The organism is Micromonospora sp. NPDC049679, assembly GCF_040659735.1.
GTDB lineage: Bacteria > Actinomycetota > Actinomycetes > Mycobacteriales > Micromonosporaceae > Micromonospora_I.
Window position 1 is genome coordinate 1 of the sequence record NZ_JBFANZ010000023.1, and the last position, 57671, is coordinate 57671.

Sequence of the window (57671 nt, forward strand, 5' to 3'; positions counted from 1 at the left end):
GGCCGTTCCCGGTCCTCCTGTTCGGCCTGCGCGACGGCGGTCGAGAAACTCGGCCGCGGCGGCGACGGCCAGCACCTGGCGCCGCGACGGGCCGGGGGGAGGTGTCATGACGGGCCTTTCCTTGACGGTCGGGTGCGCCTCGTGAGCGACGAGCGCACCATAGCCGTCCAACCGCGAGCTCCGGTAGATCACCTCCCTCGGTAGCGGCCTCGTCACGATATGTATGTGGCGCGTTCACCGCACGGTGGAGCGTCTCGTCGTACCCGGCTGGCACACTGCCGCGGTGGCCACGTTGAAGACCTCCCGCACCACCGCCAGCGTCGACGATTTTCTCGCCGCGGTCCCCGATGACGCGCGGCGTCGCGACGCACTGACCGTCTGCGATCTGATGACCCGCGTCTGCGGCGAGCCGCCCGCGATGTGGGGTGAGAGCATCGTCGGCTTCGGCTCGCGGCCCCTGCGCTACGCCAGCGGCCGCGAGCTGGACTGGCCGGTGGTGGGATTCTCCCCGCGCAAGGCGGCGCTGACCCTCTACATCCTGGCGGGCTTCACCGGATACGAGCAGTTCCTGGCCCGGCTCGGCAAGCACTCCACCGGCAAGTCGTGCCTCTACATCAAGCGCCTCGACGACGTGGATCTCGACGTGCTGGAGGAGTTGCTGGCGGCCTCGGTTGCCGGTCTCCGGGCAGAGTGACGCCTGGTCAGCTGACTAATTTGCTTGGTTCGCCCGATTTGCGGCCGATGTGAGGGGCACCACATTTCGAAAGGACCATCGTGAGCATCACCTCGTCCCCCGAATCCGCTCCGACACCCGGCAGTCGTCCCGGCCGCAACGTGTCCGTGCGCGCCAAGATCGTGTCGGGCGTCGCCGTTGGAGCGCTCGCCGCGGTCGCGGTCGGCACCGTCGGTATCGTCTCCGCCCAGCAACAGAAGCGGGCGGCGGAGACGGCTGCGCGGCTCACGACGTTGATGTCGCAGGTGCACGAGATGAAGTACCACGATGCCAACATCAGCGGCTGGCAGGTCGCCTACGCGTGGGATGCCGCCGCCACCGCCCCACGTGACGCCATCAAGCCGGACGCACCGAATCGCAAGGGCTACCTCGACGAGAAGAAGATGATCGAGGAACTGCTGCCGACGGTGGACACCGCCGCGATGAGCGCGGAGGAGCGGCGCATCTTTGACGAGATCAAAAGCCTCTTCACCGACTTCTTCGCTGCCGACGACAAGGCCGTCGCGCTTTTCCAGACAGGAACCGCGGCCAACGCGAAGGCGGCCAACGAACAGATCCTCGGCGACGGCTACGCCATCTACTTCAAAATCCTCGACAAGACCGTGGAGCTGGTGACGTCGGTCAACAAGCGCACCACGCAGGCGGACGCGGCTGCCCAGGCGCAGGCCGGGACCGCCACCTGGCTCATCGGCGGGACCCTCGTCGTCGGCCTCGTCGCCGCGCTCGCCCTGGGCCTGCTGGTGGCCCAGAGGATGGTCGCCCGGATCCGCCGCGTCGCCCTGGCGATGGAGGCCGCCGCCCGTGGCGACCTGACCCAGCGCGTCGCGGTCGACTCCACCGACGAGATCGGGAACATGTCGCAGTCGCTGAACACCTTCGTGGACGCGACCCGCGGCGCGTTGAGTGAGATCGCGGGGCAGGCCTCGGGGCTGCGCGCCGCGTCCGGCGAACTCTCCGGCGCCTCGGCCGCGATCGCTTCGGGCGCCGACGAGTCCTCGGCCCAGGCGAGCGCGGTGGCCGCAGCGGCCGAGCAGGTCTCCCGCAACGTTCAGACCGTGGCGACGGGCTCCGAGGAGATGGGCGCCTCCATCCGAGAGATCGCGCAGAATTCGGCAGAGGCGGCGCGCGTCGCGTCGGAGGCGGTAGTCGTGGCCAGTTCGGCGAATGAACTGGTGGCGCGTCTTGGTAAGTCCTCGGTCGAGATCGGCAACGTGGTCAAGGTGATCACGTCGATCGCCGAGCAGACCAACCTGCTGGCGTTGAACGCGACGATCGAGGCGGCGCGCGCGGGGGAGATGGGCAAGGGCTTCGCCGTGGTGGCCGGGGAGGTCAAGGAACTGGCGCAGGAGACGGCGCGGGCGACCGGGGACATCTCGTCGCGGGTGAACGCGATCCAGGCGGACACGACGGCGGCGGTGAGCGCGATCGGGGAGATCTCCTCGGTGATCGCTCGGATCAACGACTTCCAGGTGACGATCGCGTCGGCGGTGGAGGAGCAGACCGCGACCACGCACGAGATGAACCGCAACGTGTCCGAGGCGGCCACCGGATCCAGCGACATCGCGGTGAACGTGACGGGGGTGGCCACCACGGCCACGGCCACGACCCACCAGGTGACGCAGGCCCAGCAGGCGGTCGAACGGCTGTCGGGGATGGCCGAGGAGCTCACCGGCCTGGTGGGCCGGTTCCGCATCTGACCGGGTGCGGCGCCCGCCTTCAACGGCGGGCGCCGTTCGCGTCTCGCGTCCGCAGCCCCGCGACGCGAATTGCCCGTTTTCGTCCTTCAATTGTCCCTGAAGCACGGGCGGACTTTGGCGTATAGACAGGGTGGATCACCCAAGAATCCCCGACCGGGCTCTCTGGGGCGTATGTCTAAATGTGGTCTATACGTAGCGTATCTATCGAACCACTTTAAGCGAACATACAATGTGTACAGGACTTTGCGGGACGAAATAGATCCGTAGCCATGGGATGCGGCGATCGCTTCTTCCGCATGCCGTTGCCACCTCAGGGGTTAACGACTGAAGGGGGGTGACGCAATGGAGAGGCCCGACCCGGCCGAATCGCGCCGGTGGCAGAACGGAAACACGACGCTCTATGCGTTGGCGGCCCTGCTCGGGGGGCTCGCCGCCCTGATCACGGCGGTGAACGGCTGCGTGCCGACGTGACGGCGGTGCGGCGGGACGGGGCCCTCGCCTCCAGGGCTGGCCGGGGGCGAGGGTCGGGCGCGCCGGCCCCGGTGAACGTGAATGGCGGCAATGCCGGCTGAATTACGCATGCGCGGCAGTGAGTGCGGCACAGTGTGGGTGCATGTGTTGTCGCTATAACGACAACACATGCACCCGCACCCATCAATCGGATGACTGATCATCGGTAATGGCGGTCCGTTCAGGTGGCGCGCGTCGATGCGTCGGCGAGGTCGGCGCATTGTTTCCATCGACAGAATTCCGCAAATGAAGTATCCCGATGCCCGCGGACAGCGTGCACTACCGGAACTGCGCCGCGGTCCGGGCGGTCGGCGCCGCGCCCATCCGCCGCGGCGATCCGGGCTACGGCTCCCACCTCGATCGCGACGGCGACGGCGTCGGCTGCGAGTGACGCTAACGGCCCTCGCCGCCAGCTCCGTACCGCCCGGGCGAGGGCCGTGCCAGCGGTCCCCCGATCGTCGTCCTATCGCTGTGCCACCTGCCGGGCGTGGCGTAGCGCGGCCGCGCGGGAGGTCGCGAGCCGGTTCAGCTCGGCGCGTTGCGCCTCGGGCAGCAGCTCGGCGTGCCGGCGCAGCAGCGACTCGAAGGTGCCCGGCAGCGCCACCTCGGCGGCGCACTCGGCGTCGGCCACCGCGACGGCGACCTCGTGCCGCTGCGCCGCGGTGGGTGCGGCGCTACGCCGCTCGGCCGCCAACGCGTTGCGCGCCTGCTGCGGCGACCCGTACGGGTGCCCCCGCCGCTTCATGCAGTCCGCCCACCGCGCCAGCGTGCGCCGGTACTCCGGGTCCGCCTGCGCCGCCAGGTACACCGTGTTGTGCAGGTCCTGCGTCACCGACGTCACCCGGGTCGCCTCCATGACGTCGCCGTAGAGCTGTGCCCGGCTCTCGGCGAGGCAGCCGGTGGTCGGGTACGACAGCTGCGGGCCGCTCGGCAGGTCGAGCGTCGCCCGTCGCGCCATGTCGCCGACCAGCTCACGTTGGTAGCGCTCCTGGTGCGCCGGAGCCAGGGCCACGAAGTACGGATCCGGGGGCTCGCCCCGGCCGGCGCGCGCCAGTCCGTAGCCGTCGGTCCGGCGGTGCGCCGGGTCCGGACGCCACTCCTCGTCGTGGCTGACCGGCGCCGCCGGCGCCGGCGGCGGCCGCCGGAATCCGCGGGTCGTCATGCACCGGTGAACCAGCGTCGCCTCGGCGTCCTGCAGCACCTGCTCGTCGGCGTAGTAACTGCCGGCCCTGGCGACGAGATCGGCCGCGGTCGGGTCGAGCGGGCGGGTGGCCGGCGCGGGGCCCGCCGGTTGCTCCGCGGAGCAACCGGCGAGCAGCGCCAGGGCGATCGCGCACGCCGATCCGACGAGAACTTCCTTCATGCGCATCAGCGTGCCCGTCTCCTCACGATCATCGCGGTGCCGGCGTCAGCACCAGTTGTTGGACCGGATGTTGTTGGCCCAGGTGTCGCCGTCGCCGGTCGAGCGGCTCGCGAGGTTCGTGATGCCCACGCCCCGGCCGAGCGACAGGCGCGGGTAGCCGTAGTTCTCCCACTTGTAGACGTGAGCGGTGCAGTTCACGCCGTTGTTGTAGAGGGACTCCGCGCAATCCGCCCAGGTGCCGTTCGGGCAGTTGTTGCGGGAGAACGCGAACCAGCTGGGGTTGCTGCCGGAGAGCCGGCCGGGGCCGTCGACGTAGTTGGGGTACACCCAGAAGCAGAGGTTTCCGGAGGTGCAGCCGGACGGCGCGGCGAGCGTCGAAACGCCGCCGTCCGCGGCGGGGGCCGGGGCCTCGGCCTTGACGACGGCCGGCTTCGGGGCCGGCGCCGGCTTGGCGGCGTGCGCCGGTGCGGCGGCCGTCGCCGTGATCGCCACCGCGGCGGCGGCCAGGCCGAGCGTGCGCACGGACAGGGTCAGTGCCTTCTTCAGCATGCTGTTCCCTTTCGGTAGGGGGCGGCGACCACCGATGGGGACGGATCGCCGGGCACCGGACGGGACGTCCGCCGGTGTCCACCGCCGAGTCTCGGCGGCGGCGACTGCCGAATCCCTGCCGAATCCTTAACGCGCTGCTCGGCCGCGTGGGCCGTCGGGGCAGAACCCTGATGACTGACAGATGTACATGCATTACTTTCAGCTTCGTTGCTGGAACGGGTTGTCGACGGTGCGGCGCCGCCGAAAAACGGCGTGGCGGGCACCAGGCCCCGACGGCGCGCCGGAAACGGGGTGTTCATGGAGATCCGGGTACTGGGGCCCGTCGAGGCGTGGGCGGCGGGGCGGCAGGTGGAGATCGGGGCACCGCGCCAGCGCGCCGTGCTGGCCGCGATCGCGGTCGACGTCGGCCGGCCGGTCCTCGTCGACGACCTGGTCGATCGGATCTGGGGTGAGCACCCGCCGCAGCGCGCCCGGCACGCCCTGTACGTCTACATCGCCCGGCTCCGCCGGGCCCTGGCCGAGTCCGATGGCCGTCTCGTGCGCCGGTCCGGCGGGTACCTGCTCGACGCCGACGCCGACCTCGTCGACCTCCACCGGTTCCGTTCGCTGATCGCCGCCGCCCACGAGCCGCGCCGTACGGACACCGACCGGTCCTCGCTGTCGCGGCGTGCCCTGACACTGTGGCGTGGCACGCCGCTGGGCGACATCGGCGGCGACTGGGCGGACCGCAGCCGCGAGGGCTGGCGGCAGCTGCGCCTCGACGCGGCAGTGACCTGGGCGCAGGCGGAGCTGCGGCTGGGAAACGCGGGAGCGGTGGTCGGCCCGCTGACCCAGTTGATCGAGGAGTACCCGCTGGCCGAGCCGCTCGTCGTGGCGTTGATGCGGGCGTTGTACGCCAGCGGCAACGCCGCCCAGGCGCTGGAGAACTACGCCGTGACGCGGCAGTCGCTGATCGAGCAGCTCGGCGCCGACCCCGGACCGGAGCTGCGGGAGCTGCACGCGATGATCCTGCGCGGTGATGCGGCGGATCCGGCGCACACGCCCCCGGCGGTCCCGACCGGCCCGGAGGCGCCCGCGTTGCTGCCGCCGGACGTACCGGGCTTCGCCGGTCGGGACCGCGAGCTGGCGCTCCTCGACGCGATCCTGGCCGGGGCGGGGGAGCACCCCACCGCGCTGCCGATCGTGGCGCTCTCCGGCACCGCGGGCGTCGGCAAGACCACGCTCGCCGTGCACTGGGCGCACCGGGTCGCCGAGCGCTTCCCGGACGGGCAGCTCTACGTCAACCTGCGGGGGTTCGATCCGAGCGGCACGCCGCTGCCGCCGGCGGAGGCGGTGCGGGGATTCCTGGAGGCGTTGGCGGTGCCGCCCGACCGGGTCCCGGCCGGCCAGGAGGCGCGGGTGGGCCTCTACCGCAGCATCCTCGCCGGCAGACGCGTCCTGGTCATCCTGGACAACGCCCGCGACGCAGAGCAGGTGCGTCCGCTGCTCCCCGGCGCCCCGGGATGCCTGGTGGTGGTGACCAGCCGTGACCAGCTCACCGGCCTGGTCGCGGTCGAGGGGGCCCGCCCGATCGCCCTGCAGCTGCTCAGCGCGACCGAATCGCGGCAGCTGCTCGTCCGCCGGCTCGGCGCGCAGTGCGCGGTCACCGAACCGGGCGCCCTCGACGAGGTGATCACCCACTGCGCCCGGCTGCCGCTGGCGCTGGCCGTCGTGGCCGCGCGCGCCGCCACCCAGCCGCTGCTGCCGTTGAGTGGGCTCGCCCGCGAGCTGCGCGACGCCGTCGGCGGCCTCGACGCCTTCGACGGTGGGGACGCGAGCTGTGACGTCCGGAGCGTCTTCTCCTGGTCGTACCGGTCGCTGAGCCCGCACGCCGCCCAGCTGTTCCGGCTGCTGGGGCTGCACCCCGGCGCGGAGATCGCCGTACCGGCGGCCGCCAGCCTCGTCGGCGTGCCCGGGCCCGAGGTCGTCCCGGTCCTGGCCGAACTCACCCGCGCGCACCTCGTCGGCGCCTGCGCCGTCGGCCGCTACACCCTGCACGACCTGCTCCGCGCGTACGCGGCCGAACTCACCCTCGCGACCGACACCGCCGTCGCGCGGCACGCCGCGCTGCACCGGGTGCTCGATCATTACCTGCACACCGCGTACGGCGCCGCCCGGCTGCTGGAACCGCACCGGGAACCGATCACCCTGTGCCCGCCGCGGCCCGGCGTCGTCACCGTGCCGATCACCGACCCCGGTGCCGCGCTGGCCTGGTTCGCGACCGAGCACGTGACGCTGACAGACGCCGTCGCGCGAGCGGCCGACGCCGCTCTCGCCACCCACACCTGGCAGCTGGCCTGGAGCATCACCTCCTTCTCCAACCGCCGCGGCCACTGGCACGACCAGGCCGTCGTGAACCGCGTCGCGCTCGACGCCGTCTGCCGCACCGGCGACCTCGTCGGCCAGGCCAGCTCGCACCGCGGCCTCGCCCGGGCGTACTTCAGGCTCGGACGGCACGAGGACGCCGAAACGCATCTGCGGCGGGCGGTCATGCTTGCCGAGGAGCTCGGCGACCTGCCCGGTCATGCCCGCGCACACCACGGTCTCGCCACCGTGCTGGAGCACCGCCGGGCGTACGTCGAGGCGTTGCGGCACGCCGAGAAGGCGCTCGCCCTGTACGTCGCCGCCGGGCACGGGAACGGTCAGGCGGAGGCGCTCAACGGGGTCGGCTGGTGCCACGCGCTGATGGGCGACTACCGGCGCAGCCTCGCCTGCGCGCAACGGGCGCTTCCGCTGCTGCGGAAGTTCGGCGACCGGCACGCCGAGGGCTCCGCATGGGACACCGTCGGGTACGCGTACGCCCACCTCGGCCGGCACAAGCGGGCCATCACGTGTTACGAGCGCGCGCTGCGGCTGTTCCGCGAGGTGGGGGAGCGGTTCCTCGCAGCCGAGACGCTCACGCACCTCGGAGACGTCCACCAGCTCGCCGGCGATCTCGACGGGGCGCGCCGGGCCTGGCGCGAGGCGCTGACGATCCTCGACCAGCTCGGCCACGCCAACGCGGCGCAGGTGCGGGCGAAACTCGGCGGCACGCCGACGGGCGACGGCGCACTGCGCCTCTCCGCCGTGTGATCGCCGGCCGCGCGGCGCCTTCGACTGCGAGGCGTCCAGATCAGCGGTGCCACGATGACCGGCACCCCCGACGAGCCACTGTAGATCAGTGCATGTTGAGGTCATTTTCGCGAGATCGCAGCAACCTCCGTATCGCCCTGACCGCCTTGACGGCCCTCGCGGCCGCGGCGACCGTCCCCGCTTCCGCCGCTACGGCGAGCCCGAAGGGTGCCGTCTGCCAGGGGCCGCCACCGCACCGGTGGCGGCCCCGGCCGGTCAGCCGCACAGCCGGTCCTGCCGCTGCGGGCGTGGTGGCTGTCCCCGATGTTCGCGCGACGGGGTGCAGCCGCACCCCGTCGGCGTCCCGCTGCTGACCGGTCTGCCATGCTGGGCCGATGACGGCGACGTGGCGCGAGCTGCCCGCGGCGGCCCGCGAGATCGCGCTGGCTGCGTCCGAGGCCGTGGCCGCCGCCCAGCGGCGTGATCCCGAGGAGTACGACGCCGCGGTCGCGACACTCGCCGCCGCCAACGGGTCCGGTCTGATCCTCGGCGCCGTGGTCCGGCTGCTGCTGGAGCAGACCCACCCGGACGGCCTCGACGGCGACGACATCCGTGCGGTGCTCGCCCGCGCCGTGCGCGGCGCGGCCGAGTGGCAGCCGACCGTGGACGCCCACGTGATGCTGGTCCTGCTCGCCGGTGCGCTGGGCGTCTACGACCCGGACGACGACGAGGCCCCGCCCGATCGGGGTGAGCTGGCCCGGCACGCGCCGCTGCTCGTCGCGGACCTCCTCACCGGCAGCGGGCGGCCGCTGGCCGACTACCTGACCGCCGCGTTCGCGGAGGTCGAGCGGACCGAGCGGCACGACTGAGCGGGGCGGGCGGCCGGGCGTCGCCGCTGAGGCGGATGGCGACCTCGTGGGGTCCACTGATGCCGGCCGACACGGAATAGGCGCGCAGTGTCCTGTGACGACCCAGCCAGGTCCTCGCGCGACTGCTCGATTATCCGGTCCGGCTCTTCGGTGGGCATGGGGAACGCACTTTCCGTGCCCGAAGGCGCCTTGCCCGCCGATTGCGGTCCCGTTCACGGGGTCGGGTTCGTTGTCGGGGTGGCCGCGCCGATCAGGCCACCGAAGAACACCATGCTCGTGAACATGATCATCGGGCCGACGAACACATAGCCGAGGACCAGGCCGGCGACCGCCATCCCGCGGCCCGACTTGGTGCCGTGCCGGGTCTCGTGCAGCCCAATGTGGCCGAAGATGACGGCCAGGACGCACGGCAGGCCGAATAGACACCACCCGCCCAGTACGCCGAGGATTCCGAGCACCATCGCGGCGGTGGAGATGCCGGACGCGGGCGGAGTCTGGACGACGATCTGCGGCGGTGCGAGGTGCACGGCGGGCGGGTACGGGCCGACGCTGGCGGGGATTGCGGACACCGGCGGCATAGGGCGGGTCGGGTCGTAGCCCGGGGGCGTGTAGGTCACAGTGGTTCCCTGAGTTCGTTGGCGGACGGTGAGCACGATTCGGGGCTTGCATGGCCAGCGCAGGGTCAGCGGACCGCGAGCCAGTCGCCGTAACGCTCGGAGTGGAACTCATCGGGACGCACGACGCTTCCTGACGCCTTGCGGTCGGGCAGAGAGTTCCTCGAGAGATCGGCTTCAGCGAGCGGGGCGCCATTCGCCGCAACCTTCGGAGCTGAAGGCGTAGTCGGAGGAGCGGATGGTGACCTGCACCCGGCGGGCGCTGCTGGTGAAGTAGTTGTCGATCGTTTCCCCAGAGCTGTTCTGCCGCTCCCAGTAGCAGCCCTTGACGTCCGTGGTGACGTAGGTGCCGGCCTTGATCTCCTTGCCGACCCGGAAGGTGCCGGTCCCGAAGAGTCGGCCCTGGGCCTCCAGGTCCGCGTCGACCTGGCCGCGCTGCACGGCCTGTCGCCATTTCTTCGCGTACGGGTGGGTGGGGCAGAGGGTCAGCGCAGCATTTCTTTCGGCGATCTGCTCAGGGCTCGCCGCAAAATCCGGCTCGACGTAGGTGTCGTCCGAGTCGACCGCGGCGCAGATCTCGTACAGCGTCGAGATGTCCTCGTCGTCGTACTTCGAGATTTTGTAGGCCTGCTTCTCGACAGTGGTAACGATGTTCAAGCTGCCGACGATCTCGCAGGAGGTGGGCTTCGCCGCCCAGACCTCCGCGAAGTCGGGCCGACCGTCCTTGCCCGCGTAAACGGTGAGGAGCGAGCCACCCCAGCCGTTGCCGGTGTCGCATTTCAGGTTGACCGGCGACTGCTGCGGGATGTTCTGCGGGTCGTCCGGGTAGGTGTCGTTGGTGTCGCTGATGCCGTCACCATCCCGGTCGGGCGGCGGGGTCGGGCTCGCCGTCGGGGACGGGCTCGCCGAGACCGACGCACTGACCGTGGGCGCAGGCACACCGACACCACCATTCGGGGCACCGCCGCATCCGGTCAGCGCGGCGGACGCGAGCAGCGCACCGAGCCCAAGGGCACCGATCGAACGTGCGAGACGGAGGGTGGGACCAGCCCAGCCGGTGGACCATCGGGCCGGCGGCGAGGTGTCGGCGTGTTGACGGGCGATGGGCATGGTCGTCTCCAAACAGGGGGATCCAAGGACGGCACGCTGTGCCGATCCGCCAGGGGCGAGCGGTGGATGGATGACGGGCAGGACAGCCGGAGTGATGCCGTGGACGGATCAGGCGGACCGGATGCCGATGACCTCGACCTCGACCCCTTCGTTACGGAGGGACTTCATCGCCCGGTAGAGCGCGACCTGGGCGAAGGTGAAGAGCGAGTCGACGGTGAGCGGCTTCCCCGAGCCCAGCGCGATGGCGTAGATCACTTTGCGAGGGCGGAAGTCCAGGTCGATCGAGCGAGTCGACCCCTGTTGGCCGACCATCGTGACCAGCGCTGCCCGGGCATCCGACTCGTACCTGAGCGCGTCCACCGACACAGCCCCCTGAGCGAACAGGTGGCTGAGCGGTGAACTGCGCTCCGCCCGCTTCACGTGGATCAACTCGTCGTTCGGTCCGAGCAGGTCGCATGCCTCGATGCCGCGGTGGTGCTGAGCGGTCCGCAGCAGCTTCCTGTCGAGCAGCACCAGGCCGTCGCCGGTACGCGCGACCCGACGGTTGTAGCGGTCCTCGTTCTCATCAGGCCGCCATGCCGGGAGTACAACGCTCGCCGGCTGGGCCAGAATCTGGGCGATCTCATCGCGAAGGAACTCCCGGTGCCGGTCGCCGATCTCGTACCAGCTGCCCTCGTGCAGCAGCAGCTGGCTCGCATTGTGTCCCAGCTGGGCGGTGATCCAGCGGGCCGCCGAAGTCGAGCGGATCTCATCGTGACCCGCGGCATCGGAGCACATGGTGACCCGCCCGTTGCGCAACGCGGTCCACCGTTCGCCCGGCGGCACTCCGCGGGTCTGCGCGAGGATGTCGTCGATCGTCAACTCCGCCCGTCGTGACCAGCGCTGCCGCGACTTGGGCACCCGCAACCGGTACGACCGCGTCTCCTCGATGTCCGCCACCACGTCCCCGGGAACTGCGAGGCCGACGTCCGCCGGGTCGGGAGACGCGAGCAGGTCGTCCAGCCGGCCATGCAGCTCGGGGAGCCGCGGGTCGCCGGGCGCGACCGGGCGGATCTGGGTGATGAACTCCAGGTCCGCGAGCGGCGATTCCTGCTGGCACACCCGGTCAATCTCGCGCAGGTCGGCGATTAGGCCCTCCGCGTCAATGCACAGGTAGACGCGTAGGGAGTCGCTGCCCTCCACCCGAGTCGGCTTGCCGGTGACCCGACAGGCGGTGAGGTTCGGATTGTCGGTCCGACCGCAGACCTGACCGACGATCTCGCCCCACTTGTCGATCCCGTACAACCGGATGTGCTGTCCGCCCGGTACCAGGTTTCGGTCGATCCGCCCCCCGGTCCCTACTACGCGGCGCCGTACCTGCTTGATCTCGTCCGGCGCGAGGGCGCGAACGGCAAAGTTGATCCCGAACGCCCGATTGACCAGGTTTTCGTCGATCATGTGCCGGCCGAGGGTGCCGTAGGTCAGCGCGTACACCCGGTCGTCAACCGCGACAAGCAGTGCTCCGCCGCCGCTGCTGTAGCCGAGTTCGACGTCCTGTCCGGTGAGCGACGCGAGTACGTCGCACCACTCGGCCCGCTCGCGGGGAACCGCCCCGTGCACGAGAAGCGCTGGCGCACCTGCCACCAAGCGTTCCTCGATGCGGAAGTCGTGCTGGCGGAGGTACCGGTAGTCGAGAGCGCCGTGCAGGCCTGGCGTTGTCGCGGGCACGCGCTGCAGTTGGTACAGGGTCGTCAGGTAGGTGTCGGGCGGCCGCTCCGGTACGTCGAGGTCGAACAGGGTCGGCGCTTCGGTGAGCGGGCGCTTCACGTCCGACCGGTTCGGAGGGCGGTGGCTTGGGCTGGTCCTGGTCTGCTGCTTCGCACTGCGCATATCGATCTCCTCGCGTCGAGAATCGTGATGGCGGTTGTGCGGGAGGGGAGCGGCCGGGGGCGAGCTTCGCGGACCCGCCCCCACGCCCCGTGGTCAGCTGAGCGCGACGTCGACGCCGCCGGAGAAGGGCGAGTCGTGCAGCTCCAGCTTCGTGAGCTTGACGTTCTTGGGGATGTCGAAGACCAGCACGCCGGTGACCTGGTTGCCGGGGTTGATCTCGTTGAACAAGGTGTTCTGGTCCTTGTTCGCGTAGAGGGCCGCCTCGGAGTCGGTCGAGTACTCCGTGCCGTCGGCCGCGAACGCCTTCTGGGCGCTGTCGACGAGCGCCTGCGGCTCCTTGCCGATGTTCTTCACGTTGACCGTGATCAGGCAGAACTGGCCCTGGGCCTTGTCGCCGATCACGGAGGTGCCGACCTTGGCTACGCCGCACTTGGACGACTTGACCGTGAACTCGAACTTCCCGTCCCGGGCGGCCTCGCCGATCTTGGCGGTCTTTGCCGCCGGCTTGCCGCCGTCGGCGTCGCCCGAACCGGCCGCGGCCTTGTCGTCGCTGGTGCCGGAGCCGCAGCCCAGCGCCACGGCGGCGGTGAAGAGCAGGGCAGCGAGGGTGGTCTTACGCATCGTTCCTCCACAGGTTGTGATGTCGGCGTCAATAAGAGCATTGTCTGTGAACGCTGTCAACAAGCGAAACGCTTGACACGTATGTAGACTGCGGATGTGCAAGAGACTCCGACGATCACCGCCGCCGAGATCGCCCGTCTGGCCGGCGTCGGCCGGGCGGCGGTCAGCAACTGGCGCAAGCGCCACGCCGACTTCCCCGCCCCGGTGGGCGGCACGGCGGCGAGCCCCGAGTTCGACCTCGTTCAGGTCGAGACCTGGCTCCGTGGACAGGGAAAGCTGCCCGAGGTTTCCACAGAGGACCGTCTGTGGCGGCAGCTCGCGGCGGCCGGCGACAACCCGTACGAGACGTTGGGCGCGGTTGGGGCGTTCCTGCTCGCGGTGCAGCGCGGCGACGCCCGGCCGACCCTCGACGCGGACCCGAGGCTCGCGCCGGTGCTGGAGTCGATCGCCGAGGTCGCCGCCGAGCGCGGCGCGCAGACAACCTTCGACGAGCTGTGGCGGCGGTTCGCCGAGTGGCCGGCGCTGCGGACGTACACCACGCCGGACGACCTGGCCGACCTCATGGTCGGGCTCGCGGACGCGGCCGGCGGGTCCGTGCTCGATCCCGCGTGCGGCACCGGCGGCCTGCTGCGGGCTGCCGCCCGCGCCGGCTGCACCGCCGCGTACGGGCAGGAGCTCGACGAGCACATCGCCCGGCTCGCCGCGCTGTGGCTGGCGCTGCGTGGCGTCGCCGGCGGCGTCCAGGTCGGCGACTCGCTGCGCGCCGACGCATACGCGGGGCAGACGGTCGACGCGGTGCTCTGCGCGCCGCCGTTCGGTGTCGCCAGCTGGGGGCAGGAGGAGCTCGGCTACGACCCGCGCTGGGAGTACGGCACACCGCCGCGCACCGAGCCCGAACTGGCCTGGGTGCAGCACGCGCTCGCACACCTGCGACCGGGCGGCGCCGCCGTACTCCTGATGCCGCCGGCAGCGGCCAGCCGCCGTGCCGGGCGGCGCATCCGTGCCGAGCTGCTGCGGCGCGGCGCGCTGCGCGCGGTCGTCGCGCTCCCGGCCCGTGCGGTCGGCACGCACGCCGTACCCCTGCATCTGTGGGTGTTGCGGCGGCCCGCCTCCGACGCGTCCGCACCGTCGCACGCGCTGCTCGTCGACACCAGCGCGACGGACGGGGAGCCGGCGGCGGTGTACGCGCGGGTGCTGGCGATCTACCGGCAGTTTGTCGCCGAGCCGGACCGGCCGGTCGAGGAGCCCGGATTCGCGCGGGCAGTGCCGGTCATCGAGCTGCTGGACGAAGAGGTCGACCTCACCCCGGCCCGCCGCCATCCGGTGGCCGGCGCGGAGGAGACGGGGGAGAACCTGACGCGTACGCGGGAACGGCTGGCGGCCATCGTGACGGAGTTGCCGCGGCTGATGCCGGACGTCGTGGACGGGGCGACCGCGCCACCGCCGATGACCGTGTCGATCGCCGAGCTGGCGAAGCTGGGGGCGCTACAGGTGTTCGGCCCGCTGCGCGCCGGCTCAGGGGACGGCGAGGCCGGCGACGACCGTCCGGTGCTGACCGGGCAGGACGTGGTGCTCGGCCGGGAGGCGTCCGGGAAGGCTGAGGGGCAACTCAGCCCCGAGGTGGTCGTGCAAGCCGGAGATGTCGTGGTGCCGATCGTCGCGCGGCAGCTCACCGCCCGCGTGGTGACGACGGCGGGAGCCCTGCTCGGGCGTCACGTGTATCTGCTGCGCGCCAACCCGGCGGCGCTGGATCCGTGGTTTCTCGCCGGACAGCTGCGTACGTCGGCGAACGAGAGGCAGGCGAGCAGCCTGTCCGGGAGTTTGCGGCTGGACGTGCGGCGGGCGCAGGTGCCGCGGCTGCCGTTGGACGAGCAGCGCCGGCAGGGCGAGGCGTTCCGGCGGTTGGACGCGTTCGACGGCGCGCTGCGGCACGCGGCGGAGCTCGGAGCGGAACTGGTGCGGATGACCGCTGACGGTTTGGCGCGCGGCGCGCTCCGACCGGACGATTCCCGCGGGGAGACACGGTGACTGGGCTACACCTCGACGATCTCCCAGCCGTCGCCCAGGACGGCGCGGATCTGGTCGGGCCGAGAGGTGACCACCCCGGCCGTGTTGGTCAGCGCCACGTACGCGGCGTGACCGGCACCGAGGCGGCCGGTGTGCCGGGCCATGCTCCCGATGAGCGGGCAGTCATCGGCCCGGTCGAGATCAAGCGCGGGAACGACCGTGCGGACCGCCGGATTCCGGCGGAGCATGCGCAGCAGGTCGTGTTCGTCGTGGTCCAGCAGGCTGTACGCCTCGACGAGGCACACGAGCGGAACGGCCACGGTCGCTTCGGCGTCGGCGACCTCAACGAGGATCTCCCCGACGGCCTCGACCCCGTGCGCGTAGGCCATCAGTGCGCCGCTGTCGAGCACCCAGTACGGCGCGCTCACCGCTGCCCGGCGCGGCGATCCAGCTCCGCCCGCACCTCGTCAACGGATCGACCCGTCGACTCGGCCAGCCGTACGATGGCGGCCTCGCGGACCTCCGGGCTGATTCGCCGCTCAGCGAGCCGCCGCGCCGCCCCGGGCGGGTCATACGGATACTCGCGGTGGCCGGCGGCTGTCAGCGCCGCACGCATGTCGTCCGACGCCCGGCGCCGCCGCAGCGCCTCCGTCACGTACGACGAGACCTGGCGTGCGGGGAGCGCGGCGAGCTGCTCGGCCACGTCATCGGGCACGGAGATGGTCACACGGCGACTCATACCAAACAGGCTAGCTGAGTATGAATCGAAGGGCCACCGCCAGGCGCTGACGGTTCAGTGCGCCGCGCGCACCGACCGGGTGACGACTCGACTACGGATCTCAGTGATACTGCTGCCACAGCTATGTAAGAACCCGGGTCGCGGCGACGCGGTCAACACGAGTGTCGGGTACGCGGGTGGAGGGCGCTAGGTGGCGATGGACCTGGACAAGGTCGGCGACTACCAACTGGTGAAGCCGTTGGGGTCCGGCGGCATGGGTGACGTCTATTTCGGCGTCTCCCCAACCGCTGACCGGGTCGCCATCAAGGTGATCAGGCAGCACCTCATCAAGGCGCCCACGGTGCGGGAGCGCTTCGCCAAAGAGGTGGAGAGCCTGAAGCTCGTCTACGGTTCCCGGGTCGCGTGCCTCGAGGACGCCGACGCCTACGGCGACCCGGCATGGCTGGCCGTCGAGTACGTCCCCGGCGCCACGCTGCGTCAGTATGTCGATGCGCGCGGGTCGCTGCCGCTGCCTTTGGCCGCGATGGTCGGCGCGATGCTCGCCGACGGCCTGGCAAAGGTGCACCAGGTCAAGCTGCTGCACCGCGACCTGAAGCCGCAAAACATCATCCTTGGGCCCGACGGCCCGAAGGTCATCGACTTCGGCCTGGCGGTCCTTGTCGAGCGGGATGACTACCTCACCGAGCCTGGCGCCCTGGTCGGCACGCCGGCCTACATGTCACCCGAACAGGTTCGGGGCGAACGGGAACTTTCCCCGGCGGTGGACATCTACGGCCTCGCCGCGACGCTGGTTTTCGCGCTCACCGGCCGCGGACTCTATCCGCCGACCAACTCCTGGAACCTGCTGCTGCGGATCAGCGAACCGGGCGACCTTCCCGATCTTTCCGGCGTGCCGGCCGAGCTGGTGCAGTTGCTCGGGGCGATGCTCGCCTTCGACCCGAGCGCCCGCCCCGGGCTCGAGGATGTCCGCGCCCGCCTGCTGGCAGTCGCCACCGCCACCAGCGGCAAGAGTGTCGTCGACCTGCGGCAGGAGGTTGCCGACCTCACGTACGACGGTGACACCGAGCTGCTGGTGCCGCCGGACCTGGATGATCCGCAACAGGACCCGGAGGACACCCCGGTCGTGGAGGAGGACACCGCCCCGGTGCCGGAGGCGACGCCCACGAAGGTCGACCCCGAGCGGCCCGCCAATCCGCGCGTTGACGTGAAATGGCTGGTCGACAAGATGCGCCGCCAGTACGCCCGCCGCCCGACCCTGTAGGAAGGCCACGAATGACCACCCCCCAGGCCGCGACCTTCGCCCCGGGCTCCCGCATCGTCGTGCGGGACGAGGAATGGCTGGTGCGCAGCGTCAAGACCGGAACCGCGGACGGCACCATGGTCAAGGCCGTCGGCGTCTCCGAGTTCGTGCAGGACGTCGAGGCCACCTTCTTCACCGCGCTGGACGAGATCCAGGCGATGCGACCCGAGGAAACCGTCCTGGTCCGGGACACCTCATCGCGCTTCCGGCAGAGCCGACTCTTCCTGGAGGCCGTGCTTCGGCGTACGCCACTGCCGCGCACCGAGCGGGGTCTGGCCCTGGCCGACCGGTTCCTGCTCGACCCGCTGACCTACCAGCAGCGCCCGGTCGAGCTGGCGCTGTCGGGCCTGCGTCCGCGGATCCTGCTCGCCGACGTGGTCGGTCTGGGCAAGACCCTGGAGATCGGGCTGATCCTCGCCGAGCTGATCCGCCGTGGCCGGGGTGACCGCATCCTGGTGGTCTCGCCGCAGCAGGTGCTGGAGCAGTTCCAGCGGGAACTCTGGACCCGATTCGCGATCCCCCTCGTGCGGCTGGACTCGACCGGCATCCAGCGCATTCAGCAGGAGATCCCCGCAGGGCGGAACCCGTTCACCTACTTCAAGCGCGCCATCATCTCCGTCGACACGCTCAAGGATGCCGGCCAGTTCGGCCATCACCTCGACGCCACCACCTGGGACGTCGTCGTCATCGACGAGTCGCACAACCTCATCAACAAGGGCACCCAGCGCAACGAACTGGCCCGCCGGCTCGCCGCGAAGAGCGACGCGCTGCTGCTGGCCAGCGCCACCCCCCACAACGGCAACAGGGAGTCCTTCGCCCAGCTGATCTCCCTGCTCGACCCGGCGGCGATCGCCAACGAGAAGGAGTACGACGCCAAGGACATCGCCCATCTCTACCTGCGCCGCACCAAGATCAGCCCGGAGGTACGCGACCAGATGGGCGACCGCTGGGCCGACCGCGGCCCGTCCCAGGCGGTGCACTGCGCGGCCAGCCCGCTTGAGGAGCAGGTCTTCGACGAGCTGACCGACGTCTGGCTGGCGGGCAAGTGGAGCGACGACGCGGTTACCGGCCAGCACCGACTCTTCCCGTACACGCTGTTGAAGTCCTTCCTCTCCTCCCACCGCGCGCTGCACGAGACGGTGACCAACCGGCGCAAGAAGGCCACCGGGACTGAGAGCGTCGCGCTGGACCGGCTCGCGGAGCTGACCTCCGCGATGACCGACCGGGACTCCAGCAAGCTCCAGAAGCTCGTTGAAGAGCTGAAGAAGATCGGCGTCGGCAAGGGCAGCGACACCCGGGCGGTGGTCTTCTCCGAGCGGGTGCCGACGATCAAGTGGCTCGCCGAGGTCGTTCCCGGCATGCTCGGCCTCAAGCCGAACGCCGTCCGGGTGCTGCACGGCGGTGTCGCCGACCAGGACGAGCAGCGGATCCTGCAGGAGTTCGAGCTGGCCGGCAGCGAGGTGCGGTTGCTCTTCACGGGTGACGTCGCCTCCGAGGGCGTCAACCTGCACCAGCAGTGTCACCACCTGATCCACTACGACATCCCGTGGAGCCTGATCCGCATCGAGCAGCGCAACGGCCGCGTCGACCGTTACGGGCAGAAGCACCAGCCGCAGTTCCGCGCGCTGGTCCTCACCTCGGACCGCGAAGACGCCAAGGACGACCGTACGGTCGCCGAGAAGCTGCTCAAGCGGGAGGAGAACGCCCACCGCAGCCTCGGCAGCGTCGAGGCCGCCACCGGCCTGTACGACGCCAAGGCTGAGGAGGACCGCCTCGTGCGCGACCTGCTCGCCGGCAGGTCCGTCGAGGAGTCCTACGAGGCCGCCCACGCCGAGATCGACGTGATGGCCGACCTCTTCGGAGAGGTCGGCACCGCCCCCGTCGCCGCGGACGTCGCACAGGCGCGGGTGCCGAAGCTCTTCGACTCCACCCAGGATTTCGTCGACGCTGCCCTGCACGAGATCTACGACGACCGGCCCGAGGACCACATCGACCTGCGCCGCGAGGACGAGCTGCTGACCTTCCTCGCCCCCGACGACCTGGTGCACCGGCTCACCGACCTGCCCCGCTCCTACCTGCGCGTGCACCGCGAGGGTGAGGATCTTCGGCTCAAGGTCACCTTCGATCGGAAGCTCGCCCAGCGGAAGCTCGACCAGGCTCGGCAGAGTAAGACCCCGATGTGGCCGGAGATCGCCTTCCTCAGCGATGTGCACCCGATGGTCGATTGGCTGGTCGACAAGGTACTGATCCGCCTCGGCCGCCAGCAGGCCCCGGTTCTCACCGCCGACGTGACCGACCCGGTGTTCCTGATCCAGGGCGTCTACGCCAATCGCCTCGGCCAACCCACCGTGGTCCAGTGGATGGCCGTCTCCGGCCTGCCCACAGCGCCGGAGATCCGGCCGATGGACGAGGTGCTCCGCGAGGCCAACGTCGGCCCGACCATGGTCAACCGCGCCGACGCGGTGGCGCTCGAACCGCTCACGCAACTCCTGCCGCAGGCCGTCGAGGCCGCCCAACAGCACCTGGAGGGCAAGCGCGAGGAGTGGGCCGAGGCTAACGCCGAGCCGCTGCGGAAGTACCGGGCGCAGCTGACCCACTTCCAGCAGGCCAGCCTCTTCGACGAGCTGCCAGGCGCGCACCGCGAGAAGCGTCGCCAGCGCGTAGACGCGACCGTCCAGGAGCAGCACGACCTACTCGACCGCTTGGAAACCGCCGGCGACCCGCTGCTTCGGGTGCTCGCCGTCCTCGTACCGTCCCCGGAGAGTGCCGCATGAGTTTCGAGTCGCTGACCAACCGCGGCGAGTACCTCTCCGCGCACTACCTCGCCGAGATCCTGCCCACCACCCTCAAGGGCGGCCTGCTCAAGCAGTGGTCGGAGACGGAGAAGTTAGGCGAGCAGACACCACGCACCGGGCTGCGCGGCCTGCGCCGGCCCTACTTCGACGCCAAGTCGGAGCTGGCCGACGACGAATTCTTCGATCCGGAGCGGGTGCGCAAGCTGCACCAGGAACTGCTGAAGGCGCTCGGCTTCGAGTCGCAGCCGCAGACCATCACCGTCGCGCGGGCCGGCCAGGACCACGAGATCCGCGTCGCCCACGCTGAGCTGGGCACCGCCCACGGGATCGTCGCGCTCGACTGCGGCTGGGCCGTCGACACCGAGGCCGCCCAGGACCCGGACGGCGCCGCCCGGCTGCTCGACCCGGTCACCCTGCCCGGCAACGAGACCATCGATACCGGCGCCAAGCTCGCCTCGTGGCTCTTCGCCGCCGAGCAGCCGCCGCGCTACGTGCTCATCCTCAGCGGCGGAGTGATCACCCTCGCCGACCGCAGCGCCTGGGGCGAGGGCCGCTACCTGGCCGTCAGCCTCGACACCGCCTACGCCCGCAACGACGACAGGGAGTACGACGTTGTCGCCGCGCTCTTCGGCGCCGACTCGCTGCGCCCGCCCGCCGAGGGCGGCACCGAACCCCTCGCCGACCTGGTCGCCGGCTCCCGCCAGCACGCCGTCGGCGTCTCCAGCGAACTCCGCGAGGGCCTGAAGGTCTCCGTCGAGCTCATCGCCAACGAGGTCCTCGACCGGATCCGCCAGGCCGGCTACCAGCCGCAGCAGGTGATGGACCTCGACGAACTCGCCAAGGAACTCGGCCGGGAGGCCCTGCGCTACCTGTACCGGATTCTGTTCCTGCTCTACGCCGAGGCCCGCCCCGAGCTGGGCGTGCTTCCGGTCAACGACCCCCAGTACGTCGAGGGTTACAGCCTCGCCCGCATCGGCGACCTCGTCTCCCGCCGCCTCGCCCCCTCCGCTGAGGGCGGCACCCACCTGTACGAGTCGCTAGACCTGCTGTTCCGCATGGTCAACGAGGGCCACCGCCCGCGCGGCGGTGCCGAGGTCGACGACAAGGCCAGCGAAGGCGAAGGCCTGCGCTTCGAGCCGATGCGCTCGGACCTGTTCCTGCCGGAGAAGACCAAGCTCATCGGACGGCTCATCGCCGAGCCCGGCAGCGACCCGGACGACCCCGACGGCCCGAAGATCGACACTCGGCTGCGCAACAACGTCCTCTACGAGGTGCTGCGCCGGCTGATGCTCACCAAGGGCGGCAAGAAGCGCCGCGGCGGCTTCATCTCGTACGCCCAGCTCGGCATCAACCAGCTCGGCGCGGTGTACGAGGGCCTGATGTCCTACACCGGGTTCGTCGCCACCGAGCAGCTCTACGAGGTCGCCAAGAACGGCGATCCCAAGGACGGCTCGTGGATGATCCCGGCCTCGAAGGTCGACGAGTACGACGACGGCGTCTTCGTCTACAAGGAGGACCCGTACACCGGCGTCCGCAGCCGGGTCAGCTACCGGCCCGGCCAGTTCGTCTACCGGCTCGCCGGCCGGGACCGGCAAACCAGCGCCTCCTACTACACCCCGCAGTCGCTGACCGAGGTCACCGTCCAGCTCGCCCTCAAGTACCGCCTCGACCAGGACGGCACGGAGACGAAGGCGCGGGAACTGCTGGACTGGACGATCTGCGAACCGGCGCTCGGCTCCGGCGCGTTCCTCAACGAGGCGATCAACCAGGTCGCCGCCGAATACCTGCGCCGCCGCCAGAAGGAACTCGACACCACCCTCGATCCCGAGGACTACCACCTCGAACTTCAGCGGGTGAAGGCCTACATCGCCCTGCACAACTGCTACGGCGTCGACCTTAACCGCACCGCCGTCGAGCTGGCAGAGGTGTCGCTCTGGCTCAACGTCATGCACGCCGGCCTCCAGGCCCCCTGGTTCGGCCTGCATCTGCAACGCGGCAACTCGCTCATCGGCTGTGGACGCAAGCTCTACGACCCGAAGCAGCTCGCCGACAAGTCGTGGCTGACCACCGCGCCGGCCGAGAAGCCGTTCCGGGACGGGCCGATCGACGAGGGCGCCATTCACCACTTTCTGCTCCCCGCCGACGGATGGGGCGCCGTCGCGGGGGAGCGAGAGGCCCGCGAGCTGGCACCGGAGGAGACCGCCAAGCTCAAGGCCTGGCGTACGGCGATGAAGCGTGTCCCGTCGCCCAAGGGGAAGAACTCGCAGGTCAAGCGGTTGCAGGCGCTGGCCCGCCGGGTGGAGTTCCTGTGGGGCCTGGTGCAGCAGCGCCTCGACATCTCCGAGCGGGAGATCCGCCGCGACATCAAGGTCTGGGGCGCCGAGGACCTGCCGCCGGTGACCGGGGCGGTGGCTCGGGAGAAGATCCTCGCCGACCTGACCGCGCCCGGCACGCCGTACTGGCGGCTCAAGACGCTGATGGACGTGTGGTGCGCGCTGTGGTTCTGGCCGCTGGACAAGGTCGGCCTCCTCGACGGCTCCGACCCCGAATACCCGGCCGCGCCCGTTCAGGTGTCGCACGTGAAGGACGTGCCGGCGTACGAGGAACCGGTGTTCTACGAGACGCCGGACATCTTCGGGAACGTCCAGCCGCAGCAGATGAAACTGCCGACCAAGGCGACCGGCACCCGGCGGATGACCGTGGCAGAACAGCTTCGCCAGCAGGTGCCGCTGTCCAGCCTGGACGACTGGCTCGCTTTCGCCGAAGCGCTCATCGGACGGAGCGACGCGGACGAGAACACAGAGAGGTTCTACGGCCGGAAGCTCACGAGCCTGAGCGAGATGAGCGAGTTCGAGCAGAAGCTCGACGGCGTCATCGGCGTCGACTCGCCCTGGACCCTCACCGACCGGTTCCCCTGGCTCCTCGCCGCCCACCGGATCGCCGAGCAGCAGTCCTTCTTCCACTGGGAACTCACCTTCGCCCAGGCCTTCGCCAAGGGCGGCTTCGACCTTCAAGTTGGCAACCCTCCGTGGGTGCGGCCCCGCTGGGATGAAGGTGGTGTCCTGGCCGAGCGGCAGCCTTGGTTCCGCTTGACCGAGAAGCCGTCCGTTGAGGGATGGAACGCCCGTAAAGCCTCCTTGCTTGTATCTGAGCACGCGCGCATCGAGTACCTTGCCGAATCGGCCGTGCACAGCGGCCTCGTTGCCTACCTGTCTGAGTCGGCCACCTACCCGCTCCTTGCGGGAACTCAGCCCGACCTTTACCGCGCGTTCATGAGCCAAGTCTGGGCTCACATCGGGGGTAGCGGCACTGGGGGCATGATTCACCCTGACACCCACTTTGGAGGGTATAAGGAACGGCGGCTGCGCGCGGCAACCTATCGGCACTTGCGCTTTCATGCGCACTTTCACAATCGGCGTGCCATATTTCCCGAGATCCATGTCAATACGGAGTTCGGCATCCACATCTATGGGGCGCGCAAAGAAATCTCCTTCTCGCATGTGTCCTGGCTGTTCGATCCGTCAACCTTGATGTCGTCATTCGGTCATGACGGTTCCGGCCCGCCGCCGGGTCAAAAGCACAATGGGGCCTGGGACTTGCGTCCGCACACGTCGCGATTCGTTTCTGTCGATGAGGAAAAGCTTGCTCTTTGGCAGCGTTTGCGGGGTGAAGTCGACGAGAAGGTCGACGAAGCTTCGCTGCTCTACCCTGTCACTGCGCATGAGGAACGTGCGATCGAGGCTGTGGCTAGGTATCGCAGTCGCCTTGGTGCGTATGGACCGAATATCACTCGTGGTTACGATGAGGCGAATGCAAAGAGGGATGGGCTCATTCGTTACCAACTTGGGCACGCCAAAGCGCTGGAGCAAGTAATCCTGCAGGGTAGTCATATCGGTATCGCCTCCTCTTTTGCGAAGCAGCCGAAGGAATCTCAGCGCAATGCAAGGGACTGGATCTCGTGGGACCTGGTTAGCCTGCCCGTTGACGCGATTCCGCGCACTACCTACGCTTTGGGCGGCATTGAGGCAAGGACTCGTGCGGCGCAGGATAGGTGGGCGGGTAGGCGCTGCACCGAGTACTACCGCCTTGCGTGGCGCAAAATGATAGCCTTCGATACGGAGCGATCGTTATTTGCCGCTATTCTGCCGCCAGGGCCCGCTCACATCCATGGGGTCTACGCGTTGGCGTTGGCGACCAACCTGCAGACTGTATTGTCTGCCGGGTTTTGGGCTGCCCTGCCGCTAGATTATTTGTTGCGGCTGACTGGCAGAACCAACCTTCAGGATGGCGAGGCCAAGATGATGCCGGCACCCAGCGAAGACCATCCGCTTGCGTCTGCCCTTGCATTGCGCACTCTTCGCCTCAATTGCCTCACCGCTGCGTATGCTGACCTCTGGGCCGAACTGTTCGATAACTCATGGCTCTGGGATGTCTGGGCTGCTCGATGGCCTGGAATGCGACCATTGGAGGTGGTGAAATCATCTTGGGGTCCGGCGGTGCCGTTACGAACGGAACGTGAGCGACGAGCGGCGTTGGTGGAGATAGACGCCCTGGTCGCGGCATGGCTCAATGTTGGTGTTGAAGAACTGATCGCGGTTGCTCAGGCGCGTTATCCGATCATGCTGGACTATGAGGCTGCGATGTGGTTCGATGCTGATGGTCGCAAGATTGCTAGCAATCACAACGCATATGGTAGCGGGCAAACCAAAGAACACTTTGTGCAATTGATGGTGCACCTCGAAGATCCCGAGCGGAATCCGGTGCCAGAGGGGTATAGAGCGCCGTTCTATAAAGCGGATCGGGAGAACGAGTATCGGCGGGCGCATGCCGTGTTCAGCAAGCGGCTACAGGATGCGATCGATGCGGGCTGGCAGCCATCGTAGGCCGCTACCCCTCCTCACCCTCGAAGGAGCAGACGGCTCCGAGTAAGCACCAGAAGTGCCATGCTGGACCAAAGAGCCTGCTGGTCGGACGATACTGCTCGTGCTGAATTGCGGCTGCATTGGGCGCAATGACAGCGTAGAGATTTGCCAGCTCTGGCGTTGTTGCCATACAACGAGCGTAGCTTGAGAGCTGGCGGTATCACTGCTAAGGAGAATCCAAAGCTTGGCCACCATCCTCGACGTGCTTGACAATTACCTCACCGAACGTCGCGCATCTGCAGTAGACGGCATTTCGGGTCGTGACCTATGGCGGCTGGGTGAGGAGGTGCAACGCTTCGCTGCAACCTACGAGCCACCGATGCTCGAAGCGAGGAAGTTCTCAATGTACCTGGGCGGCTGGCCGTCGGCGAACTTCTTCGTGGCAGACCAAGGTCAATCCTCGCCGACGTCGTCCAACTCGTAGTCGTCAGCGGTCAGCTTCGGTGGCTTGTCGCAGCACTGGCCGAGAAGTCTCACCAGCTCGGCCGCGTCGTCGCGCCACATGCGGACCGGGCCGAGTTCGATGCTGAGCACCTCCGGTGCGGTTCTCTTCAACGCCACAACCCGGACCTAGATTTCCCCGTCGTACGAGGCGATCCACCGACCGTCCATGTAGCTCGAACGCATCGCGGACGTCCGTGGAGGAGGTGAGTAATCTCCTGGGATGGCGATCGGTCGCGGGCGGGCGGTGGAGGCCGCCGGGGCGCAGTTCCCGGCGCGGCGGGCGGGCGGCCGAGGACGTGGCTGGTACCGGGGTGACTGCCACGTGCACTCGGTGCACTCGCACGGCGGAGAGTTGACGGCGGAGGAACTCGCCGCTGCTGCCCGCGCGGCCGGGCTGGACTACGTTGCCACCACCGAGCACAACAACTCGCGCGGGCACGACGCGTGGGGGCCGCATGCGGGTGACGATCTGTTGGTGATCCTGGGCCAAGAGGTCACCACGCAGACCGGGCACTGGCTGGCGCTCGGCGTCGTCCCAGGGCAGGTGGTCGACTGGCGGTACGGCGTCCGCGACGACGTGATCCGTCGACACCTCGACCAGATGCGCCAAGCGGGCGGGCTGTGTGTGGCGGCCCACCCGCACGCGCCGTATCCCGGTGGCACCCTCATGTACCCGTACCGCTGGTTCGATGCAGTCGAGGTGTGGAACGGGCTGTGGGCGTCGGACCTGCCGTGGAATGCCAACAATGAGGCGGCGCTGGCCGAGTGGGGGCGGGGGTTGGCCTTCGACGTCCACGATGGGCGTTGGCGTCCGGCGGTGGGCAGCAGCGACGTACATCTGGAGGGTCAGCTCGGCACGCCGCACACCGTAGTGTTCGCGGAGGAGTTGAGCACCGACGCGATCCTCGCTGGCATCAGGGCGGGCCGGAGCTGGATCGCCGAGTCGGCCACGGTCGAGCTGGCGCTCACCGCCACCGCCGCCGACCGGAGCGCGGAAATCGGTGAACGCCTGGAGTCCCGTGGCGAGCCGGTCGTGGTGCGGGCGCGGGTGGCCGGCGTGCCGTCCGGCGTCGTCAGCCTGCACACCGAGCGCGGAGCGGTGCACCGCGAGCAGTTGCCCGCTGACGGATCGGGAGTCGTCGAGTGGGGCACCACGGCAGACGATTCCGGCTTCGTCCGAGTGGAGGTGCGTCATCCGGAAGGAGACATGGCGGCAGTCAGCAACCCGATCATCATCAGCTGACGGTCGCGTCGGCGGTGTGCTCGCGCCAGGACCACGATCCTTCGTTCACCTGAGCCGTCAGGAGCGGCTGGGTCAGAACTCGCGGCGGAGCCGGGCCAGGCCGCAGGTGAGCAGGAGGCCGAGGACGACCAGCCCGATCCTGATCCAGGGCACGTCCTTGGCCGGCCGCACGCCGATCGAGACCGCCACCGCCAGTTGTGCGGCGAGGACGAGGCAGATGATGACGCTCAGTACCCGGTAGCCGGTCCCGTACAGCGACCACCAGGCCACCGTGCCGAACACCGCCGGGACGGCCAGCAGCAGGCTCAGCCCGATCAACGGCCCGGCGAGCTTCCACCGCAGCGCAGCGCTCAACTGTCGATGAGCCTGAGGAAGACCGTGCCGCTGGTGGTGTCGAGGTAGACGTTGCCGTTGTACTGCGCGGTTCGCACGTCCTTGGCGTACTGCTCGCTGATCTGCCAGGTGCCGTCAGGGGGCAGGAACGGGCGCAGCTCGGCGCTCAGCGGTGCATCCCAATCGGGCGGCGCGGGCTTCCATTCGTACCCTTTGACGGCCGTGGCCAAGGTGTCGGGTCGCAGCACCACCAACGCCTCGATGCGGGTGTCGGTCGGCCCGGGGACGCCACGGGTGTCGGCGCCGGCCGTCGACGCCTGCCAGTGGACCTCGACGAAGTCCCCGAGGCGGGGGAAGCGCTTGGCGATCGGGTCCCGATCGGTCCGCACCGGTGCCGGGCTCACGCTGGCGCTCCTTTCTGTCGGTCGCCCGTCGTCGGCGGCACCATCGACGCATCCGGTGAGGGCCAGGACGGCTGCCGATACCAGCAGTCCAGCGCGGAGATCAGCCATCGGAACGTCCATCCGCCCGGTCCTCGCCCGGGGCACTGCGTTCAGGGGTGTCCCCGCCGCTGAGCTCGGGCGACTCGCCGATGGTCCACGTCACGGTGCGCTCCATATCGCCGTGGGTGCGGAATTCCTTGGCCCACCCTAAGGTCGAGAACCGGCCGTTGTCGTTGTCGGGCTCACCGGTGGCGATGTCGGCGGCGTTGCGATTGAAGTTGTACATGTCCTCGGCGTGGACCTTGATTTTCATCGTAATCTGATCACCGTCGACGACGACGTCGGACGTGCCATACATGGCGAAGTCGCCGAGGGCCTTCTGCCAGTTCTCCGTGGTCGGGTAGAGGCCCAGGCTGTCGATCATCGCCGGCTTACCGGTCATCTGGAAGGCCGTCTGTCCGCTCTCCCGGTAGAGCCGCTCCGCTTCCCGCTGCGCGACTGCGATCTCGGTGTCCACCGCCTTGCGAATGTTGGGGTCTTCCCGGTAGCCCTCCTCGAAGTCGACCCGCCGGTCAGTGCCGGTGCCGTCCCGGTAGTGGGCGTACAGGTCGAGAGCGTCATCGAGGTCGGCCCGAGCCGTCTGGGCGCCGCGCAGGATCGCCTGCCACTTGTTCCAGCTGGCGTAGTCGGCGGGAGTGACGGTGGCGTTCGGGTCGTACGGGAAGTCGTTGTCGAAGGTCAGGCCAGGGGCGGTGGGCGGACCGATGTGGTACTTGCCCCGGGTGTCGCGCAGGCCGGGCGTCCTTTCGACGATCTTCGCGCTGAGTGCGGAACTCGCCAGGAAGTCGGGCAGCAGCCGGTACGCCGCGGCGAGCAGGGCGAGCGCATCGGCGCGGGCCTCGGTCTCAATCCGGATCGCGTCGTCGTAGGCGCCGGTGGCGGTCTGCCAGAGCCGCTCGGCGTCGGCACGCACCTTGTCGATGTCATCCTGGACGCCGAGCTCGATGAGCCAGTCGGTGGCCCCCGTGGTGGCGCGCAGGTCGTTCCACGCCCGCAGCGCGTCGGAGAAGCGCACCACCGGCGACTGGGTGGCCACGATCGGGGCGATCAGCGCGCGCAGGTGGCCCTCGGCCGTGACCCCGTCGGTCACCAGTGCCTGGGCCCGGGTCTGGGCCTCCGCGTACTCGGCGATGGCCGCGCCGGCCTTGTCGAACCCGTCGTGCAGGCCATCGACCAGGTCGATGGCTTCCCGGAGACGCTGCTCGTAGAGGTCAGCCGCGTCGGAGGACCATTCCACCCTGTCGCGCAGGCCGTCGAGTGTGGGCGACACCGCGCGGATCACCTTCTTCGCCCGCAGGCATTCCTCGGCCACGGCGTTGACGTAGCCCGGCTTCATCGCCTCGATGTACCGCACGGCGTCGCGATAGGCCATGGCGTCACGCCGTGCGCTGCTCGGCGGACTGATAGGTCGACTGGGTCAGCAACGTGGTGATGTCCGCCGCGATCGCCCCGTCGGTGTGCTGGTAGTTGTCGGCGGTGGTCTTCACCCGGGTCGAGAGCGCCGCCAGCAGGGCGACCACGTCCTGGTGCTGGTCGTGAGCGAACTCGACGAACGAGCGCATGGCCTGCGCGATCTCCGGGTGGCTGGCCGGGGCATTGGCCCAATCGAGCACGAACAGGTCGACCTGACCCGTGTGCAGGTGCCGGGCCAGGTCGTGGAGGGTGGAGGCCACTCCGGTGAGCGAGCCCGGGTCCACCTGGAATCCGTCTGTCATGTCATCACCCCCGTGTCGTGACGGGCTCGATTGTGCCAGCCGGGGACCAACGCCGTCCGTCCTGCCCGGACGGTGCATCGGCGCATCCGAGGACCGACGCGGTCACCGGCTCCGTCGCCGCTCGTCGGCGAGCCGGATGACCAGGACCGTCCCATCCCGGCCGATCGACAGCACCCCGCCGTCGGGCCGAGCGGCCTCCCACCGGCGGAAGGTACGCGGCGCGGCCCGCAGGTACGGCCCGACCCGGCCCTCCGCGAGATGCCGGTACAGGTCGCTGTCCACGCCCCGGAAGACTTCCAGCATCTTGCGGCCCGGCAGCGGCGCGCGGTAGCGGGTGCCTTCGGCGCGCAGGCCGTTGCGCAGCTGAAGCGTCTCGGCGGTACTGGAGTCCCACGGCGGATCCAGCTCGAATAGTGCCGGCGGCTCGGGAGCGGGCGGTTCCTCGCGCTGGCGGGGCGTTGCGTAATCGCGGGCGGCGGCGTTGTTGCCGGCGAAGAGCAGAGCGGTCGCCGCGGCGGCGCGGGTCAGGATCTGGGTGAACCAGCCGCGCCGCTCGGCGGGGATGTCGAAGACGTCCGGCCGCCCTTGCGGTAGCTCATCTTCGGATGAAACGGCGGTGTCGTCGGCCGGGGGAGCGGTGTCGGTGGAGACCTCCCACATGCGGGCCTCGTCCGGCGGGGCGGGACGCGGTCGCCAGTCCTGGTCCTCAGGTGTGGCGCGCAGCAGTTCGTCCAGGTCGTCGTCCGCGCCGGACCACAGCTCGTCGTCCCCGGGCGGGTCGAGCACGTACGAGGTGATCCTGGACCGGGACAGACACGAGGCGACCATGAGGGACGGCTGGCTGCGGCCGCCCACCCGCAGCGCGTCCACCTGCACGGTGGCGCGGGCGAGCTGCTCGTAGGCGAAGCTTGACGACTGATGGGTGCCCTTGCACTCCAGGACGACGATCTTCACGCCGCCGCGCCGACCGGAGCTGTGGTGCCCCAGCAGGATGTAGTCCGGCCGCTTCTTGGTCTTCGACGTGGTGTCCACCTCGCCGGCGCCCTCGAGGAAGCCGGCCTTGAGCGCCACCTCCGCGTCCACGGCGTGGAAGTCCCAGCCCGGGTGCTGCCGGCGCAGCAGCGTCTTGGCCACCACCAGCGCCAGGCCGATGCCCAGCTGCTCGGACTGGGTCACCTTGTGGTGGTAGACCACGTTGTCGGCGTACCGGGAGAGCGCGAGGTGACCTCGATACGCGGTCAGCGTGGCGCAGTAGCGGACGTGCGCCCAGTGCCGGGCCACCTGCGCCAGCGGTGAGGCGTCCAGGAACGTGGTGGCCACGCCCAACTCGTGCAGCACCTGGGCCGGGCTGGTACGCACCCCCGGCCCGATCCGGATGGGCGTCGGTTGTTTGCCGTAGCGGTAGGCGTCGTTCTTCCTAGCCTGTTCCTTGGCGGACTTGAGCACCTCGTCGACGAGCTGTTCGGAGGACTCGACCGCGAGCGTCGACTCATGGCCGAGAGAGCGTACGAGCGACTCGATTTCCATGACCACCCCCGACAATGGCACAGGGTAGGAAGGCGGATACCCAGAGTCATCGAGAAACGTGAGGGTGTCAATCCTGTGTTACGGGGCGAGCGCCCGGCGGTGAAGCCGTGCGGCGAACGACTCCTTCCGGTGTGCCGGCAGATCGACCCGTACCACGTGGGCGAACTCCTGTCGCAGCGCCGCAAGCTCGATCGGACGTCCGGCCAGGCGAGCGCAGAGCTCCCCGAGCGGCCACGACATGAAGTGCCCGAAGCGCGCCGCGTAAACGCCGACCGCGCGCAGCGCGAACGCGTCGGAGTAATCCAGGAGCACGTACCCCAGCAGCTGGTCCAGGTCCTCCCGGCGCAGCACCGCGGCCCGGCTGCCGTCCGCCCGCGGTCGGCCGCCCTGACCGGCCTTGAAGTCCACCAGCATCCCGCCCACGATGAGATCCGCGTCGGCGTGGATGTCGGCGCTCCCGTCGAACGTGGTTCCCGTCGTCACCGGTCCGGATGGCAGCGCAGGCAGCAACCGCTCGACCGCGAGGTCCCGCATAGCGATCAGATCGGCAACCTCCTCGGCGTTGGCCAACGCCAGCAGGTCCTCCGCTCGGCTGGACGGGTCGAGCCGCATCAGCCGGGAGCCGTCGACCATCGGCGCTCGGTACAGCTCCACCAGCAGAGCCAGCGCGTATGACACCCGCGCCCACCACTCGTCCGGACGGTCGGCGAACGTGGCCGGGTGAATCCGTCCGCGCGGAGTGCCTTCGTCGTTGCCCGCGCCCAGGTCGCGCAGCAGTTCCAGACCGGCCCGGCGGCAGGGGCCGCGGCGCGAGCGCAGCCCAGCGACCGCGAGACCGACCGACGGGGCCGGGTCGATCAGGAACCGTAACCACCAGTCGATGGCGGCACCCTGCGTCCCCAGCGCGATCGCCGAGGACGGAAGTACCCGCGCGGGCCCGGCCGCCTCCCGGTAGTCGGCCTGCACTTCTTGATGGTGCGGAAACATCGACCGTAGCCACCTGGCCACCGGACTCCGAGCGTCACCCACCTCACGCGTCAATGCTGACACGGACTGCTCCCTCATGATCGGACGCTCGGATGGGGCCCTCATCAGGTCGTGCAAGTGCAGTCATCGGCCCCGGTAGCGGTGGATCAGGCGGAGGAAGTTGCGGAGCTTCGCCACCTCGGAGGGTCTGACGGGATCCGGGTTGAAGTGCATGACGTTGTTGCCCACCTTGCGTATCTCGGCGGTGTGCTGCGCGTCAGCCTGGCCACGACGTCGGGGGTGGGCCAAATGCGCGACGACCGGCCCGCACAGCCAGAGTGGCGAGGGCAGCGTTGGCGCCACCACCAATCACAGCGCCGATACCGAACGGTGCCACTCGACCGAGAACGATGATTCCCTGCTTGGCCCCGTACTTCGTGACGAAGTGTTTCCCCAGGATCTTGTTGATCTGACGCAGCGTCTCGGCAGGTACCTTGGCGACAACCTGACGTCCCCAGTGTTGCCCCGTACGTTCGGCGACCTTGGTAATGGTGGCGGAGCCGGACCCGCCGAGCATGATTCCCATCACGATCGTTCGGCGGCGCTCGATCTCGTCGATGGGGACTCCGTGGACTTCGGCGATTGAGAGCGCGAAGAGGGCGCTCAGCTCAAGAGATGAGAGAGCCTCGCCGGCCGACAGTGCCAGTGCGACGCCCGTGCCGACGCCGGGCGCGGCTGCAGCTCCTCCAACTGCAGCACCCGTCCCGGTCAAGGCGCTGACGTACATCCGCTCCAGATTGCGGATCACCTGTGCTGGTGTCGCCTCTGGGTTCCGCTGGCGGGCCCGGGCGATGTTCTTGCGCACCAGTGGGCTCTGGATGGCGATTGCCTTATCCAGGAGGTCGAGGACTCGCTGCCCACGTACGGCTTCTTCCGGAACCGGTCCGTCGAGGGCACCTGTTGCCATGGGTTGCACTCCTTAACTCGTCAGTCCCAGCTGAGGCTGCCATTCGACCAGCGGAGCGGATCTTCCGCTAGATCGTCGAACGGTGGACGCCGTACTGGCGGGCGAGTTCGTTGATTGAGACGCGCGGTGGCCGCGCCGCGTCCACCCGCTCCCACCAGCGGAATCTCGAACGGCGGCTGCCGTACTAGAGGCCGACGACACCGAGAGGTGTCGCGAATCCGACTCACCCTGCGGTCGTGGCCTCTTGGCCAGGTCAGCGCAGGTAAGGGGTGAAGTAGCATGCGGCAGTGATCCGCTCATGAGGCCGACCATCGCCGCCGACACCCTGCGCCGGACCCTCACGCAGTACCTGACCACCACCTTCGGTCTCACCGAGGAGGGCGTACGCCAGGGCCTGGAGGGCTTCTTCTCCCACCCGGAACAGGGCATCTTCCGCGGGCCGTACCTGCGGATCCGCACTCCCTTCCGCCCGGCGGAGGGGGACTGGCGGGCGTGCCTCGACTGGACGCCGGCCGGCTTCACCCCTTACCTGCACCAGGCGAAGGCGTTCGCCCGGCTGTCGACCAAGGGGAAGGCGGCCGAACCGACACTGATCACCACCGGCACCGGCTCCGGCAAGACGGAGTCGTTCCTGATCCCGGTGCTGGACCACTGCCGCCGGCAGCGGCAGCAGGGCCGGGCCGGGATCAAGGCGATCCTGCTCTACCCGATGAACGCCCTGGCTACCGACCAGACGCAGCGCATCAACGAGCTGCTCTCCGACCCGGCACTGGCCGGGGTCACCGCCGGCCTCTACATCGGTGACGTCGCCGCCATCGAGTACCCGCACGTGTTCACCAAGCGGTCGGAGATGCGCCGCACCCCGCCGGACATCCTGATCACCAACTACAAGATGCTGGACCTGCTGCTCCAGCGCGCCGACGACCTGCCGCTGTGGGAGGGCGCCGAGCCGGCGTACGTGGTCCTCGACGAGTTCCACACCTACGACGGCGCGCAGGGCACCGACGTGGCGATGCTGCTGCGGCGGCTCGCCGCCGCGCTCGACCTCGACGAGCCGGACCGCCCGCTCGGGCCGATCTGCCCGGTGGCCACCTCCGCCACCCTGGGCGAGGGCGGCGACCGGGACGGTCGCACCGCGATCCGCGAGGTCGCCGAGCAGGTCTTCGGCGTCGCCTTCGACGCCGGGTCGCTGGTCGGGGAGGACCGCTACGAGCCGGGCGAGTTCATCGCCCGCCAGGACTTCAGCCTGCCGCTGCCCAGCCCGGAGCAACTCGCCGCCGTCGACGACCGCGACCCCGACCGCATGATGGCCGAGGTCGCCGAGCTGGTGCTCGGCGAGCGCTGCCTCGACAACCCGCCGCGCCTTGGCGAGCTGCTGCGCCAGCACCCGCTGACCAAGGCGGTGCTCGACTCGCTCGGCCCGACACCGCGCACCCTCGACGAGATCATCGACGTGCTGCCCCGCAAGAACGCCACGGGCTGGGGCAGCGCGATGAAGACGCGTCCCGAGATCACCGCCAAGGCGCTCGCACGCTTCGTCGGTTTGCTCTCCGGGGCGCAGAACCCGGAGGCACCGGGCCGTCCGCTGCTCAACATCGAAACCCACCTCTGGGTACGCGCCGTTTCCCGCCTGCTGCGCGGGACCACTCACCAGCCCGCCTTCGGCTGGTACGGCGAAGCCCCGCGCGAGCTGGATCCGTACGCGACCCACACCGACGCGGTGGTCGCTGACAACCGCTACCCCCGCCTGCCGGCCATCTACTGCCGGCACTGCGGCCGTTCCGGCTGGATGGCGCTCTCGCCCGAGAAGGACCCGCAGGAGCTGGAGACCGACCCGGACAAGATCTACCGGGCCAGTGTTGGGCGGGACAAGCGCCGGGTCCGCGCGCTGATCGCCGCGACCGAGGACGAGGTACGGCAGCGTCCTGGCGGCCTGCTGGTGCTGGAGTACGGCCGGCGGGTGCGCCCCTTCGATGAGCAGCGCGACCGGGAGCCGAGCGACGACGCGATCGTGGTGCTCGGCGACATCCTCGGCATCGACGTGGCGGAGAAGGACCGCTGCCCGTCCTGCGAGATGGACCACGGCATCCGCTTCCTCGGTGCCGGCCTGGCCACCCTCGCCTCGGTGGCGATCACCCAGCTCTTCACCGGTGGCGAGTTGGACGAGGCGGAGAAGAAGACTCTTCTATTCAACGACTCGGTCCAGGACGCCGCGCACCGCGCCGGCTTCGTCGCCAACCGGTCGTACGCCTTCTCGCTGCGCTCCCTGCTCGCCAGTCAGTTGCAGCCGGGGGAGTCCGTGGGGCTGGACGACCTCTTCGCCGACATGATCGAGGCGGCTGCCCAGCCGGAGATCCTTTCTACCGTCGTACCGCCGGACCTGCACGACCAGCCGGGGGTCGACAGCCTGCTCGCAGGCGAGCACACCGGCACACGGGAGACCTGGGAGCTGATCAGCGAGCGGCTCGTCTTCGCCACCGTGATGGAGACCGGGCTGCGCTCCCGCCAGGGCCGCACCCTGGAGCTGACCCGCAGCGTCGCCGTGCAGGTCGCCCTCGACAACGCCACCCGGGCCGCCGCGATCTGTCGGGACGTCCACCTCACCGGCCCCGGCCAGCTCGACGGCACGCCGCCGGACGACGCCCGCTACCTCGCCTTCCTTCGCGGTCTGCTGGAGCGGCTGCGAACCCGGGGGGCGGTCTACCACGAGTGGCTGGCGCCGTACCTGAAGCGGGGCGGCACCCGATGGCAGGTCTGGGGTGGTCGTCCGGCCGGCATGCCCGCGTTCCCGAGGGGTGTGTCCGCGCCCGCGTTCCTGCTGGCGACGCCGAAGTCCCGCTCCGAGTTCGACGCCATCACCGCGCGCGGCAACTGGTACCAGGACTGGACGTCCCGCTGCCTCGGCCTCGACCTCGGTGACGCCGCAAGCTACCTGTCCCGGCTGCTGCCGGCCCTGGGTGCCGAGGGCATCGTCGCCGCCGGCGACACCGAGGACGGCAACACCGTGTACGGCCTGATGCCCGGCCACCTGCGGGTCACGCGGCTCGACGACGCGGCCGCCGTGCTGGCCGGGGTCGGGTGCGACACCTGCCACTGGCAGGCCACCGAGCACCCCGACCGGATCGCCGAATGGATCGGCCAGCCCTGCCGGCAGTACCGCTGCCGCGGCCGCCTCCAGGCCACCACCGACGACACCGCGCCGGACGACTACTACCGCCGGCTCTACCTGGAGAGCCCCGTCTTCCGGGTGGTCACCGGTGAGCACACCGGCATGCTCACCCGGGCCCAGCGGGAAACGGTGGAGAAGCAGTTCCGCGACGGGCAGCGCTACACCGATCCGAACGTCCTCTCCTGCACGCCGACTCTGGAGATGGGTATCGACATCGGCGCCCTCTCCGCGGTGGTGCTGGCGTCGCTCCCACACGGGCCGGCCAACTACGTGCAGCGGGCCGGCCGCGCCGGCCGGAAGAGCGGGAACGCATTTGTGCTCACCCTGGTCGGCCGCACCGAGCGGGACCGCTACTACCTCACCGACCCACGGGACATGATCGCCGGGCAGATCGTGCCGCCCGGCTGCTTCCTCTCCGCCGTGGAGATCCTGCGCCGGCAGTACCTCGCTCACCTGATCGACCTGGCCGCCCGCGGCCGGCTGCCCGGGGTGCTGCCGATGCCCCGTCGGGCGCACGTCCTCTTCGGCCCGAGCGGCTGGCTCACCAACCTCGCCGAGGCCGGCCGTCGCGACCGCACGCGGCTGGTCGGGGAGTTCCTCGCGCTCTTCGGCGACAAGATCCTGAAAGCCGCGGCCGACCAACTGCGGGACTTCGCGGGGGACGGCATCGTGCACCGGGTCAAGGAGGCTGACGAGACCTGGGAGGCGCGGCTGGCCGATCTGCGGCGCCGACTCCAGGAGATCGCTACCGCGCGCGGCACGCTGGTGCAGAGCGACCCGGACCACGCCCGCGAGATCAAGATGCTGAAGGCGGAGGAGGCCGCCGTCCGTCGGCGGCTGCGGGAGGTCAGCGCCGCCGCCGCGCACGGCACCCTGGTCGAGTTCGGATTGCTGCCGAACTACGCGCTCATCGACACCCGCACCGACCTGGAAGCCACCCTGACCTGGGAGGAGAAGGCCGACGGCGACCGCCGGTTCCACAGCGAACTGCGCGAGTACGCCCGTCCGGCCCGTCAGGCCCTGGTGGAGATCGCACCCGGCAACAGCTACTACGTCCGGGGCTACAAGCACGAGATCTCTGGCCTCGACGTGGGCGCGGCCGACCGCCCGGCGTACGAGCAGTGGCGGGTCTGCGCCCAGTGCGGTTACGTCCGCACCCACCTGGCCAAGGAGGACACCAGCCCCTGCGCTCGCTGCAAGGACCGTGGCATCGCCGACCACGGGCGGCTGTTCCAGGTGCTCCAACCGACCCGGGTGCTCAGCCGGGACAAGCGCGACGACGCCCGCATCCGGGACGACAGCGATGACCGGGACCGGCGCTTCTACGCCACCGCCACGGCTGTCGACATCGACCCGGACAGGGTCGACTCGTCCTGGCGGCACGCGCACGACACCTTCGGTGTCGACTACAGCCGGCACGCCATGATCCGCCACTTCAACCTCGGTGCCCAGCGCTACGACCGCGCCGCCGAAGCCTTCGCCGGTGACGAAGTCCGGATCAACCGGTTCCACACCTGCACCTCGTGCGGCGGTACCACGGTTGACGGCGCTCCGGCGGTCAGCCAGCAGCTCGCCGCCCAGGCCTCCGGTTCGACCGTCGTGCAGGGCGCCGAGCATCACCGGCCCTGGTGCCCGTACCGCCGCTCGCCGGCCACGCCGGACACCCACGTTGACCTGATCCTGGCCCACGAGCTGGAGACCGAGGCGCTGCGCATCCTGATCCCCGCGGCGACCGCCATGGTGGCGGAACGGCTCGTCTCGTTCGCCGCCGCCGTCCGTCTCGGCATCGCCGCCCAGTACGGCGGCGACCCCGCGCACCTCCAGGTCGTGTCCTCCACCATGCCCGACGGGCAGAGTGACGGGACCCGCAACTTCGTGGTCGTCTACGACACGCAGCCGCAGGGCACCGGCTACCTGCACCGCCTCGCCAAGCCGGAGGAGTTCCGCGCCATCCTGGAGCTGGCCCGGCGGAAAATCGCCGACTGTGTCTGCCGGCACGAGGCCAAGCAGGTGTGTCACCGCTGCCTCCTGCGCTACGCGCGCAACGAGGAGTTCGCGCTGATGAGCCGCAATGAGGCGCTCGGCATGCTGGAAAAGCTGCTCGACGGCTGGGACGTCGAGGAGGGCACCCGCACTGATGAGATCTCGCTGATCCACCAGGTGGAGAGCGAGCTGGAGTTGCAGTTCCTCACCAAGTTGTTGGCTCTCGGCGAGACACCGAACTCCGGGCTACGGATCGACCGGCGGACCGATCACGACGGCGCCCGCATCGCCGACCTGAGATTCATCAGGGACGGCGGGCAGAGCGTCACCCACTGGCAGATGAAGCTGCAGAACACGGTCAAGGGCACGCGGCCGGACGTGCACTTCAAGCGCCTCGACGGGCCGTCCCCCGAGGTGGCCGTCTACCTCGACGGCTTCAAGTACCACGCCTCCTCCCAGTACAACCGCCTCGCGGACGACGCTGAGAAGCGGGCCCGGCTTCGCGCGCACGGTTACCTGGTCTTCGCGGCGACGTGGGACGACGTCAAGACGTGGGACAGCGCGGACGGGCAGGGGCGCTGGATGCCGTACGGCGGGGTCTCCAAGCAGGCGGCCCGGGATCGGTATCGACAGTTTCTCCCCGGCGCCGACCCGGACGAGCTCGAGAAGACTGTCTGGGCCAATCCGATCGAGCAGCTGATGCGCTTCCTCGCCGACCCCGACCTCACGCGTTGGCAGCGGCGAGCCGAAGCGACCGTGGCGGCCATGCTCAAACAGGCGCGGGAAAACACCGGTACCGACTCGAGTGGCGTGGGCGCAACCCTCCTCGCTGCGCTGCGCGATGAGCCGCTGCCAAGCGCCACTGCACGGCACATCATGGTCGCCCGTGCCCGAGACAACGCTGACTGCCCGGTGACCGTCATCGTCGATGGCCGCAGCAAGCCGCTGCCGACGTGGTCTGCGCTCACCGTGCTCGATGACCTGCCGGCCGCGTTGGCCGGTGAGGGGCACAAGGAGCGCTGGGCGGCCTGGCTGGCGTGGGGGAACGTGATCCAGTTCCTCGCCAACGGCGGCGGCGACGCCGGCCAGCTCGCGGTCTCCACCCTGGACGCCTTCGAGCCGGCGTCGATGGCGGTCACCGAGGGCACCGGACTGGCCCTGGCCCAGCGCGCGCTGCCGCTGGACGAGGAGACCGCGACCTGGCTCGGTGTCACGCCCCAGGCGACGCCCGCGCAGTCGGAGGCGGTCGACGACGAGTCGCCCTGGTATGAGGTACTGCGGTACATGGACCACGACGAAAGCACCCTGGAGTTGCTCGTGCAGCAGCTCGCGCGGCAGAACCTGCCCGCGCCGGTCGTCGGTTACGAGTTGGGCGACCAGGGTTGGCCCGCCGAGCTGGCCTGGCCTGACCGGCGTATCGCCATCGTCCTCACCGGCCCGCCCGACGACCCGGAGACGGAAGACCGCGACCGGGCGTACGCCGAGGCGGGCTGGCATGCGCGGACCGCGCGGGAATGGTCGGTGGACGAGTTGATGGCTGAAATCAAGGCGAGCGCGGGAGAGGGCCGATGAACACCGGGGCGACGCTGCGGATGCTGGACCGCGCCGACAAGGAGGTCATGAAGCTCACCCGCGCCGACATCGGTGCGGTCTACGAGTTCATGCACAAGTTCCGGCACAATCCGGAGAACCCGGGGCTCAACCTGAAGGCGCTCAGCGGCGACTCCCGGCTGATGTCCGCCAGGGTCAACAAGGACTATCGCGCGCTGCTGCTGCACATCGCCGACCGCGATTACCTTCTTGTCGACGTGAAGCACCGTGGTGAGGTGTACGACGACCTCACCCGGTACGCCTACCGGATCAACCGGGTCACCGGTGGCATCGAGGTCGTCGACCTCGCGCCGGTCGGCGACAGCATCGTGGGGCGGCTCGTACCGCTGGTCGCCGAGCCGGAGCCGGCGCAGAAGCCGCTCTTCGACGCGTACACCGACGTGCAGCTCCTGGAGCTTGGCGTCTCCGAGCCGCTGCTGCCGCAGATCCGTGAGCTCACCGCCGAGGCCGAGCTGCTGGAGCTGCTTGACCGGGCGCCGCAGCTCACCACCGATGTGCTCTTCGCACTCTTCGACGGCACCCCTTACGACGAGGTGCTGAAGCAGGTCACCGATCCTGTACGTGCTGACGAGCCGGTTGATCCGGAGGATTTCGAAGCGGCGGTGGAACGCCCGGCGACGCAGGTGACGTCCGACGATGAGGCGTTGCAGGCCATGCTGGGTGAGGCGTTCGAGCGGTGGCAGATCTTCCTGCACCCCACGCAGCGGAAGCTGGTCGAGCGTCCGTATAAGGGGCCGGCTCGGGTCGGCGGCGGGCCGGGTACCGGCAAGACGATTGTGGCCCTTCACCGGGTTGCCCACCTTGCCCGGCAGTTGCCCCCTGGGGCGGACAAGCCCATCCTGCTCACCACCTTCAACCGAAATCTTGCTGCCGACCTGCGGACCCGGCTGATGGCCCTCGGTGGCCAGGAGCTGGTGTCGCGCGTCGACATCGTGAACATCGATCGGCTGGCGAGCCGGGTCGTGACCGAGGCGAAGTCGGGTAGCAGCCGCCGGGTCGTCGACGACAATCGGGTTCCCGAGCTGTGGAGCGAGTTCCTTCTCGAGACGGGGGAGTCCGGCTGGGACGCCGAGTTTCTCGCAGCGGAGTGGACCCAGGTCATTCTCGGCCAGGTCCTCAACTCGCGGACCGACTACTTCAAGGCCCGCCGCCCCAACCGCGGACGCAGCCTCAACCGCGCTGAGCGGGACCAGATCTGGCAGCTCACCGAGCGATTCAGCACCTGGCTTGAGGGCCAGGGTGTCTGGACGTGGCGGCAGGTGGCGCAGCGGGCGGCGCGGCTGGAGATGGATCGGGCCGCCGCCGGCGCGTCCGGCGAATCGTCGGGCGGCTTCTACCGCCCCCGCTACCGCCACGTCGTGGTCGACGAGGCGCAGGACCTCAGCGCGGCGCACTGGAAGATGCTGCGGGCCATGGTCGCTCCCGGCCAGGACGACATGTTCCTCACCGGTGACACCCACCAGCGCATCTACGACAACCACGTGACCCTGAGCAGCCTGGGCATCAACATCCGGGGTCGCTCGTCGCGGTTGACCCTGAGCTACCGCACCACGCGCCAGATCCTGGCGGACGCCCTCCAGATCATGACCGGGGAGGTCTACGACGACCTCGACGGCGGTGAGGAAGACCTTGCGGGCTACCGGTCGCTGCTGCGCGGCGGCCGGCCGACGTTCCGGGGCGCGGCCACGTGGGCGCAGGAGCGTGACTTGATCGTCGAGCAGCTGCGGAGCTGGGGCAACCCGACGGACGGTTCAGTGGCGATCTGCGTGCCCACGAACGAACTCGCCGCCGACGTCATCGCCCGACTTCAGGCCGACGGGACACGAGTGGTGGAGATCGGGCCTGACGGGCCGAAGCAACCCGACGGTGTCCACATCGGAACGATGCACCGGTTCAAGGGCCTCGAATATCAGCGCATGATCATTTCCGGGGTGAGCGACGGGCTCGTTCCGCGGCAGATGGTCAACCGGTACCGTGACAGCGATCCGAAGCGCTACCAGCGCGAACGGCAGCGGGACCGCTCACTGCTCTTCGTGGCCGCCACCCGTCCGCGTGATGAGCTGGCGGTGTTCTGGCACGGGGCGCCGAGCCCCTTCCTCACGAGCCGGCTGGTGCAGCGACAGCTAACGTGACGTCCACGCCTCCCTGCTCTTGGGCAGGGGGGCGCACGACCAGCAAACGGGGAGGCCGGGAGTGCAGGCGCGCAATCGCATCGCTGATCGGTACGAACTGACGTATCCGATCGGCCGCGGCGGCATGGGGGAGGTTTGGGCAGGCTACGACGAGCGACTCGACCGGCCGGTGGCCATCAAGTTCCTTCGCCAGATGGAATTGCCGGATGACGAACGGGAGACCGCGGCCAAGCGCTTCAGGCGGGAGGCGCGGGCGACCGCGCGGCTCGACCACCCAGGCGTGCCCACCGTGCACGACCTGGGTGTTCACGGCGATGACCTCTTCATTGTTATGCAGCTCGTGTCGGGTGTGGTCCTCGCCGATCTCATTGCGGAGGAGGGTCAGCTCCCCGCATCGCAGGCGGCCTCGATCGCCGCGCAGATCTGCGCGGTGCTCACTGCCGCGCATGCCGCGTCGCTGGTGCACCGCGACCTCAAGCCGCAGAACGTGATCGTCACGCCGACCGGAACCGTCAAGGTGCTGGACTTCGGTGTGGCCGCCCTGCTGGGGCCGGCCGAGGCGTCGCGCCTCACGACGACCGGTCATATGCTCGGCACGCCGGCCTACCTCGCTCCCGAGCAGGCGTCCGATCGTCCCGTCGGCCCGCCAGCCGACCTGTACGCGCTGGGTTGCATCCTCTTCGAGTTGCTCACGGGGCACGCGCCGTACGAGGCGCATAATGCCCTCGACATGCTGCGCCAGCACCGGCAGGCGCCGGTCCCTATTGTCAGCGAACACCGGGGCGACGTGCCCGACGATCTCGCGCACCTGGTGTTCTGTTTGCTCGCCAAGGACCCCCAAGAACGGCCGGCGTCCGCAGTACAGGTTGGTCAACTGCTGACGCCGTTCGTCGGAGGGGAGCACCGACCTCTCACTGCTACCGCGAATCACGTGTCCGGGCGCACGGAGGGTTCACCGATTGTGCAGCTGCCGGCGCGGGTGCTCAGTACCGACCTTGCCGAAGCGCGGGCGCGTGTGCAGGAACTGGCGGAGGAGGAGCGGTTCACGCAGGCGGCCGAGGTATTGGAAAGCGCTCTACGAACGGCCAATGATGGACGAGACTACCTCGACCCGCAGATCCTCCTGCTACGCCTCGACATGGCTGAGCTCCGAATGCTCGCCGGCGAGTACCGCAAAGCCCTGCACGATTTCGAGGCGCTGGCACACCAACTCGAGGTTGGTAGCGACCCCGACCTGGCGGAGCGGTGTCGGCAGCAAGCGCTGGTCTGCCATGCCGAGCTGGGGCAGCCGCACCCGTCGTGAGGGGTCTCTTCGGCTGATGTCCGCAGTGCTGTGCGGTCGTAGGGTCTGAATCATGGCGGTGCGTACCCGTCGCGGCGAGGTTCTCGAGGCAGCCACGGAACTCGCTGTTCGGAGTGTCGACGGCGGCTTTACGGTTGAAGAGTTTGTTCGGCTGCTGATCGGCAGAGGAAGTACGTACGCCGAGAGCACCATCCGTACGCATGTGACGTCACGCATGTGCGTGAACGCCCCAGCCAATCATGCGATTCGCTATGCAGACCTGATCCGTGTTGAGATGGGGCGTTACTCACTGACCCGACCGCGGCCCTTGGGACGTCGGCCTCCGTTATCCCGCCGCGTCCGCGAGATGCCGGTGAATCCGACGAGAAGCCGCTCTCGGAGTTTCCGGCGGGCAGCAGCAGAGTTCAGCGGGGAGCGGAGGCGGTGATCGTCGAGGAGGTCTCTCGGCAGCTGGGCTATGCGGTCACCGTGACGAGGCTCCATCTGCCGGGAGGTGAGTACGTGGACGTCGACGGTGTCAGTCATGCTCCACCCACCCTTGTCGAGGCTTGGGGACATCAAGGACCAGCGAAGGTGACCCAAAAGCACAAGGTGCTGACGGACGCGCTGAAGCTCATCCATGTTCGTGCACAGCTGGGCGGTGGGCACCGGCTGATCCTCTGCTCAGCGATGAGCAGGCGGCTCGTGGCTTCCGACCGGAGGCCCGGACCTGGTACGCCGCCGCTCTCAAGGCGCAGGTCGTCGAGGTGTTCGTCATAGACGTCGCGCCGAAGTGGCGAGAGCGGATCCGCGTTGCCCAGGATCGTCAGTTTCGCTGAACTGACGGACGAGCCGGGACCCACTAGCCAGCCGAGTTGCCGAGGTCAGTCAGCGATCGGCGGCGCCTTTCTAGCTCCTCGAACCCCCCGTTCGTTCACGCTCGGTTCGACGCCGGGCACCGTGCATCGTCCCGTGGCAGGGAAAAGGCGCGCTGCGATTGCTCCCGCGGACGGAAACTCGTCGCCGTATTCGTCGCTCCGGTGGTTTCTGATCTGAGTGGTGGTGAGGAAGGTATCCGCCGGCGCGGCGGCAAATGCCGACACGATGTGTGCGGCAATGTCGCGCCGATGGGAGGAATGGCTGCTCGCTAAGGGCGACGTTGAAGACCTCGGTGACCCGTCCATCCGCTCCGGACGGGGTTCGGCCATCGCGGAGGGGTCAACGCCGAGTAGATCGAGCAACCGCTCACGCATGAGCTCCCGCCGGCGATCGTAGAACCGGAGGAAGTCGTCCAGTGCTGGCAGTTCTCCGAGATCATTGCGAGCCACGTAGCCAGCACGCGCGGCGGGATCAGGGTAGGCGCGCGAAGCCCAGTCCGACGGAAGGGAGGCACGCTTGTCGACGTTTTCCGTGCCCTCCAGAAGTTGTAGGTTCGCCAATCTGTCGACTCGTTCGAGGTACGCCGGGATGTCACCATCAGGGATGCCTGCGGCGCGAAGCCGGGCTGCAGTGAATCTGCTCCGCGGATATACGTGGTCGACGTGGAAAGCGCTGCGAACATTGACACCGGGGTAGAGCAGTGCCAGCAGAGCGAACGTCTTGGCTCCGCCGTACTTCAGGTCGAGCAGGTCGTCGATCTCCAATGGATCGAACCGCAGAGGTTTGCCCTGCCGCGCCATCTCCCGCTCGAGAGAGACGCGGGGGAATCCTGCGCGCGCCTCGACGTCCAGTACCGCACGCAGACCGCCGAGCAGCGTGTCGAGTCCACTGCCCCAGATGCCACTCTTGATCACCGCCCGCAACAACCACCGGCGGATTTCGTTCCGGTCCGATGCCTCAGCCGCTCGCCGGAGATAGCCTTCGTCGAGCTGTCGGAGGTGTGCGTAGTGAGCAAGCGGAATAATCACGCTGCTCGCAGGCAGGGTCGCAGCCGAGAGACCGAAGTCGCTCAGGAGGTGAGCTGCGAGGCGGAGGGCGCGCTCGATGTCATCCCAGCCTTCCTCCATCTCCAGCATTGTGTGCCGGTCAAAGTTGTCGACTTTGAATCGGATGTCGCGTTTGCCCAACAGGACGAGACCGGCCTTGAGTACGCTGTTCTTGTCAAAGTTGAAGCCAAGACCCGTTCGGTTGAGGTCGTCAACAATCTCGTGGATCTCCTCGCGAGCATCCCGGTCGCGCCACTGCGAGGTGGCGATGCTGAGGAGCAGATCGCTGAAGGAGAGCGGGACGGCGCCACTGTTGACGCGGATGAAGATGTTCAGCACCTTGTCCAGGCTCTGATCCTCTTCTTCGAAGTAGTTGATCAGTGCCTGACGCTTCACCACGTCGTAGAGCTTGAACAGCACGCGACCGGCTGAGACGGGGAGGTCGTGCCGGGCGGTGACGTCAAAGACCTCGTCACCTTCGTTGATGTCCCGGATGTCCGCGACCGGAAACCAAAATGTGCCCTCAGGGGGGTTGGCCGCCTCCGCGGCGGTGAGGAACCGAAAGTGGTAGGCGAGTTCGAGTTCTTCGTCCTGCCCCTGAGAAAGCAGATCGAGGTAGAGCTTCTTCGTCGGGTAGGCGAGCGGGTTGTTCGCCCGCATCCTGGGCAGTTTGTCGGCGTGTGATCCGCGGAGGCCGATGTTCAGTGCGGTCAGTCGCTGTTGGCCGTCCAGGATCGCCGTCACATCTCGCCCGCGTTCCACGTCGAGAGTGGGGCAGTGTGGCGAGTTCCTCGCGTGATACGTCCGTACGAAGTCGTAGAACGTGTACGACTTCACCTGGTCGCCGTTTACTTTCCAGAACAGAAAGGAGCCGATCGGGTAGCCGCGCATCAGGCTGTCGAACAGCTTGCATATCCGGTCGGTTCCCCACACGAACTCGCGCTGAATCGCCGGCAGGACGTAGTCGTGCCGACTCATCCGCTCAAGTGCGGTGGCGATCGTGATTGGCGCTTGGAACGGCACAGCTGCTCCCCTCATTCGCCATGCGTAACTTCATGTGCCGGCGTGGCGGTCGATGCACTCTCGCATGTGGAGACAGGTCGGTGCTAGATCCGGCGGGACAGCGTTAGCTGCCGGAGTGGTCCTTGTGGCTTCGACCGATGGACCACGGCAGGTGTGAAGCGAACGCCGGGCCACGGGACTGGGACAAGTTTCGGCCCTGGCAGTCCTCGCGCCTATGACATCTCATTCGCCAGTCGTCCACTAAGGATAGATGACCTCGATGGCCAGCGCTTGTGTTGTACCGCTCATTGGAGTTGCTATGTGAGCGCGGGGCGGGCCCGCACGTGCGGGGGTGCCCAACCTTCCCCACGACCAGGCAGGCAAGTCAATGAGCGTCTGGCAACGATCGCGCGGCCGGGTGAGCAGCGCGACAGCGCGGTCGAGGCGAACCGGGAGGTCAGTCTCGACCGCCGCACGTCAGTCAACTGAGCCGAAGCTGCGCCCGTCCAGGACGTTGATCAGGTCGTCGTCCCGGCTGACCTCGAAGCCGCGTTCCCGCAGCTCCGCCACGAGTTCGGCCTCGTGGAAGAGCGGAATTTCCAAATAGTCCCCATTGAAAACCGTGTCGGTGTCTTCGCCGAATCGCGCCTGCAGGTCCTTCGGCAGCAGCTTGAGCGTGCGTGCCGTCACCATGGGAGGCCAGTTCCCGTCCTGCACCGAACCCACGTCGTTGATGTCGAACGGCTCGTCGTCGGCGGGCCCGTCGTCGGGATCGTGGTAGTCGGGGCCGACCGGGTTCCAGATGTGGCGGGGAGCAACACGACGGGCTTCGCCCCACGTACGGGAAGACGCGATCGCGACGATCTCCCGGGCCTCGTCGGCTGCGGTGTCGGCGTCGGCGAAGGCGAGACAATCGTGCAGCTGGGCGTGGCCGTAGACCAGGCGTCGCGTCGGCAGTTGCGGGGCGTTGGGGTGTTGCGTCGTCATGGCGCAGATCCTGCCACGGCGGTCCGACATTCAAGATCAACGACGCGCGGAGGGCGTCAGACGGCACGCCCGAAGCTGCGGGCCGGAAATCGTCGACGACTTTCAAGGCGCTTCAGGAACAGACGACCACTGGTGCTGCCTGTCTCATGATCGTATAGCACGGGGTCGGCAAACCATCGATCGGTTGGACGGCTGATGTTGATCGAGAAGCGGCGCGTGACGGTCGCGGACCAGACAGCCATCTCGACCGTCCAGGCGGCCCCCAAGCGACTAATTCGCTCATAGCGTGTGCTGCGACAGTGATGGTCTTGTTGCTCTACGCCATGCCTGATGCGAAGCGGAACGGTCATCGCCCTCGTTGGGGCGGGCAGCTCGGAGTGCAGCGTCGGCGTGCGAGCCCGCGATCGGACCTGGGCAGCTTATGGTCCGCGGAGGTCGTTGTGGGGGTTGGATCGGAGCGCCGGCTCATCAAGGCCGTCCAACAGGCGTTGTCGGGTGGACCTGTACCGCAGGATGCGTTGCTGGAGCGTCTCGGACGTGCTGGGCTACGTACCGACAGCACCGGTTTGTATCTCGCGTGTGCCACCCACGGACTTGCCGACCTGCAGGGCGACACGTGGGTGCCGCGCGGCTGGGCTGCGCCCGTCGCGCCTACTCGCCCATCCGAGGAGCGGTCAACCACGCGGCATCAGGTGCCGGTGCAGAGCGACCGCGACTCATCGGCCAATGCCGTCTCTCGGCGGGCAGCCGCACAGGTGTGGCGGCTGGCCTCGTCGATTGGCATCCCCATGGTGGAACAGCCGCCGCCCATGGGCCCCGTACCTGCCGGGTGGTCGAAAGTGGCGGACCACGCTTCCCGTGCTCTGCTTGACGAGTTGCGAGCTGTGACTGACAAACGGACCTTGCAGGATGTCCCCCTGAGCGAGGGGACTCGGGTCGCGCAAGCCGGAGAACGCAGACTGGCGCGATTCGAGGCAGAGGGCGATCTCGGGGTCTCCGAGGGCATGCAGGCCACCCTGATCGTGGCGAAGGTGCCGTTCGACGTCGAGGTCGTCTCGGTCTTCGGCAACGTCGTCACGCTCTCCATGCCGCCGGCCGCGCCCTTCGCGCGTGAGGCCGTGCTGCGCTGCGATTTGTCCTGGCTGCTCTCCGCACAGAGTCGCCGGCTTCGGGAGCTGGTCAACGGCGGGCCGGGTTTCGACGCCGCGGCCGCGATGGCCGTGGTGGAGCGTAGCCGCGAGGTTAATGCTGCCGTCGCGCTCCCCGATGTCAAGGCGAAGCATCTCAACCAGCGGCAGCGGTACGCGGTCCAGCTGGCATTGACTCCCGGAGTGACCTGGGTCTGGGGCCCACCGGGCACGGGCAAGACGACGACGCTGGCGACACTCGTCGCCGAACTGTGTGAACGCGGACAACGCGTTCTGCTCACCGCACCGACGAACGCTGCGCTCGACGTGGCGGTGCAAGCCACGTTGAAGCGACTGCCGGAGCTTGGGCGAGGTGGGTTGGTGCGTCTCGGTCAACCGTCAGACCCGTCACTGATCGGTCGCAAGCAGGGACCCGTCCTTATCGAGGAGGTCGCAGCGGAGCGTGGCGCTCCGCTTGCCACGTCGCGGGTTGAGAAGGGAAAGAAGCTCCGGGACCTGCGCGAGCGGCTGAACACTCTGAAGAGACGTCATCGGCACCTCGGCGCGGAGCAGGAGACGAGCCGGCTGGACCTGGAGACGAAGATCGCGGAGTGCACGGCTTCTGTACGCGTGCTGGACGAGGCGCTCCAGCAGGTACGTCGTAAGGTCTGCGAGGAAGCCACCGTCGTGGCCGCGACCTCCCACCAGGTGGTCCTCCAGACACTGAAGGAAATCACCTTCGACGTGGTGGTCCTCGACGAGGCGAGCATGACGACGGCTGCGCTCGCCATGCTGGTCGCGGGCGCTGGGCGCGGCCACACGATAGTCGCCGGAGACTTCCGCCAGCTGCCCCCGGTCGTGGTCGCGGAAACCCCAGCGGCCCAGGAATGGCTTCACCGGAGTCCGTTTGAGAAGGCCGGCGTGGACGTCGCGGTTGCCAGAAAGCAGCCGCCGGGCCGCCTGGCTGCGCTGACCGAGCAGTACCGCATGCGGGAGAGCATCAACGACGTTGTCAGCACCGCCTTCTATCCGGAAAGCCCACTCGTTACCGCAGCAGACCTGTCGGCGAGGTCTCGCCCGAGCCGCGCGGATTGGGCCGACGGCGAGCTGGTGGTCCTCGACACGTCAACCCTTGCTGCTCGCACCGCGCGTAAGCAGGGCCTGTCGTCGCGGTACAACCTCATGCACGTTCAGTTGGTCGCCGCACTCCTCGGCGCGACCGGTGACGACACTCGCAACCTCGGTGTCATCACCCCGTTCGCCGCCCAGGCCCGACTCCTGGAGTCCCTGCTACCAGAAACGGACCTGGACGAGTGGGCTGCCTCCACCGTGCACCGCTTTCAAGGTGGCGAGCGGGACATCGTCGTGTACGACACGGTCGACACCGGCTTGGGAGTGAAGCCGCTGCACCGGTGGTTCACGGAGGGCAACGCGGGCGGCGATGGCGCTCGCCTGCTCAACGTCGCGGCCAGTCGCGCCCGTGACCATCTCGTGGTTGTCGCCGCCGTCGACCAGCTCCACCGCAGGCGATCCAGTCCGGACGCGGTCTGGAAATTCTTCGCGCATCTGCTCGATCAGGCGACCCACGTGCCGTGGCAGCAGGCGCTCGGGTTCTCGGCTGTCACCGAGCAGGTCACGAGTGGGGTGCTGGAGTGGCTTCGGGACGATCTCACGCGGGCCGAAACCGTCGAGATGTGGCTGCCCCGCGCGCCGCTGGTCGGCCTCCGCCGCCTCATCCCGCAAATGCAGCGGATCTCGCAGCAGGAGGTGAAGACAGAGCCGGTGACACTGTGGGTCGAGCCGGACCCGGATGGCTTCCTGTCTGCCGAGGCGATGGAGGCGAAGCGTGGGGGAGTAAACATCCGGCCCTGTACCCCGATCCTCGAATCCAGCGCGGTGATCGGGGACGTGGTGTGGTCCTCGACGGCGTCTCTGCTCGGGCCCGATCCCGGGGTCGTGCTCCGGACAGAGCACGCCGCCTTCGCCGACGCGGTGCGTCGGGCCCAGCGGCGCCGTTCCGGAGTCGCCCCCGGCAGCGGACAGCTCGGCGACGAGTGTGGCCGCTGCCGACGCACGCTCGTCCGCTTCGAAGTAGGCCGACGTGGCCAGCCGGCGATGGGATACGGATGTATGTCGTGCGACAGCAGCACAGAAGAGCCAAGGCGGCAGCAGCGTAATCAGTCGCTGTCGGCGTCTGTATCGCGGGCTGGACGAGCACGGCCGTGATACGGGCGGATTGACGCCGCCCGCCGAAGACGGTAACGACCCCGTCGTTGCGTGCCAGCGCGATCGCCTCGCTTGAGGTGACTCATGATCCGGTGGCTTCTCTGTTGGTCGCGATGTGATGGAATCGGCGGGTGTGCTTAAAGGCTGCCTCCGAGGGGCTTTGTGCTCGGGAACCCCGGGTCACTATGATCGCCGGGCACTTCAGCTAGCTCGGGTGGGGGATATGAGCGGGTTCTTTGCTGATGTTGATGGCATGAACGGCCTGTACAACCTGTTGCATCGAGCCTCAGGCGATGCCGCCGACACAAAGCAGTACATGGTGAAGCACTGCGACCTCTCGTTCGGCGAAGAGGGCTACATCATGATCATGGCCGGGCCGCACTACAAGGCATACACCGAGATGTCAGACGCGTTCAGCAATCTCACCGAGATAACCAAGAGCGCGGCCACTCAAATCAACCTCGCGCAGAGCGACTACCGGCGCTCGGACGAGTCGTCCGCGTCCCGCCTCGACGCGACTTACGCGGGTGCACAGGACCCGGCCGCGGTTCGAGGAACGACGGCGCAGGGCCGCCCCGACCTTTGGGCGCGTCAGCGTGCGGCCTTCGGTGACGCCGCAGAGCCCACCTCCAACCTCGTTGACCCGTCGTACTTCAGCGGCGTCGAGAAGTGGGAAATCAATCTGCTCTCCGACGCGATCAGCCCGGCCGCGTGGGTTCGGCAGGTCAGCGTATGGGTGTTTGGGTGGGACCCGTTCGAGGCGTGGGCCAAGAACTTCAGCGGTGACTGGAAGGCCTACGAGCACTGCGCCGCCGCCTGGGGCAAGATCGGCGCGGCGGCAATGGACATTGGCCGCAACCTCTCGGCCGGCGCCGGCGATGTGCCATCGGTGTGGCGAGGCAACGCGGCGGAGGCCGAGCAGGAGTTTCAGCTGCGCGTTGCTAGCGCTGCCATGCACCTGCAGTCGGTCTGCGCCGAGTACCACCGGCTCTACATGCAGACCGCCGACGCGACGAAGAACCTCTGGAACGTCGTCAGTGGCCTTATCGGCAAGCTGATCGACGTTCTGATCATCGTCAACGCCGCCGCGGTGGTGGGCACAGCCACGTCCGAGACCATCGTCGGTGGGGCGGTCGGCTACGGCGTGGCCGCTTACTACATCTGGCAGGCCTACAACCTCTACCAGGAAATCTCGGCGGTATTCGGCAACGCCGAAGCCGGCTACAAGGCCATCGCCGGCACCATCTCGGCGATCGACGCGAAACTCAAGGTCGATAACTTGCCGGAGCTACAGTCCTACCGCCACCCCGCGGGCTACTGAGAGGGTTCGACGATGCACGACGACGTAGCTCAGCAGCCGTTGGCTCGTGCCATGCTCGCCAAACTGGCAGCGATCCACGGCGATGATCACCCGCTCGGCTCCTTCGCCCGCAGCGTTCTCGGCGGCGCGAGCCTACGTTCGGCAGCATCGAATCCGTGGCACGCCGAGGGTATGGGCCGCGCCTTCACCGAAGTGCAACGGCGGTACAGCGAGATGTCCGCGGAGGAGCGTGCGGGGTACGAGCGCGAGGCGCAGCGACTCCGGTCGGTTGATGCCGCAGACGTGGAGCTGGCGAACGACAGGGACGACCGGACCGAGGACGGCTACGAGCGATGAACCCCTCAATCAGGTTCCGCATCGCCGGTCCGCTGATCGTCCTAACCGGAGTGTCGCTCTTCGCCGCAGTCGGTGGCACCGTGCCGTGGTGGTCCGAGACGCCGGCCGGCGAACTCGTCCTCGCCGTCATCAATTGGATCGTCCTGGGAACGGCTTTCGGCCTGAGCCTTTCCATCCTGGTCGACCGCCGTGTGGAGGACATTCCCTGGCGCCGCATCGGCGTCATCGCCGCTTGCTTCCTGCTGTCCTGCGGCGCTGTCCTCCTTCCCCGTCTCCTGGAGCGGTGACCGTAACCGATATCGTCGCCGGTCGGCGGGAACGACTGACTCTCGCGTAACGCCCGTGCTCCGCCTCGATAGTTCCGCCGCTCAATCGTGGTGCGCGTTGAACGGAGGGGTCAGTCCCGAAACCGCTCCCCGCCGTTGTGCTGGCTGTCGGCCTCAGGTCGTGAACGTGCCGTGCTTGACTCCGGCGATGAACGCCCGCCATCGCGACGGCGCGAGGACGAGTAGGCCACCCGTCACGTTCTTCGAGTCGCGTACGCCGACACCGCCGGCAAGCTCCGCCACCTCGACGCACGCTCCGTTCGCGTTGCTCCGCGTGCTCTCCCGCCAGGCCGCACGGGCGGTATCAAGACCTTCCACCGCGTCCGTCCTTTTTCCCGTCGTAAACGTTGGGGTGGTGCTTAGCCGAGGAACGTGCCGTCCTTGAGTGCTGCAACAAACGACGTGAAGCTTCCTGGCGCGAAGACCAGGACAGGGCCTCTCCGATCCTTGCTGTCCCGTACGGCTACGGCCGCATCGAGATCCGCCACCTCGACGCACGCGCCGTTCGTGTTGCTCCGCGTGCTCTTCCGCCACCGGGCGCTAGACAGATTCACCGTCGCGCCTCCTTCCGGTCTACGCCAGGTCTCTGGCGATAGCCGCGATCAGCTCTCGGGATTTGGTGGCGCTGAGCGCGGCCGCGTGCAGGTGGGTGTACGTCAGGCTAACCCGCCCGATCTCCTCCTGGCGTTCGAGATATGCGTCGCCGGCAAGGGTCTCCGTGTAGACCACGGGGGAGTGGACGTTCTCGGGAAACTCCAGGATGTTGAACGATCCGAGCGTGCCGGGATGCCACCCCTCGCTGTACGGCAACACCTGCACGGTCACGTTGGACCGCTTGCTCATGTCAATCAGGTGGCGTAGCTGTTCCCGCATGACCTCCCTGCTGCCGGTCTCCCGGTGCAGGACGCTCTCGTCCACGATCGTCCAGTAGTTCAGTGGTGGGTCGTCTTCGAGCCGCTTCTGGCGCTCCATCCGGAGGCGCAGGTGTCGCTCGGTCTCGCCCTCGTTATCCGGGCGCGAAGCGCTGATGATGACCCTCGCGTACTCCTCGGTCTGCAGTAGACCGGGCATGACCGCGAGTTCGAAGTTGCGGACGGTGGTCGCGGCGGCCTCCAGGCCGACGTACGTCGCGTAGTTGTTCGGCAGTTGCCCGTACCGGCTCCACCAGCCTCGTTGTCGACCCTGTTTCTGCAGGTCGAGGACTGCCTCGCGGTGGCTGTCGTCCTTCACCTCGTAGCGGTCCATCATCACCAGTAGGTCGCCACGACCGATGCCCACGTCGCCACTCTCGATCTTGTAGATCTTCGACTCCGAGCAGCCGAGCACCTCCGCGATCTGCATCTGCGTGATGCCCGCCGCCTCGCGCAGCGACTTCAGCTGTCGGCCAAGCTGCCACCGCGCGATGGTCGGGCCCGTCTCCCTCGACACGTCTACCTCCTCATCGAGGAACGTGCCCAGTGTTCCTCCCGCGCCCATCGATGAGCAACTTCATTCCTCAATCGACCATTACAACTATTAAACCTTCCACTGAAGGTTGAAACCCAAATTTCTATGCCTGTCAATCTGAAGGCCGCCGGCGCCGTCGTACTTGCTGAACGAGGCTGCGGCGGCGTCGTTCCTCAAGACCCCCGGCGGGGAGCAGGTGTGCAGGTGGGTGCCCGTCGCGCCCTCCTCGCCGGGCTCAACTGGCCGTCCCTGCACAGACCACGAATGGCGCACTCGAAGGGGAGCAAATGCGGACAAGGACTGACCGGGTATGCGGAGCTGCCGATCTCGCGGCGGAACACGTGCGCATGTCTCCGTACCCTCTGGTCTTTCCCGGGCGGGACCGGCGGTGACGCAGCCGGGGGAGGAGGGGCGCGGGACGCTCTACGGCGGCGCGTCGCGGCTGCCGCTCGGGCCGCGCCAGATCCGGTCCAAGCGGTTCGGCTCGACGCGGCTCGGGCGGCGGGGGATGGACCCGCGGGAGGTACGCGACTCCGAGCAGCGCGTGGAGTCGATTTTCCCTACGATGACCAGCGCCACAGCGATGAACGTGACGGCCATTTTCGCTATGGCGTCCAGGACAGCAGCGGTTCGCTGCGCGCCGTCATCAACGAAGGCCGGCGGCCTTGCGGTTCCGTCCATTTGAAACACCGCGGCTGAGCGTGCCGAGGTTGCGGACGGCGTAGCAACGCCTTGCGTCGTGCAGGAAGGGGTCACCGATGTCAACGGCCGAGCTGCCCGAGGGGTCCTGGTGGGATCGGGACGTCCCCCACCGGTATCGGTCAGAGTGAACCGGCGGCGGTGCCGGACCTCCGTACCAGCAGGGCGCACCCCAGCGCCGAACTGACCGCCTGCGCGAGCAGCCAGTGCCAGCCGAGCGCCTCGGGTGCCTGCAGCATCACCAGGCCGGCCGAGACCGGCAGGGTCAGGACGGCGAGGACGTCGATGCCGTTGAGGAGCCACAGCAGCATGCCGGCCGGGAACGCCCCGAGTGGCGTGTCGATCAGAATGGTGCCGATCGAGGCGGCGCTGGCCTTCGCCCGCTGGAAGGCGCCCACCGCGACGGCCGGGCCGGCCAGCAACCCGAGCGCCCACCACGGCCCGGTGAGGGAGCCGGCGGCCTGCAGCACGGCCAGGGTGACGGCGAGCCACACGCCGGCGACGACGGCGGGGACCACGAGCCGCTGAGCGGTCACCTGGCGGCCCGTGGCACCGAGCAGCCGCAGCATCGCCGGGTTCGAGGCGTCGCCGTGGGTGGACTCCGCGGTGAGGCCGGCGGCGGCCAGCGCGCCGATCAGGACCACGCCGACGAGGAGCCAGGCGGGGCCGTCGGCAAGGTAGACCGGGACGGCGGCCGCGCCCACCGGCCACCAGAGCCGCGCGGCCTTGCGGCGCAGGATGATCAGATCCTGGGCGATGAGCGGCGGGACCTGGCGGGCGGGCAGCAGGCGCGTCGTCCGTACGCGGGTGCGGCTGCGCCAGAAGCGGCGGGTGCTCATCTCGGTCAGGTAGGACGGTTCGACCGCGTAGACGACGTCGGCGTACGCGCCCGCGTTGATCGACGCCTCGGCGATCGGCGCGGTCGGCCAGTTCTCCAGCGCCCGCCAAGTCAGCACGACCGCGATCAGCCCGGCGGCCAGGGCGGCGGCGGAGGTGGCGAGCACTGCCACGGGCGGCATGAGCGAGGAGGGCAGGCGGTGGTCGCCGGTGGTGCGCAGCGCGGCGGCCAGGACGAGGCAGCCCGCGCCGATCGCGATGCCGATGCCGTCGGCGAGCCGGGCGGCGGAGGGCCGTCGCTGGCAGGCGAGCGCGAGCAGCGCCGCGAGGACCGCGGCCGCCGCGCCGGTGGTGCCGCCGGCCCCCAGTACCAGGAGCCCGGCCGGGCGGGCGGCGACGTGCCCGGTCATGGCGATACCGGTAACGGCGCCGACGGCGAGCGCGGCGACGGTGGTCAGTGTGAGCGCCGGTGCGAGCAGGGTGCGCCGGGGAAGCGGGGCCGGCAGCAGCCAGGTGGCGTCGCTGCGGCTGACCGACAGCGGGCCGAGTTGGCGCAGAACGACGAAGAAGGCGGCGAGGACGGCCACGGCGCCGACGAACGGGGTCACCGCCGGGTCACCGCCGGGCGCGTCCGGCGGCCAGACGACGCGGACCAGCGGCTGCCCGAGGAGCGCGGCGGCCATCAGCACGGCGAGGGTCGCCGCGTAGACCGTGCCGATGTCGGCGCGGCCCTCGGCGGCGATCCGGCGGCGGCGGATCCAGCGGCGGGCGTCGACGGCGGCGGAGGAGCCCGGCCGGACCGGGGCCTCGATCGGGGTCACCCTCAGCTCTCCGGGCGGGTGAGCACGATCTCGTCCGCGCCGACGCCGACCCGGAACCCGTCGTCGTGGCTGGCCATGATCAGTGTGCCACCGGCCTCCACGTACGACCGCAGGTGCGCGGCGATCGCGCGCTTGATCCGGGTGTCGAGGCGCTGTTCGGGCTCGTCGAGGACGAGCAGCCGGCTGGGCCGTACGAGGGTCGCGGCGAGCAGGAAACGCTGGCGCTGGCCGGAGGAGAGCGTGATGGGCAGGCTGTCGGAGAGCCCGGTCAGGCCGAGGGTGGTGCAGAGCTCGTCGATGTGCCCGTCGCCGGGGTCGCCGCCGTTGACCACCCGGACCAGGTCGAGGTGCTCGCGCACGGTCAGGCCCTGGTACCAGCTGGGCGACTCCACCGTGGTGGCGACCTGCCGCCAGAAGTCCGCGCCGCGCCCGGGCACCGCCTCGAAGACGGAGATGTCGCCGGCGGACGGCTCCTGAAGGCCGGTGATGCAGCGCAGCAGGGTGGACTTGCCGGCACCGTTCTCGCCGACGACCGCGACGGCAGCGCCCTCGGGAACTTGGAGGTCGATGCCGTCCAGGACCAGCGTCGAGCCGTACGTGACCGTGACCTGCCGGACGTCGACAGCCGAGGTCATCGCAGCATTCTCAAGATCAGGACTCCGCATTCCGCCGTAGAAATGGTCGCGCATCTCGCCCGCACGTACTCCAGCCGTAGATCCTGATCTTCGCTGGTGTGGCTGCTGAGATAAGCGCAGCGCCCGTCCATCATGAAGGGCTGTGTGGACGACCCAGGATGCGGCGGTGGCTGCGTGTTGCAGGGTAGACGCTGGCCGGTGGCAGGCGTTGTTCGATGAGTTGATGGGCGGGATCGTGGGGCGTTTCCGCAGGGTGGAGGCCCGAGGGAGGGTCCGTTCGTTCGTGCAGGGGCTGCTGTCGGATCTGCTGCGCAAGAACTGCTGGACGATCGCCGGGCATGCCGGAGACGCGACACCGGACGGGATGCAGTAGGCCGTGTCTCAAAGTCGGGTCAGAGCCACGCGCTCGGTCCGCCCTGATTCAGCGGCGTTCGGGCGCGGCGACGCGCCATCCGGGAGACACGACCGGAGGAGGCGCATCTCTTCGGGGGAAGTGCCCAGACAGGTACCGTTTTCATCGTAGTTTGAAGAGTGCCCAGCCGACCGGAACGCTGTCACGAAGCGGTGAGCTGGCCTTGCCTGTTACGCCGGTCGAGGTACCGGTTCATCGCAGGGGGGCTGGCTGTCCTCGTCGTGACTGCGGGGTTGGCGGCCCGAATCTCCGATGATCGTCCTGCCGAACCCGCTGCGCAGAGCGCCGGTGAGCTGCTCCGCGAGAGCTTCGAAGGTGAGTCGCTGGACGCGTCCTCCTGGGGCACCTGCTACTGGTGGGGCTGCACCATCCCTTCCAACAAGGAGCTTCAGTGGTACGAGCCGTCGCAGGTCACAGTCTCCGGAGGAGTCCTGTACCTCACCGCGGAGGCGGTTCCCGTCGAGAACCCGGACGGCGAGCGGTTCGCGTACCGGTCGGGAATGATCAGCTCCGGTCCCTCGGAGCGTGGCGGTAAGCCGAAATTCGCCTTCACCTACGGGACGGTCGAGGCGCGGCTCCGGGTCCCGGCCGGCACGGGGCTCTGGTCGGCACTCTGGATGCTTCCCGCGTTCCGTGACTCCCGTCCGGAGATCGACATCGTCGAGGTCCTCGGCAGCAACACACGGAAGAGCTACCAGTCCTTCCACGGGCGCGACCGGAAGAAAAAGCCCTTGCAGCACACGGAGAAGGGGGCCGACCTGGCGGACGGCTGGCATGACTACCGGTTGGAGTGGCTGCCGGGGAGACTGCGGTGGTACGTGGACGGCAAACACGTGTTCACGGTAAAGGGCGACGAGGTGCCGGACGAGCCCATGTACGTGATGGCCAACCTGGCGGTGGGTGGCAAG

General features: G+C 68.8%; 44 protein-coding genes and 1 pseudogene (1 of these 45 running past the window's edge). 21 read left to right on the top strand and 24 right to left on the bottom strand.

Going from position 1 to position 57671, the window contains the following annotated elements; translation table 11 throughout:
• Positions 1-283 precede the first annotated feature (283 nt).
• The 4 genes from AB0J06_RS16620 (at position 284) to AB0J06_RS16635 (ending at position 3331) form a co-directional block, all read left to right on the top strand.
• Positions 284-694 (top strand): DUF1801 domain-containing protein, encoded by a 411-nt coding sequence (locus tag AB0J06_RS16620; RefSeq protein ID WP_357429279.1) that lies wholly within the window; start codon positions 284-286, stop codon positions 692-694.
• An 80-nt stretch (positions 695-774) separates the two neighbouring features.
• Complete coding sequence (locus tag AB0J06_RS16625) at positions 775-2430, top strand: methyl-accepting chemotaxis protein (protein WP_357429281.1); 1656 nt, start codon at positions 775-777, stop codon at positions 2428-2430.
• Between the two features lie 342 nt (positions 2431-2772).
• Positions 2773-2901: a hypothetical protein gene (locus tag AB0J06_RS16630; protein ID WP_357429283.1), complete on the top strand. Its 129-nt coding sequence runs from the start codon at positions 2773-2775 to the stop codon at positions 2899-2901.
• A 298-nt stretch (positions 2902-3199) separates the two neighbouring features.
• Positions 3200-3331, top strand: coding sequence for an excalibur calcium-binding domain-containing protein (locus tag AB0J06_RS16635; protein WP_357429285.1), 132 nt, complete (start codon positions 3200-3202; stop codon positions 3329-3331).
• 72 nt (positions 3332-3403) lie between these two features.
• Here AB0J06_RS16635 and AB0J06_RS16640 read toward each other — a convergent pair whose 3' ends face one another.
• Complete coding sequence (locus tag AB0J06_RS16640) at positions 3404-4303, bottom strand: hypothetical protein (protein WP_357429287.1); 900 nt, start codon at positions 4301-4303, stop codon at positions 3404-3406.
• Between the two features lie 45 nt (positions 4304-4348).
• Positions 4349-4852, bottom strand: coding sequence for a peptidase inhibitor family I36 protein (locus AB0J06_RS16645; RefSeq protein WP_357429290.1), 504 nt, complete (start codon positions 4850-4852; stop codon positions 4349-4351).
• A 207-nt stretch (positions 4853-5059) separates the two neighbouring features.
• Between AB0J06_RS16645 and AB0J06_RS16650 the strand changes: the two genes are divergently transcribed.
• Both AB0J06_RS16650 and AB0J06_RS16655 read left to right on the top strand, forming a co-directional pair.
• On the top strand, positions 5060-7963 hold the full coding sequence (locus tag AB0J06_RS16650) for a BTAD domain-containing putative transcriptional regulator (protein WP_357429292.1): 2904 nt from the start codon (positions 5060-5062) through the stop codon (positions 7961-7963).
• A gap of 374 nt (positions 7964-8337) precedes the next feature.
• The gene (locus tag AB0J06_RS16655) at positions 8338-8811 is read left to right on the top strand and encodes a hypothetical protein (RefSeq protein WP_357429294.1); all 474 of its coding nucleotides are present in this window, start codon (positions 8338-8340) and stop codon (positions 8809-8811) included.
• A gap of 212 nt (positions 8812-9023) precedes the next feature.
• On the opposite strand, the gene AB0J06_RS16660 is transcribed toward AB0J06_RS16655, so the two are convergent.
• From AB0J06_RS16660 to AB0J06_RS16675, 4 genes are all read right to left on the bottom strand, one after another.
• Positions 9024-9380 (bottom strand): DUF4190 domain-containing protein, encoded by a 357-nt coding sequence (locus tag AB0J06_RS16660; protein ID WP_357429296.1) that lies wholly within the window; start codon positions 9378-9380, stop codon positions 9024-9026.
• A gap of 222 nt (positions 9381-9602) precedes the next feature.
• On the bottom strand, positions 9603-10364 hold the full coding sequence (locus AB0J06_RS16665) for a hypothetical protein (protein WP_357429298.1): 762 nt from the start codon (positions 10362-10364) through the stop codon (positions 9603-9605).
• Positions 10365-10643: 279 nt separating this feature from the next.
• On the bottom strand, positions 10644-12341 hold the full coding sequence (locus AB0J06_RS16670; RefSeq protein WP_357429300.1) for a DUF6119 family protein: 1698 nt from the start codon (positions 12339-12341) through the stop codon (positions 10644-10646).
• Positions 12342-12497: 156 nt separating this feature from the next.
• Positions 12498-13025: a DUF4352 domain-containing protein gene (locus AB0J06_RS16675; RefSeq protein WP_357429302.1), complete on the bottom strand. Its 528-nt coding sequence runs from the start codon at positions 13023-13025 to the stop codon at positions 12498-12500.
• A 96-nt stretch (positions 13026-13121) separates the two neighbouring features.
• Between AB0J06_RS16675 and AB0J06_RS16680 the strand changes: the two genes are divergently transcribed.
• Positions 13122-15053, top strand: a complete 1932-nt coding sequence (locus tag AB0J06_RS16680; RefSeq protein WP_357429304.1) for an N-6 DNA methylase — start codon at positions 13122-13124, stop codon at positions 15051-15053.
• A 5-nt stretch (positions 15054-15058) separates the two neighbouring features.
• Here AB0J06_RS16680 and AB0J06_RS16685 read toward each other — a convergent pair whose 3' ends face one another.
• A complete protein-coding gene (locus AB0J06_RS16685) occupies positions 15059-15460 on the bottom strand; it encodes a hypothetical protein (protein ID WP_357429306.1) in 402 nt (133 codons plus the stop codon).
• Positions 15457-15771, bottom strand: coding sequence for a hypothetical protein (locus tag AB0J06_RS16690; RefSeq protein WP_357429308.1), 315 nt, complete (start codon positions 15769-15771; stop codon positions 15457-15459). Before AB0J06_RS16690 ends, AB0J06_RS16685 begins: the two co-directional genes overlap by 4 nt.
• A gap of 196 nt (positions 15772-15967) precedes the next feature.
• Here AB0J06_RS16690 and AB0J06_RS16695 point away from each other — a divergent pair, with 196 nt between their 5' ends.
• The 4 genes from AB0J06_RS16695 (at position 15968) to AB0J06_RS16710 (ending at position 25212) form a co-directional block, all read left to right on the top strand.
• Entirely contained in the window at positions 15968-17032 is a 1065-nt protein-coding gene (locus AB0J06_RS16695) for a serine/threonine-protein kinase (protein ID WP_357429426.1), read from the top strand.
• 11 nt (positions 17033-17043) lie between these two features.
• Positions 17044-19845, top strand: a complete 2802-nt coding sequence (locus AB0J06_RS16700; RefSeq protein ID WP_357429310.1) for a helicase-related protein — start codon at positions 17044-17046, stop codon at positions 19843-19845.
• Positions 19842-24749, top strand: coding sequence for a class I SAM-dependent DNA methyltransferase (locus AB0J06_RS16705; RefSeq protein ID WP_357429312.1), 4908 nt, complete (start codon positions 19842-19844; stop codon positions 24747-24749). The genes AB0J06_RS16700 and AB0J06_RS16705 overlap by 4 nt, the downstream gene beginning before the upstream one ends.
• A 223-nt stretch (positions 24750-24972) precedes the next feature.
• On the top strand, positions 24973-25212 hold the full coding sequence (locus tag AB0J06_RS16710) for a hypothetical protein (RefSeq protein WP_357429314.1): 240 nt from the start codon (positions 24973-24975) through the stop codon (positions 25210-25212).
• Here AB0J06_RS16710 and AB0J06_RS16715 read toward each other — a convergent pair.
• Positions 25182-25349: a hypothetical protein gene (locus AB0J06_RS16715; RefSeq protein ID WP_357429316.1), complete on the bottom strand. Its 168-nt coding sequence runs from the start codon at positions 25347-25349 to the stop codon at positions 25182-25184. The genes AB0J06_RS16710 and AB0J06_RS16715 overlap by 31 nt on opposite strands.
• Before the next feature lie 103 nt (positions 25350-25452).
• Here AB0J06_RS16715 and AB0J06_RS16720 point away from each other — a divergent pair, with 103 nt between their 5' ends.
• The gene (locus AB0J06_RS16720; protein ID WP_357429318.1) at positions 25453-26475 is read left to right on the top strand and encodes a CehA/McbA family metallohydrolase; all 1023 of its coding nucleotides are present in this window, start codon (positions 25453-25455) and stop codon (positions 26473-26475) included.
• Between the two features lie 72 nt (positions 26476-26547).
• Here AB0J06_RS16720 and AB0J06_RS16725 read toward each other — a convergent pair whose 3' ends face one another.
• From AB0J06_RS16725 to AB0J06_RS16755, 7 genes are all read right to left on the bottom strand, one after another.
• Complete coding sequence (locus AB0J06_RS16725; protein ID WP_357429320.1) at positions 26548-26829, bottom strand: hypothetical protein; 282 nt, start codon at positions 26827-26829, stop codon at positions 26548-26550.
• Positions 26826-27212, bottom strand: a complete 387-nt coding sequence (locus tag AB0J06_RS16730) for a hypothetical protein (protein ID WP_357429322.1) — start codon at positions 27210-27212, stop codon at positions 26826-26828. The genes AB0J06_RS16725 and AB0J06_RS16730 overlap by 4 nt, the downstream gene beginning before the upstream one ends.
• Before the next feature lie 100 nt (positions 27213-27312).
• Entirely contained in the window at positions 27313-28683 is a 1371-nt protein-coding gene (locus tag AB0J06_RS16735) for a hypothetical protein (protein WP_357429324.1), read from the bottom strand.
• Positions 28684-28687: 4 nt separating this feature from the next.
• Positions 28688-29026, bottom strand: coding sequence for a type VII secretion target (locus AB0J06_RS16740; RefSeq protein ID WP_357429326.1), 339 nt, complete (start codon positions 29024-29026; stop codon positions 28688-28690).
• A 102-nt stretch (positions 29027-29128) separates the two neighbouring features.
• Positions 29129-30568, bottom strand: coding sequence for a hypothetical protein (locus AB0J06_RS16745; protein WP_357429328.1), 1440 nt, complete (start codon positions 30566-30568; stop codon positions 29129-29131).
• A gap of 63 nt (positions 30569-30631) precedes the next feature.
• Complete coding sequence (locus AB0J06_RS16750) at positions 30632-31519, bottom strand: hypothetical protein (protein WP_357429330.1); 888 nt, start codon at positions 31517-31519, stop codon at positions 30632-30634.
• A gap of 277 nt (positions 31520-31796) precedes the next feature.
• Entirely contained in the window at positions 31797-32486 is a 690-nt protein-coding gene (locus tag AB0J06_RS16755) for a hypothetical protein (protein WP_357429332.1), read from the bottom strand.
• A 298-nt stretch (positions 32487-32784) separates the two neighbouring features.
• Here AB0J06_RS16755 and AB0J06_RS16760 point away from each other — a divergent pair, with 298 nt between their 5' ends.
• The 3 genes from AB0J06_RS16760 (at position 32785) to AB0J06_RS16770 (ending at position 42684) form a co-directional block, all read left to right on the top strand.
• The gene (locus AB0J06_RS16760; RefSeq protein WP_357429334.1) at positions 32785-39210 is read left to right on the top strand and encodes a DEAD/DEAH box helicase; all 6426 of its coding nucleotides are present in this window, start codon (positions 32785-32787) and stop codon (positions 39208-39210) included.
• On the top strand, positions 39207-41381 hold the full coding sequence (locus tag AB0J06_RS16765) for a UvrD-helicase domain-containing protein (RefSeq protein ID WP_357429336.1): 2175 nt from the start codon (positions 39207-39209) through the stop codon (positions 41379-41381). Before AB0J06_RS16760 ends, AB0J06_RS16765 begins: the two co-directional genes overlap by 4 nt.
• Before the next feature lie 61 nt (positions 41382-41442).
• On the top strand, positions 41443-42684 hold the full coding sequence (locus AB0J06_RS16770) for a protein kinase (protein WP_357429338.1): 1242 nt from the start codon (positions 41443-41445) through the stop codon (positions 42682-42684).
• 863 nt (positions 42685-43547) lie between these two features.
• Here the strand turns inward: AB0J06_RS16770 and AB0J06_RS16775 are convergent.
• The 3 genes from AB0J06_RS16775 to AB0J06_RS16785 all read right to left on the bottom strand — a co-directional run bounded on the left by AB0J06_RS16775 (position 43548) and on the right by AB0J06_RS16785 (position 46927).
• Positions 43548-45611: a DUF262 domain-containing protein gene (locus AB0J06_RS16775; protein WP_357429341.1), complete on the bottom strand. Its 2064-nt coding sequence runs from the start codon at positions 45609-45611 to the stop codon at positions 43548-43550.
• A 456-nt stretch (positions 45612-46067) separates the two neighbouring features.
• Positions 46068-46577 (bottom strand): hypothetical protein, encoded by a 510-nt coding sequence (locus AB0J06_RS16780; RefSeq protein WP_357429343.1) that lies wholly within the window; start codon positions 46575-46577, stop codon positions 46068-46070.
• A 56-nt stretch (positions 46578-46633) separates the two neighbouring features.
• Complete coding sequence (locus AB0J06_RS16785) at positions 46634-46927, bottom strand: hypothetical protein (RefSeq protein ID WP_357429345.1); 294 nt, start codon at positions 46925-46927, stop codon at positions 46634-46636.
• 90 nt (positions 46928-47017) lie between these two features.
• Between AB0J06_RS16785 and AB0J06_RS16790 the strand changes: the two genes are divergently transcribed.
• The 4 genes from AB0J06_RS16790 to AB0J06_RS16805 all read left to right on the top strand — a co-directional run bounded on the left by AB0J06_RS16790 (position 47018) and on the right by AB0J06_RS16805 (position 51874).
• Complete coding sequence (locus AB0J06_RS16790) at positions 47018-49930, top strand: AAA domain-containing protein (protein WP_357429347.1); 2913 nt, start codon at positions 47018-47020, stop codon at positions 49928-49930.
• Between the two features lie 223 nt (positions 49931-50153).
• Entirely contained in the window at positions 50154-51251 is a 1098-nt protein-coding gene (locus AB0J06_RS16795; protein WP_357429349.1) for a hypothetical protein, read from the top strand.
• A gap of 12 nt (positions 51252-51263) precedes the next feature.
• Positions 51264-51587 (top strand): hypothetical protein, encoded by a 324-nt coding sequence (locus AB0J06_RS16800; protein WP_357429351.1) that lies wholly within the window; start codon positions 51264-51266, stop codon positions 51585-51587.
• A complete protein-coding gene (locus AB0J06_RS16805; protein ID WP_357429353.1) occupies positions 51584-51874 on the top strand; it encodes a hypothetical protein in 291 nt (96 codons plus the stop codon). The genes AB0J06_RS16800 and AB0J06_RS16805 overlap by 4 nt, the downstream gene beginning before the upstream one ends.
• Positions 51875-52027: 153 nt before the next feature.
• On the opposite strand, the gene AB0J06_RS16810 is transcribed toward AB0J06_RS16805, so the two are convergent.
• The 5 genes from AB0J06_RS16810 to AB0J06_RS16830 all read right to left on the bottom strand — a co-directional run bounded on the left by AB0J06_RS16810 (position 52028) and on the right by AB0J06_RS16830 (position 56351).
• Entirely contained in the window at positions 52028-52231 is a 204-nt protein-coding gene (locus AB0J06_RS16810) for a DUF397 domain-containing protein (RefSeq protein ID WP_357429355.1), read from the bottom strand.
• A gap of 41 nt (positions 52232-52272) precedes the next feature.
• On the bottom strand, positions 52273-52467 hold the full coding sequence (locus tag AB0J06_RS16815; protein WP_357429357.1) for a DUF397 domain-containing protein: 195 nt from the start codon (positions 52465-52467) through the stop codon (positions 52273-52275).
• A gap of 19 nt (positions 52468-52486) precedes the next feature.
• Positions 52487-53341 (bottom strand): helix-turn-helix transcriptional regulator, encoded by an 855-nt coding sequence (locus AB0J06_RS16820; RefSeq protein WP_357429359.1) that lies wholly within the window; start codon positions 53339-53341, stop codon positions 52487-52489.
• 839 nt (positions 53342-54180) lie between these two features.
• Positions 54181-55716 carry a DUF6297 family protein gene (locus AB0J06_RS16825; RefSeq protein WP_357429362.1) on the bottom strand — a complete coding sequence of 512 codons (1536 nt, stop codon included), beginning with the start codon at positions 55714-55716 and terminating at the stop codon, positions 54181-54183.
• A 2-nt stretch (positions 55717-55718) separates the two neighbouring features.
• The gene (locus AB0J06_RS16830) at positions 55719-56351 is read right to left on the bottom strand and encodes an ABC transporter ATP-binding protein (protein WP_357429364.1); all 633 of its coding nucleotides are present in this window, start codon (positions 56349-56351) and stop codon (positions 55719-55721) included.
• Between the two features lie 208 nt (positions 56352-56559).
• On the opposite strand from AB0J06_RS16830, the pseudogene AB0J06_RS16835 reads away from it, so the two are divergent.
• Positions 56560-56721, top strand: a pseudogene (locus tag AB0J06_RS16835) (IS701 family transposase); the annotation flags it as partial.
• Positions 56722-56984: 263 nt separating this feature from the next.
• On the top strand, positions 56985-57671 hold the 5' portion of the coding sequence (locus tag AB0J06_RS16840) for a glycoside hydrolase family 16 protein (protein ID WP_357429366.1). 84 nt of this gene lie beyond the right edge of the window; only the first 687 of its 771 coding nucleotides appear in the window; the start codon lies at positions 56985-56987; its stop codon lies beyond the right edge, outside the window.

What these genes read in the sequence shown, in the direction of transcription:
- AB0J06_RS16630 (WP_357429283.1), top strand. Translation starts at nt 2,773, where the DNA reads ATGGAGAGGCCCGACCCGGCCGAATCGCGCCGGTGGCAGAACGGAAAC.
- AB0J06_RS16765 (WP_357429336.1), top strand. Translation starts at nt 39,207, where the DNA reads ATGAACACCGGGGCGACGCTGCGGATGCTGGACCGCGCCGACAAGGAG.
- AB0J06_RS16830 (WP_357429364.1), bottom strand. Translation starts at nt 56,351, where the DNA reads ATGACCTCGGCTGTCGACGTCCGGCAGGTCACGGTCACGTACGGCTCG.
- AB0J06_RS16690 (WP_357429308.1), bottom strand. Translation starts at nt 15,771, where the DNA reads ATGAGTCGCCGTGTGACCATCTCCGTGCCCGATGACGTGGCCGAGCAG.
- AB0J06_RS16800 (WP_357429351.1), top strand. Translation starts at nt 51,264, where the DNA reads ATGCACGACGACGTAGCTCAGCAGCCGTTGGCTCGTGCCATGCTCGCC.
- AB0J06_RS16740 (WP_357429326.1), bottom strand. Translation starts at nt 29,026, where the DNA reads ATGACAGACGGATTCCAGGTGGACCCGGGCTCGCTCACCGGAGTGGCC.
- AB0J06_RS16655 (WP_357429294.1), top strand. Translation starts at nt 8,338, where the DNA reads ATGACGGCGACGTGGCGCGAGCTGCCCGCGGCGGCCCGCGAGATCGCG.
- AB0J06_RS16805 (WP_357429353.1), top strand. Translation starts at nt 51,584, where the DNA reads ATGAACCCCTCAATCAGGTTCCGCATCGCCGGTCCGCTGATCGTCCTA.
- AB0J06_RS16640 (WP_357429287.1), bottom strand. Translation starts at nt 4,303, where the DNA reads ATGAAGGAAGTTCTCGTCGGATCGGCGTGCGCGATCGCCCTGGCGCTG.
- AB0J06_RS16635 (WP_357429285.1), top strand. Translation starts at nt 3,200, where the DNA reads ATGCCCGCGGACAGCGTGCACTACCGGAACTGCGCCGCGGTCCGGGCG.
- AB0J06_RS16735 (WP_357429324.1), bottom strand. Translation starts at nt 28,683, where the DNA reads ATGGCCTATCGCGACGCCGTGCGGTACATCGAGGCGATGAAGCCGGGC.
- AB0J06_RS16795 (WP_357429349.1), top strand. Translation starts at nt 50,154, where the DNA reads ATGAGCGGGTTCTTTGCTGATGTTGATGGCATGAACGGCCTGTACAAC.
- AB0J06_RS16700 (WP_357429310.1), top strand. Translation starts at nt 17,044, where the DNA reads ATGACCACCCCCCAGGCCGCGACCTTCGCCCCGGGCTCCCGCATCGTC.
- AB0J06_RS16760 (WP_357429334.1), top strand. Translation starts at nt 32,785, where the DNA reads ATGAGGCCGACCATCGCCGCCGACACCCTGCGCCGGACCCTCACGCAG.
- AB0J06_RS16695 (WP_357429426.1), top strand. Translation starts at nt 15,968, where the DNA reads ATGGACCTGGACAAGGTCGGCGACTACCAACTGGTGAAGCCGTTGGGG.
- AB0J06_RS16645 (WP_357429290.1), bottom strand. Translation starts at nt 4,852, where the DNA reads ATGCTGAAGAAGGCACTGACCCTGTCCGTGCGCACGCTCGGCCTGGCC.
- AB0J06_RS16785 (WP_357429345.1), bottom strand. Translation starts at nt 46,927, where the DNA reads ATGACCGTTCCGCTTCGCATCAGGCATGGCGTAGAGCAACAAGACCAT.
- AB0J06_RS16705 (WP_357429312.1), top strand. Translation starts at nt 19,842, where the DNA reads ATGAGTTTCGAGTCGCTGACCAACCGCGGCGAGTACCTCTCCGCGCAC.
- AB0J06_RS16780 (WP_357429343.1), bottom strand. Translation starts at nt 46,577, where the DNA reads ATGACGACGCAACACCCCAACGCCCCGCAACTGCCGACGCGACGCCTG.
- AB0J06_RS16675 (WP_357429302.1), bottom strand. Translation starts at nt 13,025, where the DNA reads ATGCGTAAGACCACCCTCGCTGCCCTGCTCTTCACCGCCGCCGTGGCG.
- AB0J06_RS16755 (WP_357429332.1), bottom strand. Translation starts at nt 32,486, where the DNA reads ATGGCAACAGGTGCCCTCGACGGACCGGTTCCGGAAGAAGCCGTACGT.
- AB0J06_RS16720 (WP_357429318.1), top strand. Translation starts at nt 25,453, where the DNA reads ATGGCGATCGGTCGCGGGCGGGCGGTGGAGGCCGCCGGGGCGCAGTTC.